We start from the raw sequence: 57,671 nt of genomic DNA on the forward strand, positions 1-57,671 counted from the left end.
GAGTGGTCGTCGAGGTGAAGCTCAGTAGGAAGGCGAGGCCGCCGACGAAGACACAGGCGCCAATGACGGTCCCGTGCTCGAGGTATATGAAGGTCGGCACGGCCCACAGGCCCAGTCCGATCGCCGATCCCACGGCCACACGCTTGCGGCCGAGGGTGTCAATCGCCCTGCCGGCCACCAGGCTGCCGCACATCAGGACGACGTAGGCCACGAGGAGCACGATGAGCGACTGAGTCTGCGTGAACTGCGCCGTCGTCGTCAGGTGAGCGACGAGGAAGGAAGTCACCAGGTAGGAGGCCACGGAGTTCGACATGGCGAAGCCGATCAGGATCAGCATCGGCCGCTTGGCCACCTTGAAAGCCTGGACGATCGGCGCCGACTCAAGTCGTCCTTCCGTCTGCAGCTCGCTGAAGGCGGGCGACTCGTGGACGCGCAGGCGCAGGTACAGGCCGACGAGGGCCAGCGGCGCCGCCGCGATGAACGGTACGCGCCATCCCCACGAGGCCAGCTGGTCGGCGTTCGTGATGCTCGACATCAGCAGGGACACGAGGATGCCGAAGACGGTCCCCAGCGCGACCGAGATGAGAACGTAGGAGGCGTACCGACCGCGCCGCCCCTCCGGGGCGTGCTCGATGACGAACACCGACGCCGAGGAGGACTCGCCGCCGGCTGAGAAGCCCTGCAGGAGCCGGGCCGCGAGGAGCAGGAATGCGGCTGTGGCGCCGATGTCGGCGTAGCCAGGGAGCAGGCCGATTCCTACAGTGCCGGCGCTCATCAGCAGCACCGAGATGGACAACGCAGGTCGTCGCCCGATCCGGTCTGAGAGGTGTCCGAAGGCGATGGCGCCGAGCGGGCGGGCCATGAAGCTCACGCCGAAGATCGAGAACGTATACAGTAGTGCCGTTGTGCCGTCGGTCTCCGGAAAGAACTGGGCGGCGATCGTGGTGGCGAAGAATCCATAGAGGGCGAAGTCGTACCACTCCACGAAGTTGCCGATAGCGCCAGCGAACAGCGTTTTCATGCGCGAGGGGCCATCCACGTTGCTCATGGTCTACTCCTTTGTAGTCCGGGACCTGGAGGTGTGACGGTGGGCCTGTCGTGGCCGCTGGTGCGGCAATGTTGACGCCGACCACATCTGGGGACCGCCCACGGGCGAAAGTGAGGTCTTCGACCCATTCACTGTCGAGGGGGAACGCGTGACGGCTGGCGACGCTTGGCCTGTTCACCTTGCGTTTGTCATCGAAAGATTTCGATAGGCTAGGGCGAGCTAAGTCGAGCGTCAACCATTGCGGACGATCTCGCGAGCGCGGCACGAGAAGGCGGACCCTGCCGCCGGTATTTCTCCGTCCGGACCTGTGACCCCCGCGCACCGACATCACGGGGCGTCGGGGTGAACACGAGAGGGAGCAGAGTGCGAGCAGCCGCTCTGCCCTCCGACGGCTGCGCAGGCGTACCAGCATGCCTGTGTAACACGCCGCTTACCTGCTGGTTCTACGGGTTAACCGCTCGGTGAAGGCATGGTCATAGGCCCTGCCTTCCGGCGGTCCACCGCGGTTGCGTGCCCGCTTTCCCTGTTGACCGAGCCGCTGCGGGCCCCGCGCCGGGCTTCCAGGAGGAGAGGTCTCCTCGGCCGTGCCGGCGCATCGCCTTCGAGGCCGAGGCGCGGCCGCGGTGGACGCTTCGCCCTTGACAAGGGTCACTCGACAGTTACTATCGAGAAAATTCGATACGGGGAAGGTAGTGAAAGAGTCGTGAGGATCATCGGCGAGGAACGTACTCGTGAGCGCAGGCCCGCGCAGGACCTGTCTCAGGTTCCGGTCACCACGCAGGCGTCCACGAGCTATGACTTCCTGATCTCTTTGCGGGCCGTCTACAACACAGAGACGTGGGAGCGGTCGCGCCGGTGGGCGGCCGGGGCCAGAGAGGCCATGGGCACGGATCTCCACGCCGAAGGAAGCTTCTTCTTCGAAGGTAAGGAGACCGCGCTCGGACTCGGTCTTCTGCCCCTTATCCCGACGCTCGGATCGAAGGCCGACCCGACGGAGTTCATCTCGCTCGTCGCGGCGACCCCGGCCGAATACTGCGCCCTTCTTATGCTCGACACGGGAGAGACGCCCGTCGAAGCGATCGATCTCTACCGCTCGGTGCTGTCGAGGTCGACGCCGATCGAGCCGTCCGGCGCGGAGCGGAGCGCGGTCGAGGGGTTCGCGGGCGCCTTCGCCGAACGCGTCTTCGAATTGCTCCGCGACCCCGCAGGCTGCAAGCAGCGACTCCTGACGTTCTTGAACGCCTATCTGGAAAAGGTGTTCGTGCCCATCGCGCCGGCCATCGAGGTGGCGGTGTGCCGCGCAGCCGAATCGACCGAAAAGATCCTCGCGATGCAGCCGACATTGGCGAGCATCGAGGCGCTCACCGGCGGGTACACACTGTCCTCCGCCCTGAAGATGGACACGATCGATCTGGCGCCGTCGGTCTTCATCTATCCCTTCATGGCTCAGCGCATGGACCAAGGTCACGGACGGGCGCTGATCGTGTTCGGCGTAAGAGACGACGCAACCACGGGTTTCCAGGAAAGCAACCCGGAACACCTCCTGGATGCCATGAAAGCCCTGGCGAACCCGCATCGGCTGCAGATCCTGCGCCTTCTTCTCGAGCGCCCGGCGCTCAGCGGAGAATTCACCAGGCTCCTGGATCTGTCACAGCCCACGGTGCACCACCATCTCGCTCAGCTGCGGTCGTGCGGGCTGATCCGGCAGGAACGCGTTCCGGAAGGAATGCTCTACAGCTTCCGGCCCGAGGCCGCAGAGCTGCTGGTCGCCGATCTGGCGCAGTACTTCGGACTGGGATCTCAGGCCGAGATTTCCTGACCATGAGGAGAAATCTATGACGATCGAGACGACCGATACGGATCAGAACGAGCCGACATGGTCGGAGGACCCCTACAGCGTGGACGAGGGCGTCGGATGGCGCGCCCACATCGGAATGGTCATCTACTCCAACGACCAGACGCTGCCCCACGAAGGCCGGGTGATGCTCAACTTTCCGGGCGTGGCCCTTTTCGAGAGCCGCATTCACGCCTACCGCGGCACGAACCAGCCCCTGACGGCCGAGGGCCTCTCCAACACGAGCGGCATCGAAGGCGCGGCCCGGCTGATCAACACGATGCGCCCGTCCGACGTGGTCGCGATCGGCTGTACGTCGGCCGCGATGGTAATCGGCAACGATGAACTGCACCGTCTCGTCCGACGCATACATCCGAACGCACAGGTCACCGACCCCTTCACCGGGATCAAGGCCGCTCTGACGGCGACCGAGGCGAAGCGAGTCGGTTTCATCTCCCCGTATCCACGGGACGTCGCCGAGCGGATGACCAACGGATTCCAGGAGGCTGGCTTCGAGATCCCGGTCGCCACCACCTTCAAGAACCCGACTGGCTTCGTGAGTGACGACGCCCCGTTCATCACACCGGACAGCATGGCCGCGGCCACGCGTCGCCTCATCAACGAAACCGAACTCGACACCGTCGTCATCGCGTGCACACAGATGCGCGCGGCCGAGATGATCGAGGCGCTGGAAGAGGAGACGGGGAAAACGATCATCAGCTCCAACCAGGCGCTCTGCTGGCACGCCCTGCGCCTGGCCGGCTGCGATGACAAGATCGACGGCTGGGGCCGGCTCTTCCGTAGCTGATTCAGCACTTCGACCGACGGCAAGCCTTCGGCCAGCCGGCGTTTTCCGGGCCACGCACACTCCGTCACGGTCTCTTCCGCACCCGGAGCGCTCGCTGCGCCGTGATCCGCGCACCTGCCCGCACCCTTAGGACGTCTTCGTGAACGACGCGCACCACACGACACCTCCCTACCCGCGCATGCCCCTCCCCTCGGCAACGGAGTTCCAGCACCGGATCGAGCGCCTGCAAGTCGAACTCGACCGCGCCGGCACGGACGCCATCGTCATCACGGCTCAGGAGAACTTCGAGTACTTCTCCAGCTTCCGCACCATGGCCTGGACCTATCACGCCCGACCGGTCTTCCTGGTCGTGGGGCGCTCATCGAGCGTCGTCGTCGCATCGCGTGCCGACGAAAAGTCCCTCGCTTCGGGTGACGACAAGTCGGAGGTGCGCATCTACGGCGGCTTCCTGGAAGAGGCGGTCGTCGCCGTCCAGGAGGCAGTCCGTTCCGTCTCGGCCGAGGCACGCTCGGTCGCCGTCGACTACGGCCACGAGCTCTACGGGCGGGGATCACTGTCGCTCGTTCAGAAGCTGTCGGCGTCCGCGGGGCTCGTCGAGGCGGGACCGATCCTGTGGAATGTACGACTGGTCAAGTCGGAGCACGAACTCGAAGCGATGCGGCGCACCTTCAGCATCGTGGACCGCGCCTTCGATGACGTCCTGCGCGATGTACGGGTCGGCACCAGTGAGATCGAGATGACCGACGCCCTCCAGATCGAGTTCGTCAAGAACGGCGCCGACCGCATCGTCCCCTTCTCGGTCCTGTTCGGCACCACGGACTTCCAGTTCCATCGGCCGTCCTCCCACAAGCAGCTGGCGAAGGACGACTACATCTGGACCGACTTCCGCTGCTCGTACGGCGGCTACCCGGCCGACCGCAACCGCCTCGCACGCGTCGGCGATCCGAGTGTGGCCGAGCGCGAGGCCTACGCCGCCGTCCGGCAGGTGACCCTCGATCTCTGCCGGGGTATTCGAGCGGGTTGGACCGGCGCGGAGGCGTTCGCCCTCTTCCAAGAGCTGTGGGGCTCGGCCGGACTTCCGCAGTCCTGGAGTGTGGCCGGTGCGGGGCGCGTCGGCCACGGCGGAGGCGTGGGCTTGACCGAACCGCCGTCGATCTCGGGACAGAGCTCCGAGCGGATCGAGGCGGGGATGGTGCTGCATCTGGAGCCCAAGCTCGAGACCGAGCACGGCGTCTTCCAGTGCGAGGAGATCATCGTGGTCGGGGAGGACGGCAACGAGTTCCTGAGCACACCCGCCCCCGCCGAGATGCCGATCGTCCAGATCTGACGGACGACGGCGGTCCCTGATGATCACCGAGCAGCGCCTCGTGGTCGTCGAACACCGCTCGTCATTCCCTGGTTCCATGTCCTGCTGAACGATCCGCTCGCATTTCCGGGGCCCGCCCACTCAGCCTGTCATGGACACCATGTTCGCTGGAGAGAGTCCGAGTTGATGCACGCAACACTGGGTAAAGAAATCCTCGGCCTGTCGTGCCCGAGGTGCGGACACGAACCCGAAGTCGCAGATGCGACGAACTTCCGCGGCTGCACGAGGTGTCTGGCCACGATCGGCTTGCCGGTCAACTACGTGGCAGCCGCGCCGGAGCCCGACCGCGACGTCTTCGAAGCCGCTTCCGCCGCGGACCCCGCTCTCGGGATCTGGCGCTGGGGTCCGCTGCTCCCGGTCCGCCCAGTGACCCCCACGTCGCTCGGCGAGGGGAACACGCCCGTCGTCCGGCTGGGCGGGCGGGGCCGAAGCCCTCATGATCACCAAATCGTTCTCAAGAACGAGTCCACAAATCCAACCTGGAGCCATAAAGACCGCCTGTGCGCTCTGGCCGTCGCCGCCGCCGAGCTCCTGGGGCACGACGCCGTGGCCGCCGCGTCCAGCGGCAATCACGGAGCCTCGCTCGCGGCGTACGCAGCACGTGCGGGGATGCGCTGCCTCATCGCGACGATCTCGTCCGTGCCTGCCGCCATGCGCACGTTCATGGAGGTCTACGGCGCGGAGGTGCATGCCTTCGACGACTTCGGGGCACGGTACGGGCTGATCGAGAACGGTGGCACCGCGGGCGACTGGTACGTCTGCTCGAACGCCAGCTCTCCGCCGGTGGGCTCCCCGGCGTACGGCGTCGACGGGTATAAGACCATCGCGTACGAGCTCTGGGAGCAGCTGCCGGACCGGCACATCGGGGCCATTGTCATACCGACGGGATACGGGGACTGCCTCAGCGGACTCGCCCGCGGTTTCGCCGATCTCCATGCCGTCGGCCTCGTCTCCCGTGTCCCCAAGCTAATCGCCGCCGAGGTGTTCGGGAAGATCGGCCATTCGCTCCGGTCCAAGTCACTCGAACTCGGCCCGTGGCCCACGCGGCCTACCGCGGCGTTCTCGATCGGTGGCGGGTACACCACCTACCAGACCATCGAGGCGCTGCGTTCCACCTCCGGGGACGCGGTCTCCGTCGAGGAAGCGGACGTGCTCGCCGCACAGCTCGACCTCGCGCGGGAATACGGCATCTACGCCGAGGCCAGCTCCGCGATCGCCCTCACCGCAGCCCGTCGTGTGATCGAGACGGGCCTGGTCGAGAAGACCGACGTGGTGGTCGCACTGACGACGTCGACAGGGCTCAAGGACGTGGACACCACCCGCGCCTCGCTGTCGGCGACGTCACCGGCCGCTTGAAACACCCGGCCGCGCTGGCCACATCCGGAGACGCGAGGGCATACGGACCTCGCCACCGGAACTCCGCCGGGTACCCGGTGACCACTCACCCTGACAGAAGGAATCGGTTAGATGACGAACGAAGAGGAAGATTCACTCCTCCTAACCGGCGCCCAGGTCATCTGCGATCTCGACCCGCTGACCGTCATCCACGATGGCGCCGTCGGGATCCGCAAAGACCGGATCGACTGGGTCGGCCGCGGCGCCGACGCCGTGGCGGCCAACTACAGCCGCCGGATCACGACCACCGGAACCATCCTGCCCGGCTTGGTTGACGCGCACGTGCACCTGGCATTCGATCACCGGCAGGCGGACCCCGTCACACATGCGGTCTCGCTGACGGAGCCCGAACTAGGACGGCTCATATCCACCAACGCGCTCGGGTTCCTGCGCTCAGGTGTCACTACCGTGAGAGACCTCGGTTCCCCGGCGGGCTCGGTGGTCGGCTTCGCCGAGGCCGTGCGGACGGGAGCGGCGATGGGTCCGACGATCGTCGCCAGCGACCAGCCGGTCACCCGGACCGACGGGCATCTGTGGGCCTTCGGCAAGCAGATCGCGACCGTACGGGACGCCGATCGAGCCGTAGCCGGACTCGCCGCGGCGGGGGCCCAGGTGATCAAGGTGATGATCACTGGCGGCAGAATGACGGCAGGCACCTCGCCGGAGGCCGTTGAGTTCCAACCCGACCTGCTCACGACAGTCGTCGCGCGAGCCCACAAGGAAGAGCTTCCGGTCGCCGCCCACACCCTCTCCACCGACGGGATCCAGGCAGCGGTCGCCGGACAGGCGGACACGCTGGAACACTGCACGTTCATCGAGCCGGACGGCACGCCCTGTCGCGACGAACGGGTCGAGGAACTCGCGGCACTCATCAGCGATGCCGGCACGTTCGTGTGCCCGACCCTGAATTTCGAGTACGACCAGCGTTTCCCTCATCCGCTCGAGTTCGAGCACCGGGCGCGATGGGTGCGGATCCTGTCGGAGCACGGCGCCCGCGTCATTCTCGGCAACGACACCGGCATCCCGGGCCTGGCCCCCGAGCACTACTGGGGTGGCATCGAAGCGCTGAGCATGTCGGGGATGAGCAACGAAGCGGTACTGAAAGCGGCGACCGTCGCCCCCGCGGCAGCTCTGCGTGTCACGAATAGAACGGGCAGCTTGGCCCCCGGAAAACAGGCGGACCTGCTCATCGTCGACGGAGACCCGCTCACGGACCTCTCCTGCCTACAGTCACCTCCGGTCGTCATGGCACAGGGAAAGCTCTTCGAGGTCGCGAAGGACGTCGTCGGCGCGTAGTAGGGCCGTCGTCTCCGATTACGGACCGTCCCGGTATTCCACGCCCACAGCACTGAGAACGAACGATTGGAGTAGATGATGACTGACGCCCACTCAAGCAAGGTGGAGGCCAAACTGGGCGAGCTCGGGCTCAGGCTGCCGTCCATAACGCATCCGATCGGGGCGTACGTCCCCGCGTTGCGTATGGGACAGCTCGTGTCCACCTCAGGCCAGCTTCCCATGCTCGACGGTGAGATCAGGGCCAAGGGCAAGGTGGGCGCTGAGATTTCGGCGGAAGAGGCGAAAGATCTCGCTCAGCTCTGCTGCCTGAACGCCCTGGCCGCGATCAAGGGTGTGATCGGCGACCTGGACCGGATCGAACGCGTCGAGCGGGTCGTGGGCTACGTCGCGTCTGCACCAGACTTCATCGCCCAGCCCCTCGTCGTGAACGGCGCCAGTGAGCTGCTGGGTTCTGTCTTCGGAGAGCGCGGCACCCATGTCCGCAGCGCGGTCGGCGTGGCAGTCCTTCCTCTCGGCTCGCCCGTCGAGATCGAACTCCATGTGAGGCTGTCGCCGCACGACGAATACTGAGCTGAGATGCATCTCCCGTCACGAAGATCCCGATGCCGAACCGGGAGATGCATCTCAAGCTAAGCTTGACTCTGTCGGTGATCTTGGGGTTTCCCGGTGCGGCAGCGTGATCAGCGGGCATGCTCGGGGCTGTTTCGAAGGCCGATGCAGTTGTCGAGGTGTCCGTTGTCGCTCCGTCCCCGTTCCGGTGAGCAGGTCCCGTCTCTGACCGTGCAGATCGCGCGGGCGAGCAACCCGGGCGGTACGACGGCGATGTGGGTGAGAGACCGGCTGGACGGGCTGTGGTGCGACGAGGACTTCGCGGGCTGGTACCCGCGCGACGGACGCCCCGGCCTCTCACCCGCACAGTTGGCCACCGTCTGTGTGCTGCAGTTCCTGCTCGGTCTGTCGGCCCGGCAGACAGCGGAAGCGGTCCGCTGCCGCATCGATTTTAAGTACGCCCTGGCCATGGAGCTGGACGATCCCGGCTTCCACCACAGCGTGCTGGCCGACTTCCGTGAACGCCTCGCCCAGGACGACCGCGCCGACCGTCTTCTCGATCTGTCGCTCGCGCGCCTGAAGGAAGCCGGACTCGTGCGCGAGCGCACCACTCAGCGCACCGACTCCACCCACGTCCTGGCCGCGGTGCGCGACCTGACCCGGCTGGAGCTGATCACCGAGGCGGTCCGGCGCCGCACTGGAAGAGGTCGTCGGCACCTCCCCTCACCTGCTGGACGAGCTGGTCGATGAGGACTGGGGGCCCCGCTACGGCCGACCGGTCCGCCTGGGCAAGAACCCCACCAAGCCCAAGACCAGGATCCTCGCCACTGGAAACGACGCCGTCCGGCTCCTGGAACACCTCTACCAGCACGGAGCAGACCGCGCGTGCGGTCCTCGTATCCAGGCCCTGCCCCAGATCATGGTGCAGAACTACCACCGTGACGCCGCAGGACACCTGCGCTGGCGCACCGCCGAGAAGGAAGGCGGACCCGGGCTACCGCCCTCGTCCCGGGCGGTCGTCTCTCCCTACGACACCTCGGCCCGCTACGCACGCCACGGACACATCATCAGCTGGAAGGGGTTCTCCGCTCACCTGACCGAGACCTGTGCTCCCGACAGCCCCAACGTCATCACGGACGTGGCCACCACCGCGGCCACCACCCACGACAGCAAGGTCCTGCCCGGCATCCACACCCGCCTCTCCCGCCGCGGACTCCTGCCCGCCGAGCACCTGGTCGACGCCGGCTACACCTCCCTGCCACACCTGGAACAAGCCACCCGTGAACACCAGGTCACCGTCTCTGGACCACTGCGGAGCAACCCCACCCGTCAGCACCGCCGGGACGAGGGCTCCGCCCGGGACGACTTCCACATCGACTACGACCGTCACCAGGTCACCTGCCCCCAGGGCCAGGTCAGCCAGGGCTGGCACGGCCCCTACCCGACCTCCTCACCCACAGCAGCCCCGCTGATCGTGGCCAGGTTCACCAAAAGCCAGTGCCAGCCCTGCCCGGCGCGCACCCGATGCACCACCTCCCGCGAAAGCACCCGCACCGTGGGCTTTCCCCCACGAGAACTCCGCGACCTGCAACTCCGCGTCCGCACCGAGCAACAGACACCCGAGTGGAAGACCCGCTACGCGGTCCGCTCCGGAGTGGAGGGCACGGTCAACGAGTTCGCCCACGGATATGGCATGCGACGCTGCCGCTACCGAGGACAGGGAAAGGCCCACATCCAGCACGTCCTGACGGCCATCGCCGTCAACATCGAGCGCCTCAGCGGACTGCCACCAACCGAAGAAGCCCCCACGCCCCGCCGGCCGACTGCCTTCCAGAACTACCTCGACCAGCGCGAGATACCCCGGCTGAAGTCCTGGCGAACCCTGGGCAGCTGACCTCGGCGGCACCAAGATCACCGACAGAGTCAAGCTAAGAGGCGACAAGCATGAGTTTGAGGATTGTTGTCTGTGTGGAGTACGTCCCCGATGCCACCGCGGACCGGCACTTCTCCGAGGACCTGACCGTCGATCGCGACGACACCGACGGTCTGCTGTCGGAACTGGACGAGTACGCCGTTGACCAGGCTCTCCGGGTCCGGGAAGCGGATCCCAGTACGGAGATCACCGCTGTTACCGTCGGCCCAGAGGACGCCAGTGACGCGATCCGAAAGGCGCTGTCGATGGGCGCGGACAGGGGTGTGCACGTCGAGGACACGGACCTGCACGGCACGGATGCGATGGGCACCTCGCTGGTGCTGGCCAAGGCCATCGAGAAGATCGGTTACGACCTCATCCTCTGTGGCATGGCCACCACCGACGGCGGCATGGGCGTACTCCCGGCGATGCTCGCCGAGCGCCTGGGCGTCGCGCAGGTCACCCAGCTCTCTCAAGTTTCCCTTGAGGACGGGGTGATCACGGGTCGGCGCGACGGCGATTCCGCCACCGAGCAACTGGCTGCGGCTCTGCCAGCCGTCGTATCGGTCACTGACCAGTCCGGCGAAGCGCGTTATCCCTCCTTCAAGGGGATCATGGCGGCCAAGAAGAAGCCGGTGGAGGAACTGGACCTGGACGACCTGGACATCGACGCGAGTGAAGTCGGGCTGGACGGCTCCTGGACCAAGGTCGAGTACGCCGCCGCCCGCCCCGCCCGTACGGTCGGCACGATCATCACGGACGAGGGCGAGGGCGCCAAGCAGCTCGCCGCATTCCTCGCGGCCCAGAAACTCATCTGAGGCCACAGGGGCCGGGCACACCCCGGCTGGCCCGGTCACCAATTGCCGTATCCGTCTCGCAGGAGTGCAATCCCATGGCTGAAGTCCTTGTGGGCCCTAACCCCGGATGTTGGACACGGGATTATGCGGCTTCGGGAAGTGTAGTTGAGGGTGCGAAGAGTGCGTTCTCGTAGGCGATCGGGGAGCGTTGTCCGAGGCGGGAGTGACGGCGTCGGGTGTTGTAGCGACTGGCCCAGAGGAACGCCGCGAGCCGCGCGTGGCGAGCGGTGGGCCACGCCTTCGCGCCCTTCAGGGTTTCCCTCTTCATGGACGCGTTCCAGCTCTCCGCGGCGGCGTTGTCCACGCTGCTGCCCACGGCGCTCATGCTCCTGGTCACGCCCGCCTTGACGCAGGCGTCGGCGAACGCGGCACTCGTATTTGGGTGGGTTCAATCAGTCGTTGCAACACCGGGTTGTCGGATTGAGCGTAGCTGCTCGGCGAAGACCTCGGCTGGGGTCTTCCAGTCGAGGACCTTGCGGGGGCGGTTGTTGATCGCCAAGGCGACGGCGTCGAGTTCCTCGGCGGACCACCTGGCGAGGTCGGTCCCCTTTGGGAAGTACTGGCGCAGCAGCCCGTTGGTGTTCTCGTTTGTCGGGCGCTGCCAGGGCGAGTGCGGATCGGCGAAGAACACCTTCGTGCCGGTCTCGAGCGCGAACTGGGCGTGTCCGGACAGCTCCTTGCCGCGGTCCCAGGTCAGGGTCTTGCGCAGCTGCTCAGGCAGGCGTGTCATCGACGCCGTCAGGGCGGCGTTCATCGCTGCGGCGTCGTAGCCGCCGAGCGACGGGCCGTTCTTCACGGGTGGTCTCTCGCCCCAGCCCTCCAGCCGCGGGAGGTGGACCAAGAGCGTCGAGCGGCTCGAACGCTCGACGAGCGTGCCGATCGCAGACCGGCCGGTGCCGATGATCAGATCGCCCTCCCAGTGCCCGGGAACGGCTCGGTCTGCGGCCTCGGCGGGCCGCTCGCTGAGGACCACATCGGCGGTGACGTGACCCTGCGGCTTGTTCCGCGTCCGGGCTCGTGGTTCCCGCAGCGCACGTCCGGTGCGCAGGCACGCGACGAGCTCACGCTTGAGGGCTCCGCGGCCCTGGATGAACAATGCCTGGTAGATCGCCTCGTGGCTGATCCGCATGGACTCATCATCGGGGAAGTCGAGCCTGACACGGTGGCTGATCTGCTGCGGGCTCCAGGCCGTCACCCATCGCCGATCTGCTCGGTGGGGCTTCATCTTGCGACCTTTCCACTCGGCAGCGTCCGGCCCCGCTACGGCTGTGCCGTCAGCGAGCCGCACGGTGCCGTCCAAGCGCTCTTGGACATACTCGCGCAGGCGGTCGTTGGTGACGAGCTTTGCGGCCTTGGGGCGTTTGGCAGCCTGCTGCGCCTTCCACTGAGCGACCGACGCGCGGTACTCCTGCTTGCCGCCGCGCGTGGCGGCGTTGCGGCGCAGCTCACGAGAGATCGTCCCGGCATCACGCCCCAGGGCGCGGGCGATCTGGCGCACCCCGGTGCCCTTCGCGCGCAGGATCGCGATGTCCTCGCGCTCCTCGAACGACAGGTAGCGGCCTGTGGGCTCAGCCAGCGAGATCGGCGGCATGCCGCCAGCGTGACGAAACCACCGGGAACCCACCGGCCAGGACACGCCGACCGCCAAAGACGCCTCCACCGTCGTGACCCCCGTGGCAATCAGCCGCCAGAACTGGCGCTGCACCACCCGTGACGGGTCCGGCCGGCCAGGCGAGCGCATCGCTGGCCGAAGTGCTCGATCAGCACGCCACTGCCGACGCGCCCCCTCAGAAACATCGCTGGTCTTCAATCTCCAGTCCGCCGTGGCCACGCCGTACACCTCCGAGATCAAGGTGTTGCGACGACCAGTTGAATCCGCCTTGCGAGCCGTGATCGGTGTGCATGATGGCGCCGTTGAGGCTGCCGCGGGTCCGCTCGGCCGCCGCCAGGGCGTCGATGACGAGTTCGGCCCGCATGTGGTCGGCGATCGCCCAGCCTGTCAGACGGCGTGAGCACAGATCGATGACCGTCGCGAAGTAGAGCGGCTTGGTGCCGGTCACGGGCAAGTACGTGATGTCGCCGACGTACTTGGTGTTCGGGCGCTCGGCGGTGAAGTCGCGGCCGATGAGGTCGGCGGCCCTGGCCGCGGCCGGGTCCGGGATCGTGGTGCGGTGCTTCCTGCGAAGGCGCAGGCCGGGGAGCCCGACCGACCGCATGACACGGGCGACCTTCTTGTGGTTGATGCGTTCGCCGTCCTCGCGGAGTTCGGCGGTGATACGCGGGACCCCGTAGGTTCCGTCCGACTCGGCGTGCACGGCACGTATCCGCCGTGCGAGCTGGTCGTCGGCGGCCTGCCGGGCGGCCCGCGCGGACGCGGTTTTGCACCAGTAGCAGAAGCTGGACCGGGCGATCCCGAGAATGGTGCACAACCGCTTGACGCCGTAACGGCGCTGGTGGTCGGCGACGAACTGGCAGCGGTTCAGGAGCCGTAATTTGACTACTGCCGGAGTTGATCTCGCTGTCGTGCTGTTCGATCACTGGCTTCAAGGCTTCGAGCGTGCGGGGAGGGCGAGTCCGGCGGAAGACGAGGACCCTGGCGAGTTCGGGCCCGGCGAATGCCAGCATCGGCTTGGACCTTCCGGCGTGGTAGCTCAGCACGTTGCGCTTGCGGCCCATCAGTTCGGCCGCGAGGGTCAGGGCGACGGTGTTGCGGCTGCGGAGCACGGCGGCCAGGACGCGGTGGCGGTGGTCGAGGGTGCCGAAGCCGGGGTTGCGGCCGCGGCCGTCCCTGCCTGCGCTCTGGCGTTCGGCTTCGGTCAGGAGGTGTTGGCACGGTTCGGGGTGGAGCACGAGCTGTTCGAACTGTTCTCGGGGCATGCCGGTGAGTGCGGGCGGACAGAGAGGGACCCGGCAGGCTCCGCGCGGACAAGGCGTACCACTCCACCGAGCGCCTGACGTGGCTGCGCAACCGTGGCATCGTCCCACGTATAGCCCGTCCGGGAGTCGAGTCCAGCGAACGCCTCGGCCGACACCGCTGGAAGATCGAACGGTCGATCTCGTGGCTCTTCGGCTACCGGCGCCTGACCGTCCGATACGAACGAAAGGGCACACACTTCCTGGCCTTCCTCGGTCTCGCAGCCGCCCTGACCTGCTACAAAAAGCTCGCAAAACTCACCACGTAAGACAAGCTCTTAATCGCGCCGGTGAGTTACAGGAGACTGCCATTGCCGCGCATCCGTGCGCGCACGGTGACGCCGTCGATGGCGCGATAAGCGCAGCCCTTCTCCAGCGAGATCAAGGTGGCGGTTGCGGCGGCGTGGCCGTACTCGAAGCACTGGGCGGTCACTCGGGCGGAGGCGAGGGCTTCGTGTTCGGCGGAGAGACAGCGGCCAGCGACGATGATGTTCTCCCCATGGGCAGGGACCAGAACGGTGTAGGGCACTTCGTAGTAGTCGTTGAGGAGCCAGTGCAGTTTGGGCCGGTCACCGACGTGTAGTTCGATCGGCCAGGGAGAGCGGACGATTCCGTCGGGGCGCTTGCTGCAGGCGACAACGTCGTCGCTGCGCAGGGTTTCGACTCCGACGATGCTGCGTGTCTGGCGGATTCCGGCCTCGGTTCCAGTGTCGACGACGTACGCGTTCTCACACCCGGGAACGCGCTTGCGGAGGAATCGGGTGTAGGCGCGGACCTGTCGGCGCCCGGACACCTCTGCCCAGGTGAAGTCCTCTGGGTCGATGACGTTGAGCATGCGCCCGTCCGGTCCGCTGAGCCGGGTAGCGTTGACGAGCAGTTCGCCGGGGCGGGTTGTGTTGAACATCCAGATGTGCGAGCGGGGAAGATCGAGCCCTTCGAGCCGGGCAGTCTCGATGCGGGAGCTGACCTCTGGCCCGCAGATGGTGTCCTCTCCGTAGAAGTCCTGGTAGCGAGCCATGTCGACGTTGGCGATGCGGAAGAACATGGTGGGGTTCTGGATTGTGCCGTGGTCACCGAAGTAGGTGCCCAGTCCGGCTCGGGCGGCGACCGCGGCGTCGCCGGATGCGTCGATGGTGCGGGCGGCTCGTACGATGCTGTGTCCGGCGTTGGACTCCAGGACGACGCCCTGGAGGCGATCGTCGTCGAGCAGCACACCGACGACCGCGGTGTGCAGCAGCACTCGCACTCCGGCGGCCGTCAGGAGGTCGTCGGCGGTTTCCTTCCACATGAGGGGGTCGTGTGCCTCGGTGTAGGTCTTGCCGTACTTCTGCGGCTTGGTCAGTCCGCCGCGGGCCAGCAGCCCGGCGCGGAAGCGGCCGGTGAATCCCTCTACGATGCGCTCGGAGGGCTTGTTGCGGTTGCTGGCGAGGTAGGAGCCGCAGATGGTGCCGGACATGCCGGCGACGGCGGCGCCCCCGCAGAATCCGTATTTCTCGACCAGGATCACCGATCGCCCTGCCTCGGCGGCGACGGTTGCCGCGGCGACGCCGGCGGCGCCGCCGCCGACGACGACCACGTCGACGTCGGCGAGGATGGGAAGGCTGTCGGAGTCGTGGTCGTCCGGCGAGAGCTGCCAGCCGGCGAACTCCGGCGTGCTGTGCTGCTGCATGGCAGATCCCTCGTCAGTTCTGCTCGGTGGATACTGAGTGAGAGCGTCCCTGGAAGCACGGCGGACGCTTCTCGACGAACGCGGCGATGCCCTCCTGGCCGTCCCGGGAGTCGAACAGAGCGGTGAGTTTGTCGCGCTCGAGTCGGAACCCCGGGCCGGCTGAGCCAGCTGAGGCGTGGGGGACCGCGGAAGCGACAACCGCGCGGATTGCAGCGATTGCTGCCGGAGGCTGCGCGGCGAGACGCGTCGCGGTGTCCAGTGCGACCGAATCCAGGTCTTCACGTGCGCAGACCTGTGCCACGATGCCGAGCTGCTCGGCCGTGTAGGCATTGATCCGCTCGCCCGACATGATCAGCCACTTGGCCCGGTTCGGACCGATGTGCCAGGTTAGGCGCTGGGTGCCGCCCCAGCCCGGGAGCAGGCCGAGGGAGACCTCCGGCAGCCCGAAGGACGCGTTGGCCGCGGCCACAACGACGTCGCAACTGAGCACAAGCTCGAATCCGCCGCCGAGGGCGAGCCCGTTGACCGCGGCGATGATGGGGATCGGACTGGCGGCGATGGTGTCGCAGAGTGCGTTGCAGCGCTCGGTGAAGGCGATGAAGGCTTCACGGTCGGCGTGCGAGTAGAAGGCGATGTCGGCACCTGCTGCGAAGGCTCTTCCGGCGCCGGCGAGCACGATGGCATGTACCGCCGGGTCGTCGCCGAGCTCTCGCAAGGCGTCTGACAGGGCCTCTACGACCGCATAGTTGATCGCGTTGTACTTGGCTGGTCGGTTGATGGTGACTATGCCGACGCGGTCGCGGCGTTCCACGAGCACGACATCAGGAGCGAGCTCGGGGCTGAGTGTCTCGGGGCGGGGCTCAGCCGTGGTCACGGACGGCTCCCGTCTCGAGCAGCTGGGTGATCTCGGCGCTGGTGTAGCCGAGTTCATCGAGTACTTCTCGGGTGTGCTCGCCGAGCTGTGGGGGGAGACGGCGTAGACCAGGACGCTGGCCGTCGTAGCGGACGGGGTGGGCGGGGAGCCGTATCTCACCGGCCTGCGGATGGTTGATGGTCATGACGGTCTTGTTGTGCTCGACCTGGGGGTCGGCCACGACATCGGCGTAGTCGTTGACTGGCGCGTACCAGATGCGGTGCTCGGCGAAGCGTGTCGTCCAGTATTCGGTGGGGTGTTCGGCTATCCGGTCGGCGATGCGGGCGTTGATGTGCTCCCGCATCGCGTACTCCTGATCTGGCTCGATGGTGTTGAACCAGGGCTCGTCGAGCACCTTGGCCAGGGCGTCGGTGCTGGTGAGCGAGACGGTGATGTGGCCGTCGGCGGTAGCGAAGACCCCGTACGGCGCCTTGTAGAACGGCGAAGAGATCCCGGAAGCGCTGCGCTCGCCGCGGAAGCCGTTGAGGAAGTAGGACAGCGGCTCGAGCTGGAGGTCGAGCGCGGCGTTGAGCAGGTTGCTCTCGACCCGGGTGCCCTCGCCGGTGCGTTCGCGGCCGTGCAGGGCGGCGAGGATACCGAGTGCACCGAGGACGGCGCCGTGCTGGTCGACCAGGGAAGCCCCGACGGGTGTGGGATGAGCGCCTGCTGCTCCGGTGGCGGCCGCGAGCCCGGACAGCGACTGGATCAGTACATCTTGTCCGGGGCGGTCGCGGTAAGGGCCGTCGGAGCCGTAGCCAGACAGAGAGCAATACACCAAGCGCGGGTTTGTGGCCCGAAGGTGCTCGTAGCCCAGGCCGAGCCGGTCCATCACGCCGGGGCGGAAGCTTTCGATCAACACGTCGGCGCCGTCGAGCAGCCGGCGCAGCATGGCCTTGCCCTCGTCGTTCTTGAGGTCGACGACGACACTGCGGGCGTTGCGGTTGCCGAGAAGGAAGAACACCGACACGCCGCCGACGTACGCATCCGGGCCGGACCAGGACCGCTCGAATGCCCCCTGCGGAGGTTCCACCTTGATGACGTCAGCACCCAGGTCGGCAAGAAGCTGGGTGGCTGACGGCCCCTGCAGGAAGTGCGTGAAGCTCACGACTTTGATACCGGAGAGCATCTCTCGTCCTCATTAGTGCTTGGTGAGCCCGTCACATGCCCTGGAACCGGCGACACGGCTCTTGCGGCAGGGCGTACAGATCGTGCAGGGGCAGCTGCAGCTGATCCGTGTGACAGACCCGAGTTGACTGGTCTGGGAACGAGTGATGTGCGCAATCGAGTGCGCACCTGTGAAGCTAGGCGGCGGATGCCGGAGGTGTCAACTGTTGGACTGACGCACGGATCGGGTGGATCCGCGGATGAGCAGCTCAGGAACCGGTTCCGTCACGACAAGATCCTTCAGCGCAGCGCCGCCGAGGTGACCGATCAGCATGTCGCAGGCGCGCCGTCCGAGCTCCCGCAGCGGCATCCGTACCGTCGTCAGGGCCGGTGTCCAGGTCTCGGCCACCCACGTGTCATTGATGGTCACTACGGATACGTCATCCGGCACCCGAACCCCCCTGCGCGCGAGCGCGGACAGGGCGCCGATCGCGGCATTGACGCTGGAGACGACCAGCCCGGTCGGCAGCGTCGGCGAGCGCAGCAGCTGTTCAACGGCGGCGGACCCGCCCGCGGCCTCCCACCCCGACCGCAGAACCCACTCCTCCGTGATGGGCAGAGATGCCTCACGCATCGCCGAGCAGAATCCGTCGTGGCGGCGGACGGCTGTGTCATGGGTCGGTACGCCGGCGAGGTGCCCGATGCGCTCGTGTCCCAGATCGATGAGATGCCGGGTGGCCATCATGGCGCCGGCCACGTCGTCGAGCACCACTGCCCCGGTCCGCCCGGGCAACTTCGAGTTGATCAGCACCGCGGACTGCAGGCCGGTCAGGGTCTCGCCGAGCATTGCGTCGTCGAAGTCCTCCCGGCGCTGCAGCAGCACCCCGTCGACGCGACCGGCCGCGACGAGCTCGCGTAGCTGCTCGCGCCCGGCCGGTGGTGGATCGATCTGGGCCAGCAGCACCGCCATCCCGCCTTCGCGGGCATGGTCCTCGACTCCACCGAGCAGCTCGGCGAATACCGCGTTGTTCACGTCCGGCACGATCAGTCCCACCGCGCCGGAGCGGGCGAAGCGCAACGCGCGAGCGCGATGGTTGGGTACGTACTGAAGCCGGTCGGCCGCGTTGCGCACCCGCTCGCGGGTGGCGTCGCTGATCCGGGCGCGTTCATCGCCGGTCAGTACGCGGGAGGCCACGGACCGGGAGACGCCGGCGGCGTCCGCCACCTCCTGCAGCGATGTCATGTCCCGGAGTATAGATCCGCCTCGATCATCTGAACAATCGGTTGTCCCCAGAGTGCGCAACCGGTTGTGCACGATCGATGTCTGTGCTTGACTCCGTGATGGGTCCGAGTGAGCAACACGTTCACCCGACGAGCCGACCCTCGTTCGCGCGGGCAGCCGAAAGAGACAGGGGAACTCCTGGCTCGTCTTTCCGAGAGGTCGATGACGATGTCGATCAGTTCCACGGCTCTGCCTTTGCCCATCGCGGAGCTCATCCGTGACGGCGCTGTCCTACCCGCCCATCCATTGGCGCTCGACGAGTCCGGCCGCCTCGACGCTGTCCGTCAGCGGGCGCTGACCCGGTATTACCTCGACGCCGGCGCCGGCGGAGTCGCGGTCGGGGTGCACACCACCCAGTTCGCGATCCGCGAGCACGGCCTTTACGAACAGGTGCTGCGCATCGCCGCCGAGACCACCCGTGACTGGGCTGATCGCCCGGCCGCGCTCGTCGCTGGCGTCACAGGCGCCACCGACCAGGCTCTCGCCGAGGCCGTAACCGCCCGCGACCTCGGCTATCACGCAGCTCTGCTCAACGTGGCCGCGTTGCGCGAATCCCCTGAGTCCGAGGTGCTCGCGCACTGCCGACGCGTCGCAGAAGTGATGCCGATCATCGGATTCGCGCTGTTGCCGGAGGTCGGCGGGTTCCACCTCAGCTACGAATTCTGGCGGGCTTTCGCGGAACTCGACAATGTCGTGGCGATCAAGATGGCGCCCTTCGACCGCTACCGCACCCTCGACATCGTCCGGGCCGTGATTGACGCCGGCGCGACGGAGCGCATCACCCTTTACACCGGCAACGATGACCACATCGTGCTCGACCTGGTCACCCCCTTCGCCCTGTGCCGCGCCGACGGTTCGAAGGTCACGGCGAGGGTCAAAGGCGGACTGCTGGGGCATTGGAGCGTATGGACCAGGCGCGCGGTCGAACTGCTCGACCGGATCCACGCCCTGCCCGACGGCGCACCGGTGCCGGCCGACCTGCTCGCGCTCGACTCGCTGATCACCGACGCCAACGGCGCCGTTTACGACGCTCACAACGCCTTCCGCGGCTGCATCCCCGGCTGCCTGGAGGTGCTTCGCCGCCAGGGCCTCGTACGCGACGTGCGGTGCCTGGACCCCGCTGAGCAGCTCAGCCCCGGACAGGCAGCACAGATCGACCGCGTCGTGCAGAGGTATCCCGACCTGACCGACGACGCGTTCGTCGAGGCCAACCTCAAGCGCTGGCTCTCCGACGACGGAGCCTCGATCGACCTGGTCGCCTGAGCGGCTACACGCATACGCCGCAACGCTCTGGCGGCGACCCATGCGGTCCCCTCGCACTTCCTTTCCTGTACGACACGGCACCCTCGCGGAGACAGCCATGCCCGACATCCCGGTCCTGCACCCGGACATGTTCCCGAAGCACTTCACCGACCTTGATCACCTTGAGGACTTCATGTCCACCCCGACCGCCGAGACCCTCGCCGACCTGCAGGACCTCGACGGCGACGTCGCGATTCTCGGGGTCGCCGGGAAGATGGGCGTCACCCTCGCCCGCTTGATCAAGAAGGCCGCGCCACACAAGCGGGTCATCGGCGTCGCCCGGTTCTCCGACGCCGCCGCCCGCGAGCGACTCGAAGCCTGGGGTGTGGAGACCATCGCCTGCGACCTGCTCGACCGTGAGGCGGTGCTCGCCCTGCCCAAGGTGCCGAACGTGATCTACATGGCCGGGCTGAAGTTCGACACCGGCGGCCGTGAGGACTTCCTGTGGGCGATGAACACCCTTGCCCCCGCCCACGTCGCCGAAGGCTACGCCGGCTCCCGCATCGTGGCTCTGTCCACCATCCACGTCTACCCGTGGAGCAACCCACTGCACGGCGGCGTCACCGAGGCAACGCCGCCCACCGCCCGGCCGGGGGAGTACGCGAACTCGGTCGTCGGCCGGGAACGGATCTTCCAGTACTTCTCCCGCCGGCACAGCACCCCCGGCCGACTCGTCCGCTTTGTCTACGCCGTCGACATGCGCTACGGCGTGCTGCAGGAGATCGCCCGCTGGGTCCTCGACTGCGCCGAAATCCCGCTGGAGACGGGTGCAGTCAACATCATGTGGCAGGGCGACGCGATCAATCAGTTCGCCCGCCTGCTGCGGCACTGCGAGGCGCCCGCTGGCCCGATCAACATCGGCAATCCCGAACTGACGAGTGTCCGGCGCATCGCCACGGCGTTCGGCGAGGCATTCGGAGTCGAGCCCCGCTTCACCGGAGCCGAGACCGACTGTCTGGCGGTGAACTGCGACAAGGCCGCCGAATTGCTCGGCAACCCGATCGTGCCATTGAACACGATGATCAATTGGGTTGCCGCATGGACCAAGGCGAACAAGCCGGTACACGGCAAGCCCAGCAAGTTCGAGGTGCGTACCGGCCGGTTCTGATCCAAGCCCCGCGCGGCAGGTCCCTCCAACCTCCTCAATGCTGAGTCCCTGGAGACGACGATGTCCGACACCACAGTGGCAGGCCGCCCTACCAGCTACCGAATGTCGTCCCTACCCCATACATCGCCGAGGCGAAGGGCACAGAACTTCCCAGACTGGACACGCTCACTCTGGAGGAGTTGGAACGCTGGGTCGCCGGAGTGCAGCTACGGCATCAGGTATACCGTGCAGAGCTGGAGGCACAGGATTGACTGGGCAACTGATCCCGGGGCTGGTATCCGTGACGTTCCGCCACCTCGAGGTGGCCAACGTACTCGACCTGGCCACTCGTGCTGGCCTGCGCGCCATCGAATGGGGTGGCGATGTCCACGTTCCTGCTGGCGACGCCAGGGCCGCGCATCAAACCGCGCAGATGAGCGCCGACGTTGGAGTCGAGATCGCCGCCTACGGCTCCTACTACCACGCCGGCTACGACACGCCGGCGAACTTCGAACCCGTCCTGCGTACCGCCATCGACCTCGGCGCACCTCGGATCCGCATCTGGGCGGGAAGGCGCGGGTCGGCTGATTCCGACGCATCAGCCAGGACCCGCGTCGCCACCGACCTTTACCGCGTCGCCGAGTTGGCGGCCGAGCACGGTATCGAGATCGGCGTGGAACACCATCCGAAAACGCTGACCGACACCCTGGAGTCCGCACTCGAGCTCTATGCCGCCACTGGCCACCCTGGCGTGCGGCCTTACTGGCAACCGCGGACCGGCCAGGGCAGCACATCGTCACTGATGGAGGTAGCAACCTTGCTCCCGTCGCTGGTCACCGTGCATGTCTTCACCTGGACCCGTGGTGGTGAGCGCCGGGCGCTTGCCGACGGCGCGGCACTCTGGAAACCGGTGATCGCCGCCCTCGCCAGGGAGCACGACCAAGGACCCGCCCAGGACAAGCGGTACGCACTGCTTGAGTTTGTCCAGAATGACGATCCGGCAGCGTTCCTGACCGACGCGGCAACGCTATGCCGGTGGCTGGCCCGCTGACTTCCTAGGCGCCGGCCCCTCGGCCTCTCATCGATCGGAAATCCGCTATCCGCCGTCATGCTCATCGTGCAGACGCTCGCTCGCCAGATCGGCGACGACCGCCCACACCCGCTCGAACGGTAGCTCCAGGTGCTCCTCCGCGCACAGCGGGGCGTGCAGCCGCGCGGCCAGCACCCGCAGCCGAGTCACGGCGTCCACACTCATTGCTGCCATGCCTTCCGGAACGCCGAACGGGCCTGGTGCAACCGGGATGACTTGACGGTGCCGGGCGCGACCCCGAGCAGCTCGGCCGCGCCGCGTTCGTCGATCCCCTCCAGCTCGCGGAGCACCAGCACGGCACGATGGTGTACGGGCATCAGCGCCAGCAGATCTCGCACCTGCGCCGGCGACTCCCCGTCGCCGACTCCGCCGAGAGCGCCGGCCAGCCGCTCGATCTCCCACGTCGGCCGGGATTCTCCCGCTGAGCCGTCCATCACCAGGGACACCATCGCCTCCCCTGCGCACGAGGAGTCCGTCCCCGGCGGCCGATCGCTATTCTGGAGCCAAAGCGTTCAAACGAACGTCTATGCGCGGAGAAGGGGTCTGGGATGCGAGAGCCTGTGGACGTACGGCGGCGGCAGATACTCGCCACGGTGCAGGCGCGCGGCGAGGTGAAGCTGACCGACCTCGCCGGCGAGCTGGAAGTATCGATCATCACTATCCGTCGCGACGTCGAAGAACTCACCCGCGCCGGGAAGCTGCGCCGCGGACACGGCGTGGCCCGGTCGGTGGTGCCGGTGCAGCGGGCCGAGCCGGCCGCGGAGCCGCCCGGTGGGACGGTGGGGATCGTGGTGCCGGAGCGGCACGCATATCTATTCGAAACCATGAACGGCGCCCGCGAGGTGCTGCAGGCCGCCGGCGTCCGGCCCGCGCTGCTGATCGCGCCGCAGGCGCCGGGCACCGAGCGGCCCATCATCGAGCGGGCATTGGCGGCCGGTGTGCAGGGCCTGCTGCTCGCGCCGCGCTGGCGTAGCACCGCGGCGGAGGAGGGCGACTACGACTGGCTCGCCGCCACGACCGCCGACGTGCCCGCGGTGCTGATGGAGCGCCGCCCCCGTCCCGGCAGCGTGCTGCACGCCATGGACTCCGTCTGCTCCGACCACTGGTACGGCGTGCACCTGGCAGTCGAGCATCTGCTGGCGCTCGGCCACCGCCGCGTGGTGCTCGCCGCACGCGACGACAGCCCCACCGCCCGGGCCGTGCGGGCCGCCTTCGCGGCGATCGCGGAGGAACGCAGCGGCGGCGAGCGGTGGGACGTTATCAGCAGCGCGCCGGACGCCGAACCCGATTACGGTCCCGGCACCCCGGTCGAACTCGCCGCGCTGCTGCGCAGGCGCGGCGCCACCGCCGCGATCCTGCACGGCGACGTCGACGCGCTGGTGCTGGTGCAGCAGCTGGCCGACGCCGGGCTGAAGGTGCCGCAGGACTGCTCGGTGGTGGCGTACAACGATGTGGTTGCGGCGCTGGGCCACCCGCCGCTGACGGCCGTGGCACCGCCGAAGTCCGAGATCGGACGGATGGCCGCCGAGGTGCTGCTGCGACGGCTGGGGCACGACGGGAGGGGGCGTACAGCCGGTGGGGCGGTAGCGCCGAGCCGGGTGGAATTGCTGCCGGCGCTCGCGGTACGTGGGTCGACGCAGGCCGTAACGACCGTTTGACCGCTTTGTATTTCTCTGATCGAGATATTGACCGTAACCGTTCAGGCGGTCAGGATTCCCGTGTCTCCAACATGAGCCGCGGGAGGCCCCTCATGCCCGCTCGACCCAGCCGCCGCACCTTGCTCGCCGCAACCACCGCCCTGCCGGCGGCGGGTGCGCTGAGCGCCTGCTCCGGCGGCAGCAGCACTTCGGCCCGCACCGGCGGCGCCGTCCACATCACCTTCTGGTCCGCGCTGCGTGGCAGCCAGCAGGTGGTCGATGCCTTCAACCGCACCCACGACCGCATCCAGGTCGACTTCCAGCAGATTCCCTCCGGCTTCCAGGGCGGCTTTGCCAAGCTGAGCAACGCCGCCCGCGCCGGCGACGCCCCCGACGTCGCCACCATCGATTACCCGCAGGTCCCCGGCTTCGCCATCGACGGCGTCGCCCGCGACCTCACCGGCCTGATCAGCGACCGGCTGCGCCGCAAGCTGCTGCCGCAGGCGCTCGCCCTCACTACATTCGAAAAGCGCACGTTCGCCGTGCCGCTCGATGTCGAGCCGATGGTGCTGCACTACCGCACCGATCTGTTCGAAGAGTTCGGCCTGAAGGTGCCACGCACCTGGGAGGAGTTCGCGGCAACGGCCCGTACGGTGCGTCGCAAGTCCAAGGGCCGAAAGCTGGTGCTCTTCCCGACCGACGGCGCCATACAGTTCGCCGCCTACGCCTGGCAGGCCGACGCCCAGTGGTTCGACACCCGCGACGGCGCCTGGAACGTCTCCCTCGCCGACGCCCCCACCCGCAAGGTCGCCGCGTACTGGCAGCGGATGCTCGACGAGGACCTGGTCTTCGCCAACGGCAGCGAGAGCAACCAGTACAAGGCCCAGGTCGGCAACGGCCTCGTGCTGACCCGGCTCACCGGCGCCTGGGACGCCGGCGCCCAGATGGCCGCCCACCCCGGCGACAAGGGCCGCTGGCGGGTCGCCCCGCTGCCGCAATGGGACCCGGAGAAGCCGGCCGTCGGCACCCACGGCGGCTCCACCTTCGCCGTTACCAAGGACAGCAGGCAACCCGAGGCCGCCATGGAGTTCATCGCCTGGCAGGTCTCCCACCCGGACGCGCTCAAGGCCCGCCTCTCCAGCGGCGCCAGCAGCCAGTATCCCGCCGCCACCGACCTGGTTCCCGTCGGCCGCGCCGCCTTCCCCCAGGCGTACTACCGCGGCCAGGACATCTACACCCTCTTCAACCAGGAAGCCGACAAGATCCGCAACGGCTGGCTCTGGGGCCCGCGCATGACCGCCACCCAGCGCATCATGCAGGACGGCTTCGCCAAGGCCGCCGGCGGCGCGGGCTCCCTCCTCGGCGCGGTACGCAACGCTCAGGACGGCACCATGCCGGACCTCAAGGCCCTCGGCCTGACCACCACCCAGCGCAGCTCGTAGTGAAAGGCAGGTGACATCCGATGACCACCACCGCCAGCCCGGCTCGTACGGCACCGGCGGCCGACGCCGCGCCCGCCCGGCGTGCCCGCGCGAGCGCGCGCCGCCGCGAAGGCGGGGCCTGCGCCGTGCTGATGGCGCCGTTCCTCGTCCTGCTCGCCGTCGTCTTCCTGATCCCGGTCGGCACCGCCGTCTGGCTGAGCTTCTTCAGCGACGACCAGCCCGGGCTCGGCTTCGGCCCGGAGCGCACCGTCTTCGTCGGCCTGCGCAGCTATGCCGCGGTGCTGACCGACCCGACCTTCCTCGGCGGGCTCGGTCTGGTGGCGCTGTTCTGCCTGGTCTACATCCCGCTGATGGTGCTTGGCGCCCTCGTCCTGGCGCTGCTGCTCGACTCCGGCGTCGTACGGCTGCGGGCCTCGGCGCAGCTGGCGCTGTATCTGCCGCACGCGGTGCCCGGCATCATCGCCGCGATCATCTGGCTGTACCTGTACACCCCGGGAATCAGCCCGGTGGTCGAGCTGCTCGCCAAGGGCGACATCCAGGTCGACTTCCTCGGTGTGCACACCGTGCTGCCGTCGGTCGTCAACATCGCGCTGTGGAGCAACCTCGGCTACAACATGGTGATCTTCTACGCCGCGCTGCAGGCGGTCCCGCGCGAGGTGATCGAGGCGTCGGTGGTCGACGGCGCCGGCTGGCTGCGCACCGCGCTGCAGGTCAAGACGCCGCTCGTGCGGTCCTCGACCGTGATGGTGGCGATGTTCACGCTGATCTGGGCGCTGCAGCTGTTCACCGAGCCGATGCTGCTCAGCCAGTCCACGCCGATGATCAATTCGCGCTTCACGCCCAGCATGTACATCTACGACGCGGCCTTCACCCGCAACAACTACGGTCTGGCGGCCGCCGCCTCGGTGATCGTGCTGCTCTGCACCATCGCCCTGTCGTACGGCGTCACCCGCTGGACGAACCGCAGCCGCAAAGAGGCCCAGGGATGAGCGCCCGCACCGAGAACCTCCGCCCGCGGCTGCTCGGCCGCACTGCCGTCAACACCGTGGTCGGCATCGCTGTCCTCTACACCCTGCTGCCGGTGCTGTGGTTGCTGCTCGCGGCGTCCAAGGACCGCGACGCCCTCTTCAGCAGCAACATCCTCGACCTCAGCCACTTCTCATTCGGCCAGAACCTGAGCGACCTCTTCGCCATGGACGGCGGGCTGTACGGCCGCTGGTACGTCAACAGCCTGCTGTACGCGGTGCTCGGCGCGGCGCTGAGCGCATTCATCAGCGTCGCTTGCGGCTACGCCTTCGACAAGTACCGCTTCAGGCACAAGGAGAAGGCCTTCGGCCTGGTGCTGGCCGCGGTCATGGTGCCGCAGACGGTCCTCGCCCTGCCGCTGTATCTGATGGCGTCGACGGTGGGGGCGGTCAACACCTTCTGGGCCGTCTTCATCCCGGTGCTCTTCAACCCCTTCGGGGTCTACCTCGGCCGGATCTTCAGCGAGGGGTACGTACCCCGCGAGGTCCTCGAAGCCGCGCGAGTCGACGGCGCCGGCGAGCTGGCCACGTACGCGAATGTGTCGCTGCGGATGCTCGGCCCCGGCCTGGTCACGGTCTTCCTCTTCCAGCTGACCGCGATCTGGAACAACTTCTTCCTTCCCATGGTGATGCTGTCCGACCAGCACCTGTATCCACTCAGCCTGGGCCTGTACACCTGGAACAGCCAGGCCAACGTATCGCCCGAGTACTACCCCGTCGTCGTCATGGGTTCGCTGCTGGCGGTCCTGCCGCTGATCGCCGCCTTTGTGCTGCTGCAGCGGTTCTGGCGCTCGGGACTGACCGCAGGAGCCGTGAAGTGAGCGCAGGAGTCGTCAAGTGACACACCCGCACCATCCGAAGACCGCCCTCGCCATGGGGCCAGAAGCCGCCAAGGCCGTCCTTACCCCGCACACCCGCGCAACCTTCGCCGCCGTCTGCGACCTGCACGAAGGCCCCGTACTCGACGACTTCACCACCCCGTACGCACGCAAGGTGCTGGGCGACGCCGAGCTGCTCATCACCGGCTGGGGCTGCCCGCCCATCGACGCCAGGGTGCTCGCCTCCGCGCCCCGGCTGCGTGCCATCGTGCACACCGCCGGCAGCGTCCGCGGTCACACCACTGACGCCTGCTGGGAGCGGGGGATCGAGGTGTCCTCAGCGGCGGCTGCCAACGCACTGCCGGTCGCGGAGTACGCCGTCGCGATGATCCTGCTCAGCGGCAAGCAGGTGCTGGAGCGGGCCAGGGACTTCAAGGCGGCGCGCACCTGGCAGGACCCGTTCGCCGTCCCGCAGTCGGTCGGCAACTACCGGCGCACGGTCGGCATCCTGTCCGCCTCTCTCATCGGCCACCGCACCATCGAGCTGCTGCGCCCGCACGACCTGCGGATTCTGCTGCACGATCCGTACGTGACCGAGGACGAGGCGCGGCAGCTGGGCGCCCGGCCCGTCGGCCTGCGGGAGCTGTTCGCGGAGAGCGACGTGGTCAGCGTGCACACGCCGCTGCTGCCGGCGACCCGCGGTCTGGTCGACCGTACGCTCCTCGATGCGATGCGCCCCGACGCGGTGCTGATCAACACCGCCCGCGGCGCCGTCGTCGACCAGGAGGCCCTCACCGACGCGGCCACCGCGGGCCGGATCCGCGCCGTCCTGGACGTCACCGACCCGGAGGTGCTCCCGCCCGACCACCCGCTGTGGGACTGCGACAACGTCACCATCACCCCGCACCTGGCCGGCTCCCAGGGCAACGAGTGGGGCCGTCTTGCCGACCTCGCCGCCGGTGAGGTGGCCCGCTGGGCGGCGGGCGAGGGCTTCGATCACCCCGTACAACGCGAAAGGCTGGCCTACCTCGCATGAGCGACCACATACAACTCACCGCGGACGACCGCGAGCTGAGCCCGCACACCGGCTACACCCGCGAGCACTGGGAGGCCGTGGCCGACGGGCTGCTGCGTGCGGCCTGGCGGTGGGCGACGCCGCGCGGGGCGCTGCTCGACCTGCCGGGGCGGCCGTCGGGGTCTGGGGTGCGCTCGGACGGGATCGAGGGATACGCCCGTACGTTTCTCGCCGCCGCGTTCCGTACCGCGGGCGCGGGCGGGAAGGACCCGGACGGGATGCTGGAGCGGTACGCCGACGGGCTGGCCGCAGGGACCGCGACGCCCGGGCGTGACGATGCCGAGTCGTGGCTGCCCATCCGCTCGGGCCAGCCGATGGTGGAGTCCGCGTCAGTGGCCCTCGGCCTGCGGCTGACCCGGCCGTGGCTGTGGGACCAGCTGGAGGAGGGCGTGCAGGACCGGGCCGAGGCGTGGCTGCGGGGGGCGCTGCGGCACGTACCGGCGCCGAACAACTGGTACTTCTTCCCGTACGCGGTGGCCGGATTCCTGGAGTCGGCCGGCCGCGGTGACGCGGAGACGGCGCGCGCCCGTGAGCGGGCGGAGGAACTGCTCGAGGGGTGGTATCGCGGCCAGGGCTGGTATGCGGACGGCGACGGGCGGGCCTTCGATCACTACAACGGGTGGGCGCTGCACCTGTATCCGGTGCTGGACGCCTTCCTGGCCGGGGATGCTGCCAGGCTGTCCCGGCACGGGGCGCGGCTGCGCGAGCACCTGGAAAGCTATGCGCTGCTCTTCGGCGGGGACGGGGCGCCGATCCACTTCGGCCGGTCGCTGACGTATCGTTTCGCGGCGGGTGCGGCGGTGGGGCTGGGCGCGCTGACGGGGAACACGCCGCTGTCGGCGGGGGCTTCGCGGCGGCTGATCAGCGGCTGTCTGAAGCACTTCCTCGATCGCGGCGCGGTGGGTGCGGACGGGCTGCTGAGCCTGGGCTGGTACGGTCCGCACGCGGCCACGCTGCAGGCGTACTCGGGGCCGGCGTCCCCGTACTGGGCGTCGAAGGCATTTGTCTCGCTGCTGGCCCCGGCCGGGCATGAGCTGTGGACGGCGAGGGAGGAGCCGGCCCCGGTCGAGGCGGCGGACCGCGCCTTGGCCCTCCCAGGTCCCGGCCTGCTGATCCACTCCACGCGGGCGGACGGGATCGTGCGGCTGCACAACCACGGCAGCGACCATGTGCCCCCGCACGAGGGGGAGTCGGCTGCGGCAGCCGACCCACATTACGGGCGGCTGGCGTACTCCACAGTGACCGGCCCGACCTCCGACGCCAACACGGCCGACAACCACTTCGCCGTCGAGGTCGACGGCGTGCCGAGCGTCCGCCGCCGCATCCATCCCCTGGGCGCGGGCGACGGCGGCGGCTTCGGCTGGGCGGCGTCCTGGCACCGCCCGGTGTTTGCGAGCGGCCCGGAGACGGTGCCCGGGTTGCGGGTGGAGAGTGTGACGGTCGTGCGCGGCCCATACGAGGTGCGGGTGCACCGGGTGGTGGGCGCCCCGCCGGGCGCGCGGGTGACGCTGACCGGCTGGGCGACGGGCCGGGAGGACGAACTGGCTACGGTGCTGGAGCCGTTGCTGGGGTGGAGCGAGCGGGGTGAGGTGCGGGCGCCCGAGGGCACGGCGTATACGCGGTGGGCGCGGATGCCGCGGCTGAGCGGTCCGGCGGAGGGCACGAAGGTGTTCGTGGCGCTGGCGGCGTTGAGCGGTGAGCCGGTGGAGGGTGCGGGGGTCGCCGGTGTGGACGAGGACGGCCGCAGTGTGGAGGTGCGCTGGAGTGGTGACGGCTCGGTCACCCGGATCGCCTTCGACCCCGTCGAGATCCGCGTGGTGGCCGTCCGATGAGGGCGAACCGGCATCGTCCTGAGCCGCTCTGCCCGAACTCCAGGCATCGCAGCAGGTCACATCTGCCTCACAGAATTGGTTCCTTTCCCGGCGATGCAGGGCGCCCCCGACCTCGGTTCCACCCCTGGTAGACGTCCAACGCCGTGCCGCGGCCGCCTCACCCGTCGACGCCTCGCACGTCATCGTTACCAACCGTGCGAAACAGGCCCTGTTCAACACGTTCACGGCCCTGCTCAAGCCAGGGGATGAAGCCCTGATCCCCGCGCCGTACTGGGTGCCCCGCCCGTCCTCGGTCCGACTCTCCCACGGCAGTCCGGTGATCACCCAGCCATACGTCGGCGCACTGAAGGTGACTCCGGACAACCTGGAGGCAGCTCGAACCCCGTCGACGCGGGCGATCCTGCCGTGCTCACCGAACAACCCCACCGGCCTGGTTCACGACCAGTCGGAGCTCCACACCATCGTGTCCTGGACCATGGAACACGACATCTGGATCATCTCCGACGAGACGTATGACGACCTCGACTTCCGGCCGGTTCCAGCGCCGGGCCAGGTCGAGCCTGGGGTGACCGACCGGCTTATCACGGTGGGCACCGTGTCCAAGTCCTACGCGATGACAGGCTGGCGGGTCGGCTGGAGGTCCGGCCCGGAAAAGGCCGTCGACGCCGCGACCGCCATCCAGTCCCACACGACCTCGAACGTCAGCCGTATCACCCAGGCAGCAGCCCGCGCCGCACTCAACGGACCGGACGTCACCGCCGGCTTTCGACGTCGCCGTGGCAGACCGCCTGTTGAGCGCAGGCGTTATCACCGTGTCGTTCGGTGTTCCCGGACATCTACGGCTGAGCTTCGCTGTCGAACAGGAACAACTACGCCGCGGACTGTCGACCATGGCCAAGATCCTCAACGACTGGCGGATGATGTACTGCACTTACCGCCCAGGGCGTTACAACCTCGACGATCGCCACGCCCCAAAGTCCCCAGCGTTCATGACAGGAACGCTGCCCCCAAGGTGCCGGACGCCTGAGTCCAGATCCGTCGGCCATCGCCCCGCTTCACATTCTCTGCGGTGAACGTCGCCCGATGGCGCCTTCTGCCTCTTCCCCGACGTCGCCTGTCTCGGATCCCACGTCGACGTCGTCGGTGCGCTCATCGGCCAGGGCGTCGTGACGCGGATTGTCGCCCGCCCTGACCAACCTGCGCCTATTCCAACTCCTTCGCAGTCCCACAAACTAGAGAAGGACCATCATGTCCCCCTCCAGCATTGTCCGCACGCCAATGAACCGGCGCGGTTTCGTCAGCCTGGCCGGCTCGGCCGCTGCCGGCGTGGCCCTCACCGCGTGCGGGAGCAGTGGCTCGGGCTCCGCCAAGACGGTCACGATCGAGTATTGGCACCAGTTCTCCGCCGCCTATGGCGGAGCGGCGATGGAAAAGCTGATCGCGAAGTTCAACAAGCAGAACCCCGGCATCCATGTGGTCAGCAGCTACAAGGACGCGGCGACCCAGCCTCTGCAGTTGCTGCAGCCCACCTTCATCGGAGGGGCCACCCCGCCCGATGTTGGCGCGATCTACTTCGGCAGCGAACTCCTCGGCTTCATGGCGAACAAGTTCCCCTACACCAGCGTCGACCAACTCGCCGACAAGTTCTCCGGTAAGGACTTCCTTGCGAAGATGCCGACCAATATGCTGCAGGCCGCGAAGGTCGGTTCGACCCAGGTCGGCCTGCCGCTGTACGCCGCGGTGCTGATGGGCATCTATAACGTCGATGTCGTGCGCGGCGCCGGCGTCGACCCTGCGAGCCTGACCACCTGGGATCAGTGGCGGGCCGCAGCCAGGACGATCCGGCGGCGGACCGGCGCGCCCCCGCTGTGGATCCACCTCGACTCCACCGATAACTGGGGCTCCCAGACGCTCGTTGAGAGCAACGGCGGGCGCTTCGTCGAGTGCGGGCCCGATGGCGCCAAGGCCGCCATCGCCGGACCCGCCGGGGTAGAAGCGATAGAGATGTGGACCGGCCTTGTTCGCGATGGTCTCGCCAGTCCCTCCCGCTCGGCCGCTGCCCAGCAGGCGTTCATGGCTGGTCGGCTCCCGGTCGTGTTTACGACCCCGGGCTTGTACGGGACGTTCAAGTCTCAAGCGAAGTTCGAGATCGCCGGCACACCCGCCCCGTCGTTCGGATCGAAGCCGCAACGCCTGCCGATTGGCGGCAAGCTCATGGTCTGTTTCGCCCGTGACGAACGTAAGCAGGAGGCGTCGTGGCGGCTCATGCAGTTCCTGGCCTCACCCGAGAGCCAGGCGGCCCTTGACAAAGCGACGGGCTACCTCCCGGTCCGCCAGGACGTTCCGTCTCCCGCCGATGCATTCGGCAGGCTCGGCGTCAAGCAGGCCGCGTTCGCCGTGCCCCGCCAGGGCTTCCCCGGTCCGCAGGGCCCGCAGGCCGCGCAGGCGCTGTTCGACGGGATGGTCACGTTGTTGAACTCGCGCACCGAGGTCAAACCGGCGCTGGCCGGGATCGCCGCGAAGGTTGACGGCCTGGTCAAGGGACAGCCGTGCCGGTGACCGCCAAGGTGACCGCGCGGTCGAGCCGCACGCAGGTCATGCCCGGCCCGCGCCGCGTGCAGGCGTGGGCCCGGCTGCGGCCCTACGTCTGCACCGGCCCAGCCCTGGTGCTGCTGGTGCTGTTCCTGTTCGTGCCGCTGCTGCTGGTCGCGGTGCTGAGCCTGTTCGAATGGAATCTGATCTCGCCGACCCCGACCTGGGCCGGCCTGGACAACTACCGGTATCTGCTTACCCCGGAGTCCGGCACGCTGGTGGTGCAGAGCCTTCAGTACATGGGGTTGGCGGTGCTGGGCAGTTTCGTCCTGCCGATCGCGCTCGCGGTGCTCACCCGCTGGGTCGGACCGCGCAGCGCGACGTTCTATCAGGCGGTGCTGTTCACCCCGACGGTGATCGCGGCCGCCGTCGCCGGGCTGGTCTGGCAGTTCCTGTTGCTGCCCGATGCCGGGCCGGTCGATGCGGTCCTCAGGCACCTCGGGCTGGGATCGCACGACTGGCTCAACTCGCCGCAGACCGCTCTTGTGGCGGTGAGCACCATCGCGACGTGGAAGTTCTTCGGGTTCAACTACGTGATCGCTCTCGCCGCAGTGTCGGCCGTGCCGGCTCCACAGCTGGAAGCCGCCCGGATCGACGGGGCCAACACGCTCCAGCTGGTGCGCTACGTGATGCTTCCAATCATGGCACCGACCATCTTGTTCCTGTTGCTCACAACGGTGCTGCAGGCCCTGCCCAACGTCTTTGTTTTCATCCAAATCATCACTCAGGGCGGGCCCAGCGGCGCGTCGAACAACGTGCTGTACGAGTCCTACCGCGACGCATTCCAGCAGCTCGCCGTCGGGCCCGGTGCGGCCGCCTCCGTCGCCCTGGTCGTGGCTCTCGCCGCAGCCGCGATCTGGCAGTTCCGACTCCTCGACAGGCGCGTGCACTATGACCACTAGCCTCCGCACTACCACCGACACCCGCCCGCGTCACACCAAACGTCGGGCGGGCCGGCTCACCGTGCAGCTCGTCATGACGGCCGCCTGCATCCTCACCGCCGCACCTGTCGTCTGGATGATCGGCATCAGCTTCAAACGACCTGCCGACATCTTCGACAGCCCGCTCAACCCGCTACCGACGCACCCCACACTGGCCAACTACGTAGACGCCTTCACCACCAGCGACGTCCCCCATCAGTTCCTCAACAGCATGATCTTCGCCGGAGGCACCACGCTCGGGCAGCTCGCCGTCGCCGTCCCGGCCGCCTACGCGTTCAGCCAGTGGACGTTTCGCGGCGCGAACGTCCTCTTCACGATCTTCCTCGCGTCGCTACCCATCCCGTTCATTGTCTTCCTGATCCCGAACTACATCCTGGTGGCCCAGGCCGGGCTGTTGAACACCTACGGCGGCCTGATCATCCCGCAACTGGCCAGCGCCTATGGGGTCTTCCTGCTGCGACAGCATTTCCGGACGTTTCCCCGGGCCATCCTGGAAGCGGCCCGGCTCGACGGCGCAAGCGAAACGACCGTGATCACACGCATCCTGCTGCCGGCCGTCCGCGGGCCGGTCGTGTCGCTGGGAGTCTTTGTCTTCGTCGGCGCGTGGAACGAGTACGTCTGGCCGAGCCTGGTGGCGCCACGTCCCGACATGCAGATCCTGACCGTCGGCCTGGCCCAGTTCGCCAGTGCCGAGGGCGGCAATCAGTGGGGGCCGACGATGGCCGCCGCGACACTGGTCTCCGTCCCTACCCTCGCCGCGTACCTGCTGCTCAGGCGCCAGATCGTCGCCGCCGTCGCCGCAGGCACCGTCCACGGATGACAACCTCGGAGGCCGACACGTGAGAACCGAACACCACCTGATCGTCGATGGCCACAACGACATGTTGTGGAAGCACCACACATTGGCCGACCTCGACTTCGGCCGCCTGAACCTCGCGCAGGAGCAGCCACGGCTGCACACCGACCTCGTCCGCCTCAGCCGAGGTGGCGTCGGGGCGCAGTTCTGGTCGATCTGGGTGCCCTGCACCACTGACCGGGCCGCTATCCCAGCCCTGACCCTCGCGCAGATCGAGGCGGTCTTCCGGATGTGCGAGACCTATCCGCACCTCACGACAGTGGCCCGGTCCGCCGACGACGTCGAACGCTGCTTCGCCGAGGGCCGGATCGCGTCGCTCATGGGCCTGGAGGGCGGGCACCAGATCCTCGACTCACTCGATGTCCTGCGTTTCCTGCACCGCAGCGGAATCAGATATATGACGTTGACCCATAACACGAACACCGACTGGGCTGACAGCGCGACGGACAAGCCCAACGCCGGTGGCCTCACCGCGTTCGGCGAGCAAGTGGTCGCGACGATGAACGAGCTCGGCATGCTCGTCGACCTCTCGCACTGCGCCGACGCCACAGTCAACCACGTCGCTCGTGTCACCACCGCGCCTCTGTTCTTCTCGCACTCCGGCGCCCGAGCTCTGTGCGACCACCCCCGCAACGTCACCGACGACACGTTGCAGGCGGTCGGCGTCAGCGGCGGGATCGTCATGGTCGTGTTCCTGCCGGCGTTCCTGTCCGCCGAGTACGGCGCGTGGTCCGCAGCCCACAAGGCCGAACAGCGCCACTGGACCGGCCCGGACGCCGGAGCCCGCGAAGCGGCATGGCTCGCGCACAACCCCAAGCCGCCCTGCGGCATCCGGGAGATCTGCGACCACATCGAGCACGTCCGCGACGTCGCCGGCATCGCCCACGTCGGAATCGGCAGCGACTTCGACGGCATGACGCCCCCCGACGACATGGCCTCGGTGGACCGCTACCCCGCACTGCTCGCAGAGCTCGACCGGCGCGGATGGTCGAGCTCCGACCTGGCCGCGCTGACCCACGGCAATGTCCTGCGCGTCCTGCGCACGACCGAGGAGTGCGCAGGTAAGGCCATGAGCATAGGCACATGACCCGGTCCCGCAGACCGGCCCAGGCACTCCGGTGCACGTGCCGACGGTCATGTAATTACCTGACGCCGAACCCGCCCATCGACAAGCGATGCCTGCTGAACCGTGACCTGGTTGCCAAGATGCTGGACTGGATAGGCAGGCGTCCGCGTCGCGGACGCCTCTACCGGGCCTTCTTCGCCACCTTCTACTACGCGGGTCTCCGTCCCGAGGAGGCCGTCGCCCTCCGTGTGGGTGACGCCACCTTGCCGGAGACAGGCTGGGGCGAGTTCCTCGTCCACGAAGCCCAGCCCGAAGTCGGCAGCCAGCGGACCGACACCGGCGACGTCCACGAGGAACGTCGGCACCGTACCGCTCTTCCAGGGATGAATATTGGTCCAGTGGTGATTGGCCCACATAACGGCGAACTTCATGTCATGGGCCGCCGTGTTCGGAATAAAAGCTGTCTCCAGCGGCCGCTCCAGGTACGGGTGGTCGTCGTACCAGTACCAGTCGAACAAGAAGGCGTTCACGCCATGCCGGATGGCCATTTCCATCTTGTTTTTCATGACGGCCGGGTCGGCTTCGTCCTCATATCCGAGCAGCGGAATGCGTGGCTGAACGTGATTCTCGAATCGCGGTGTTGCCTGCTTCGTCAGCTCCCATTCGGTCCATCCTTGGCCGTGCCACTTCTCATTACGTGGATCCACGTGGTAGTTCGGGAAGTAGTAGGCCGCGATCGTTGCGGCATCCGGATTTGAACGCGGCTGTTCTCTCATGGGTGTGATGCTATTGACTGTATAGTCGGCTCGCCATCAAATGGGGCGCTAGAAATAGGACGATGTTGACCCGACCGCTTGAGGTGGAGCTGTACGCCGGCGGTAGGCCGGCGGCCAAAGGGTGGACTGGGCCAGGGGAGCGGCTGCTGAGCGGCGCGATCGACGTGTGGTGGGCGAGGGCGGCGACGAGGAGGGGAAGGGGTGCCCGGCGAGCCTCCCTGGAGACTGCCGCAGAGTCAAGTCCGTCCTAGTTTTGGTCAACCTCCACCATGGTGGATCGGATTCTCGCTGGTTAGCGTCACCGCCATGAGTCCGTAGCGCAACGTACTCGTAAACAATCTCCACGTCGCGGCGTGGCGGAAAGGTCCGGACCGACGGTGACTGTTCGGAATCCCGAGGATCTCCGTCAGTCGCGTTTTCCCGAAGGGCGGATCGAACCGTGGTGAGCATCAGCGAAGTCGCCGCCGGGCCTGAAGAGTCCGGTACGGATAATGGCCCACCGCCGCAGCGAAAACGCCGTGGCTCGCGGCTGCTGCGCCGTCTTTGGCGGGATCGGGTTTTTCTGCTGCTGATGGTTCCCGGCGTAATCTACTTCTTGACTTTCCACTACGGGGTGTTCTTCGGGAACATCATTGCCTTCAAAGATTATGTGCCCTTCGACGGGTTCTGGGGCAGTGCCTGGGTCGGCGGCAAGAACTTCACGGATCTATTCGGTGATGCCGATTTCTGGCGTGCGGCCCTCAACACTGTGGAGATAGCCTGCCTGCAGCTGATCTTCTTCTTCCCTGCGCCGCTGGCCCTGGCGCTGCTGCTGCACAGCCTCACCTCGAACGCGCTGCGACGCGTCATCCAGTCGATCGTCTACCTGCCGCATTTCATGTCCTGGGTGATCGTCGTCGCGATGGCGCAGCAGGTGCTCGGCGCCACCGGCCTCTTCAATTCGGCGCTGTCCTCGGCGGGGCTGCACACCGTCGACATCATCGGCGACCCCGACCTGTTCAAGCCGCTCACCGTCCTGCAGGTGATCTGGAAGGACTGCGGCTGGGGCACCATCATCTTCCTCGCCGCGCTCACCCAAGTCGATGACCAGCTGTACGAGGCGTCGGCGATCGACGGAGCGGGGCCCTGGCGACGGTTCTGGCACATCACGCTCCCGACCATCCGCCCCATCATCCTGCTCCTGCTGATCATGAAGATCGGCGACATCCTGTCCGTCGGTTTCGAGCAGATCCTGCTGCAGCGCGACGCGGCGGGCGCACAGGCCGCCGAGATCATCGACACCTTCGTCTACTACCAGGGCATCATCGGCGGCAACTACGGCTACGGCGCGGCGGCCGGCCTCTTCAAGGGCGTCGTGGGGGCGATCCTCGTCTTCACCGCCAACAGGGTCGCGCATCGCTTCGGAGAGCAAGGGGTGTACAAGTGAGCGTCGTCCTGGGGACCCGAGCGGGCCGTGGAGTAAAGCGTCAGGTGCGTCCGGCCTGGATGGAAAGGCCTCACCCTGTCACCCTGGCCGCGAAGGGGATCGCACTGGCGGTGACCGTCGTGCTGGTGCTGGTGCCGTTCCTGGTGGTGATCTCGACCTCGCTGGCCTCCCCGAGGGAGGTCATCGACAACGGCGGCTGGGTGCTGTGGCCGGCGAACCCGACCCTGGACGCCTACCGGGAGATCTTCAGCGGCTCCGTGGTCACCCACGCGCTGTGGGTGAGCATCGGGGTCACGCTGCTCGGCACGGCCGCCAGCATGGCCTGCACGATCATGCTGGCCTATGCGCTGGCCCGGCCCAAGGTCTTCGGCGCCAAGCCGGTACTCCTGCTGGTGCTCTTCACCTTCCTCTTCCCGCCCGGCATGATCCCCACCTATCTGATGGTCAAGAGCCTGGGCCTGCTGGACAACTACCTCGCCCTCATCGCCCCGATGCTCCTCAGCGTCTTCAACCTGGTGGTCCTACGAGGCTTCTTCCAGTCCATCCCGGAGGAACTCTTCGAAGCCGCCCGCCTCGACGGCGCAGGCAACTTCCGCATCCTGCTCTCCGTGGTGCTGCCGCTGTCCAAAGCGGCACTGGCCGTGGTCGCCCTCTTCTACGCCGTCGCCTACTGGAACTCCTGGTTCCAGGCGTCGATCTACCTCAACGACGACCACTGGCCGCTGCAGCAGGTGCTCCGCACCTACGTGCTCAGCGGCGCCCAGCTGGGTAACGGGACACCGGGCGGTGACTCCGCCATGGCTGCCCCGCAGACGATCCAGATGGCCGTGCTGGTCGTCGCGACGATCCCGATCCTCATCGTCTACCCATTCCTGCAGAAGTACTTCGCCAAGGGCGCCCTCACCGGCGCGATCAAGAGCTGACTTTCACAGCATGCCAGTCGGCACCCGTGGTGCCTGCTGCCACCGTTCTCGAAGGGAACGTACTACCGTGCCTGAAATCTCTCGCCGTACCCTGTTGCGCTCCATCGGAGTGGCCTCCGCAGCGGTGGCCGCACCCACGCTGCTGACCTCTTGCAGCACTTCCGGATCCGGCGGCAGTGCCTCCAATAGGGGTGCCGATCTGGCGCCGTGGCCGACCTACATTCCCAAGACCGGGCCCGCACCGGATCTCAAGGGCGACCCGAAGACAGGAGTACAGGACGCCTATCTGACGTACCCGGACAAGCTGACAAAGGGCACCTCGGGCGTCCCGGGCGACGGCTCCACGCTCAAGGTCATGACGGTCACCTTCGGCGTCACGCCGAAGCCCGAGGCGCAGAACAAGTACTGGCAGGCCATGGAGAAGGCCCTCGGCGTGAAGATCGACTTTACGACGGTGCCGGCCGCAGACTTCCAGAGCAAGCTCGCCACCGTCATGGCAGGCAACGATCTGCCCGACGTCCTCAACCTCGCCGGCAGCGCCAATATTGCCCGCGAGGGCGAGTTCATCGTCAAGACTATGGCCAACCTGTCGGACTTCCTCTCCGGCGATGCCATCAAGGACTACCCGAACCTCGCCAACATCCCCACCGAATCCTGGAAGGGCGTAGGCAGGTTCCACGGCGGAATCTACGGGATTCCGATCCATCGTCCCAGGCCGGTCACAGCCTTGTGGATCAACGGAACGAGCTTCGAGAAGCAAGGCTACCGCCTCGGGGATTCCGACTACAGTCGCGACGACTTCACCGAGATCGTCTCGTCGCTCACCCGTGGCAAGCGGTACGGCACTGGTGCGAGCAAGGACAACCCGTTCGGCTGGTGGGCACATGCACAAGCTCACGGAGTACCCAACACTTGGTCGCACTCCAACGGAAAGTTCACCTCGTATTTCGAAAGCGACCGCTTCGAGGAGATGCTCTCGTACCTGAACAGCCTCTGGAAGAAGAAGCTGTACTTCCCGGAATCGACCTCGATCTCTGGCGTCGACCTCACGACCCGATTCTACAACGGCACCGTGCAGTCGTACATGGGAGGCTTTAGCGCCTACCTGACCACGCTGAAGATGGTGCATGGCTTCGATGCCATGCCCATGACCCCGTATGCCCCCAAGGGGATCACACCGGCAAACTGGGCGAGCAAAGGATACTTCGGCTACACCGTCATCAACAAGAAGATGTCAACGTCGAAGATCAAGATGGTGCTGCGAGTCCTGGACCACCTGGCTTCGCCGTTCGGCACCGAGGAGTATCAGCGGATGCACTACGGCGTAGAGGGCGTCCACTTCACCTACAACAAGGACGGCGACCCGATGCCGACCAAACTGGGCGGGACGGAGAACATCACGAATCTTCCCTTCTACTATCTGTGCGACGCCCCCCAGGTGCTGTACGTTCCCGGCGCACAGTCCGGCATCCGGTCTCTCCATGCGTGGGAGAAGCAGGTCTGCCCGGGAATGGTCAACGATGCGTCTGCGGGGCTGCGCTCGGCAACCTATTCAACGCGTTGGGCCACGCTCGCTCGCGGCATCGACGATTCCATCACGGCGATTGTCACGGGCCGGCAGCCGCTCAGCTCGTGGGGCGCCGCAGCGAAGAAGTTCAAGTCCGGAGGCGGCGGCAAGATTGCTGAAGAGTATGCCGAGGAGTACGCGGCGAACTCCGCGAAGTGAGCAGGGGTGCTCTGTATGAATGGGCATGAGGTAACGATCGCGGCGTACTACTTCCCGAACTACCACGTCGATCCCCGCAACGAACAGTGGCACGGCGAGGGGTGGACGGAGTGGGAGCTGACGAGGAAGGCCACGCCTCGGTTTGAAGGGCACATTCAGCCGCGCGTTCCGCTGCATGGGTATGAGGACGAAGCCGATCCGGCCGTGATGGCCGGGAAGATCGAGATGGCCACCAGTCATGGCGTGAATGCCTTCATCTTCGACTGGTACTGGTACGGCGGGCGGCCGTATCTGGAGCGCGCGCTGGAGCAGGCGTTCCTGCCGACGGCCGCCGACCGCGAGATGAAGTTCGCCGTCATGTGGGCGAACCACCACTGGACGAACATCCACCCGTGGAAGTCGGGTACCACCACCACTGAACTGGAGTCGGGGAGCGTCGATGCCGCCCAGTTCCGGGAAGCCACGGACTACTTGCTGGAGCGCTACGTCAGCCACCCGGCCTATCTGCACTTGGACGGCCGGCCCTACCTGTCGATCTACGACCTCACCACCCTCATCAAAGGACTCGGTGGCATCGATGCCACCAAGGCCGCGCTGGATGATCTGCGCGGGCGGGCCGCATGGGCCGGGCACAGCGGCCTGCATCTCAACGCCATCGCCCGTGACCAGCCGGTCCTGCCGCAGGACGGCATGGGGCTCGACGAAGCGACGGTGCTGACGCGTCTCGGCTTCGACAGCGTGACGTCCTACGTCTGGGCACATCACCATCCGCTTCCCATGTTGCTGACCCCGTACCCGTATGTGATGGCGCAGGCCGAGAAGGGCTGGACGGAGCTCGCGGCGAAGTTCGACCAGCCCTACTACCCCAACGTCACGGTCGGCTGGGATTCCTCGCCGCGGACGGTGCAGTCGGATGGGTTCAACCCGGCCCTGGGGTATCCGCACACCAACGTCATCTCTCAGTGCACGCCGGAGAACTTCGGTGAGGCCCTGGAGAGGGTGCGCGGCTATGTCGAGCGGACCGGGATGCCGCTGGTGACGATCAACGCCTGGAACGAGTGGACCGAGGGCACCTACCTCGAACCCGACACCGTCCACGAATACGGCCACCTTGAACAGATCCGCAGGGTCTTCGGCACCCGCGCATAACAAGGCATCCCGCGGCCCGGCTCCCCACAGGCCGCAGGAGCATTTCCCGCCCGGTTCACCATCTTCTGGAGCACCGCACCCCATGGCGCACGACCGGTACGACGCCGCCCTGCAGACCCTGACCACCGGCGTGGACAGCTTCAGCGGCCACCTCCAGGACTCCGGCGAACTCCACGACCCCTGTTACGGCGAACCCACCCAGTACGGCACCGCCTACCACGCCTACGGCAACGCCGTCCTGGCCCTGCTCGGCCCATCGCAGCTGCGCTCCGACCACCGCGACCGTGCCATTCGCGGAATCGCCGCCGCCCTCGCCCACACCGCCGACCACGCCCTCCCCGCCGTAGCCTCTGGCTTCGACCGCATCACCGGGAGCGTCACCGACCGCGTCAACCATCGCGACTTCACCTGGCCGCCGATTCTCAAGACGCTGCGTCTGCTGCCCCGCATCAGGGCGGAGGACGACACGGTCCGCACCTTGCGGGAGCAGGTCGCCGCCGTCGACGTGCGGAAGTCCTTCACGTTCGGCCCCCCGCACAACTGGGCCGCGGTCTGGCTGCACGGCGAATGGATCCGCTACCGCGAGGGCCTGTCCCCGCACACCCTGGGCGACCTCGACCGGCTGCTCGCGGTGTTCTTCGAGGAGCGCATCGACCTCGATCTCGGTTTCTACGCCGAACCCGGACTCCCCAACTCCTACGACCTGTTCGCCCGCGGCCACCTCGTTGCCATCCTCGCCGACGGCTACGACGGCGCCCATCGTCCGGCACTGGTACGGCTGCTGGAGACGGGCTTGCGCCGCTCGCTGGACATCCAGCTCTCCGACGGCTCGATGGCCTCCGCGCACCGCAGCACCGGGCAGAGCTGGACTGTCGGCCAGCAGGCGGCCTTCTTCAGCCTAGCCGCGGGCTGGTTCGCGGGTGAAGGAGACGATCCGGAGCTGGCCGGCGCCGCCCGGGGCGCCGCCGACCGGGCGGTCCGGCTGCTCGGTACGCGGCAGCGTCCCGGCGGGCCGTTCAGCGCGGTCGACAACCTGCTGCCGGCATCGCACCGGGTCGGCTACGAGTTCTACACCGCCGACGCCCACTACTCCTCCCTCGCCCTCGCCTTCCTGGCGGACGCCCTGATGGACGGCTATGGCGCCCCGGCGTGGACCGAGCAGCCGGCGCCGGCCCTCGAGACCCGGCGCGCGGTACGCATCGAAGGAGCGCCGCTGTTCCGGGCGGTCGCGCACCGCGGTCCGGTCAGTGTCCACCTGGACGGCGATCCGGCCGATTCCTACGACACCTTCGGCCTTGCCGACCTCACTTTCGGCCCCGGTCGCACGCTCGGCTTCGGTGTGGCCAAGGCATCCGCGGGCGAGGGGCGCGCGAGCATCGGCCTGGCGCTGCGTCCCAGTACCGGCCGGCAGCCGCTGGAAGTGCTCTCCGCTCGCCCGCACACCCCGTCCGTCCCGACCAGCGAGCCGGACCGGACGCTCGTGCTGGACAGCTCGATCCCGGCCACCGACGAGCTCCCGGCCCGCCGCCACCGCATCTCCGTCACCCTGCTGCCCGATGGCCCCACCGGCGTCGCGGTGGAGGAATCCGTACCCGGTGCGGACGCGCATCCGACCCTGCTGATCCCGTACCCGGCCGACACCGGTGCACCGGACCGTACCGCCGTCGAGCGCCTTCCCGACGGGATACGGCTGCGCATGGCCGACGAGACCGTGGAGGTCCGGGTTGACGGCGGCATCACCGACATCATCGTGATCCCGGCCGGCTGGGAGGGCCGCCGCGGGCTATACGGCCTGGCGCGGCTCGACCTTCCCGGCCCCGCGGACACCGTCCACTACCGCATCACCGCGACCAGCTCACCGGCGGGCACATGAACCACCCTCGACCCGGCCACCCGCCCGTCACCGCGCGCCACTATGACTACTCGCCCTGGCACTTCTGGACCGAGGCCGACGAGGAGGAGCAGGCGCGCCAGACTGACCTGCAAAGTCGGATGGCTCAGCACGATCCTCCGTACTCCTTCGGCGGCCAGTGCTTCGTATCGGAGCTGGCAGCGGTGCAGAACGAGGAGCTGAGGCTCGGCCCGCGCTGCTATATCGCCGCGGGCGCGTATCTGACCGGCTCGCTGCGGACCGGGCGGGACTGCACCGTGAACCCGTACACCGTGCTCCGAGGCAAGGTCGAACTCGGGGACGCGGTCAGGATCGGTGCGCACACCTCCCTCATCGGCTTCAACCACACGATGTCCGACCCGGAAACCGAGATCTTCCGGCAGCCGCACAGCAGCCAGGGGATATGCATTGGCGACGATGTGTGGATCGGCTCCCACGTCGTCGTCCTGGACGGCGTGTCCGTCGGCGACCGGGCCGTCATCGGTGCCGGTGCAGTGGTGACCAAGGACGTGCCTGCCGGCGCGATCGTCGGCGGCAACCCGGCGAAGGTGCTCCGCTGGCGGGTACCTCCGGCGGCTTCCACCGCCGAAAGGCCCGAAAGGGCCGCGGACGATCTGGCCGGTGCCGTAGCGGCCTTCGCCGATGCGGCACGCGCCCAGGCCGAGGAGATCCTCGACCGCTGCTTCGAACCCGACGGGTTCGACGGCGGCCTGTTCGTCGAGAAGCCGGGTACCGCGCCGACCGTGCGGGCACAGTGCGATGCGATCGAGATCGCCGATCTGCTCCTGGGGCGCGCCCCCGATCAGCTGCCGGCCGCAGCGCAGATTGAGCGGCTACGGGCCTGGCAGGACCCGACCACCGGAATGGTCGGACCGTTGCTGCCCGACGGCGGCCAGCGTGCGTTGCGGCCAGGCATGTTCGACCCCGAGGGCGGCTACCACGTGCTGTGCGTCGGCTATGCGCTGGATCTGCTCGGCAGCGCCCTGCCCGGCCCGATCCGGGTGGTCTCGGAGGCAGACGCCGCGGACATCATCGCTGGATTGGAGGGGCTGCCGTGGGAGGACGCTGCGTGGGGCGCGGGCGACTGGGTCGACATCCTGGGCACGGCGTTCCTGTGGAACTGCGGCCACGGCGACCCCGGGCGGCCCGGGGCCATCGACGCGCTCTTCGGGTGGCTGCTCGCGCACGCCGACCCGCGCACCGGGGTGTGGGGCTCGCCCCGGGCGGTGGACGGTCTGCTGCAGCCGGTCAACGGCTTCTACCGGGCATCGCGGGGCACGTTCGCCCAGTTCGGGCTGCCGGTGCCGTATCCGGAGCGCGTGATCGACACAGTGCTCGAGCACGCCCGTGACCCCCGCTGGGTCCGCCCGGAGCGCCAGAACGCCTGCAACATCCTCGACATCGCCCACCCCCTCTGGCTCACGCGGTATACGGGCCATCGTGCGGAAGAGGTCACCGCCCTCGCCCGCACCTTGCTCTCGGACGCCCTCGGCCACTGGACCGCACACGCCGGCTTCGGATTCCAGGCCCCGCACCCCAGCACGGCGGGCGCGGAGGCGACCACGCCCGGACTGCAGGGCACCGAGATGTGGCTGGCCATCATCTGGCTGCTGTCCGACCTGACCGGTGTCGTCGGCTCTCTCGGCTATCGCCCCCGCGGCGTGCACCGCCCTCATGCACGCAAGCGTTCCCGGTAGTGGGCCGGGCTCATGCCGTAGTGGTGGCGGAAGCGGCGGCTGGTGCAGTTCGGGTCAGGCCAGCTGACGCGGCGGCCGATCGCCGCGACCGGCAGGTCGGTCTCGATCAGCAATGCCGCCGCCCGCTCGGCGCGGAGCCGGCCCAAGTACGCCATCGGCGGACGCCCAGCCGCCGCGTGAACAGCCGGCCAGCCGGCCCGGCGACAGCCCGGAGGGGGCGGCGAGGTCGTCGAGGGGCCAGAGCGCGGCGAGGCCGCGCTCCAACCGCTGGGCGGCGGCTGCCACTTCCGGGTGCGGATCCGCTGGTGCGGCGGCACCGCCTTGCCGCGGCAGTTCGCCGCCCAGGATGCACAGCAACAGCCCGACCCGTACCGCGCGCGGCATGTCGCCGACCGCACTGCCCGCCGCCAGACTGTTCAGCGCTGCCGCTCGAGGGTGAGAATGGCCTTGGCGATTGACGTCATACGGTTGGGACTGCATCGGGATCGGCGGAAGATGCGCCAGGCATTGAGCCGTGCGACGCCGCGTTCGACGGGCGCTCGTGCTGCGGCCAGTGCCTGGTTGAGAGTGCGCTCGGTGGGGGTGAGTTCCTGCAGGGGTCTGCGCTTGATGCCGGTGGTCAGCCACGGTCCGGCACCCTGGCCGCACCGTTCCCGCGCCCGCACCGGTCAGTAGAGCCGTGCGGCCCGTGAATCGGTCGAGTGTGCGTGTGGCATCGCTCATGCTGCCTTCTGTTTTGTCGGGATGTGATGTGTCCGTGCATGGTCGCTTCGGTGATCAAGCTCAGCGCCGGCTCGTTGCATGTGCGGTGAACGGCTCGGCGCGCATCCCTCCAACTCCTGATAAGCCAGGGTGAGCGGCAGGGAGAGTGTCAGGCCTGCACCGCGAGGTCCTCCAGGGAAATCGGGCTGAGCGGTGGCAACCCCGCGCCGTAGCGCTCGAGTTCGCTCAGTGCCGCGTTCGCCATACTGCGGGTCTCCGAGCCCATGGAGCCGGCGACGTGCGGAGTGATCAGGACATTCGGAAGGTCGTAGAGCGGCGAGATTGCGGGCAGTGGCTCGGGATCGGTGACGTCGAGAATGGCGTCCAGGCGCCCTGAGACGCAGGCGCGCTCGAGCGCGGCGGTGTCGACCAGCGAGCCCCGGGCCGTATTGATCAGCGTGGCATGGGGCGGGAGGGCCGCCAGTTCGGCTTCACCGATCATGTGCCGGGTCTCGGGAAGGGCAGGCGCGTGGAGCGACAGCACCTCCGCGCGCGGCAGCGCCGCAGCGAGGTCGACGAGCTCTGCGCCCGCGGCCGTCACCTCGGCTGGATCCGCGTACGGATCGACGACCAGGAGCGGCCCGTCGTGGAGCATGCGCAGCTTGGAGACGACGCTGCGCCCGATCCGGGAGAAGCCCACGATCACCACTGTGCGGGCATGGCCGCTCAGCTTGCCCCAGCGATCGAGGTAGGCGTGGTCGTCACGGAAACGACGCGCGTCCTGTGCCAGGAACGGCGCCTTCTTGAACGCCCACAGCACGGCGGCGACGGTGTAGAGCGCCACCGGCTCTGCGTTCACCCCGGCTGCATTGGTGACGAGGATGCCGCGGTCGAAGGCCGGGGGCAGTACAAGGCCGCGCACGCTCCCCGCGGCGTGGAACACGGCCCGTAGCCGGGGTGCGGCCTGGAGCGCCTCGTCATCCAGCGGCGGGCATCCCCAGGAGGTGATCAGCACCTCCACGTCGCCCAGGCGAGACATGCTTTTGGCTGAGGTCAGCTCGTCCACCATCACCGGATCGCCCACGGTGGCCAGTGCACGCAGCCGGTCCAGCTCGGCGTCGCCGAACTGAGTCCGCAGGGTGTTAGGTGACATGACAAGCAGCGCATTGGGGCGGCGCGGCGGGCGGGTTCCATGCGCGCGTGCCTGAGCGCGGCTCATTGCTGTCTCCGTCTGCTCGGGGTGATCACTTGAGTCCGGACGTTGCGACGCCGCCGACGGGTCCGTTGAGCTCGCCGGCGAGTGCCTCTCGAGGAACCGGGACACGGCGTCCTTGTTCTGCACCGCCTGGGGATACAGCGACCGTCACGGAGGCAGGAAGCCGACGCGTACGGTGTGGTCCGTAGGTCTTGAATGGTTTCAGTTCCTCGGTCATGGTTGTGACTATATTGATTTGGAGTGGCTTGTTACCCGGGCTGGATTGAGGGAAAGTGGGACGGAATTGACTGGCGACCGTAGGAAGCCGCGCTACGAGCGGGCCACTGTTTTCAACCCCGACGGCGTCCCCGTCTGGGCGGACCGCCACCGGCTCCCCGCCGACGTGGCGGCACACGATCACGACTTCTACGAGATCTCACTCGTCACCCAGGGCAGCGGCCGTCACATCGCGGCCGACGGCTCCCACCTCATCGGGCCCGGCAGCGCGGTGGTCACGCCGCCCAACCAGTGGCACGCCTACGGTGAGTGCGAGGACCTCGTTGTCTATGACTGTTTCGTCGCTCCGGAGCTGATCGACACCACCCTGTCGTTCGTGGAGGCCGAACTGCCGCTGATACGGGCCGTGCAGTCCGCGAGCCTGCCGCTGCCACAGCGCGTCCAGCTCCCGCCCCATCAGGTCAGCGTGGCGATCGGGGAGCTGCACAGTATGACGGACGTGACCTCACAGCGCTCACGGATGCAGGTCGTCGGCCACCTGCTGATCTACCTGGACATGCTCAACGTCGCCTGGTCTGGTGAGCACGCGATGCAGCGACGCTCCCTGGCCCCGCTCCATCCCAGTGTGTCGCGCGCGGTGGAGCTACTGGAAGCCGAGCCGGCTTACGCGTGGTCGCTCGCGGAGTTGGCCGCTGACACCACCACCGAGCGTACCTATCTCGTGCGCCTCTTCCAGCGCGACCTGGGCGTATCGCCCATCGCCTACCTCAATCGGCTGCGCGAGCAGGCGGCCGCCCGGCTCCTGGTGCAGACCGACCTTCCCATCGCCGACATCGGCGTACAGCTCGGCTGGTCGGACGCGGCATACTTCGCCCGCCGGTTCAAGTCCGCTTACGGGATGAGCCCCTCGGCGTACCGGAAACGCGCACTCACCGGTGAAACGCGGTATCACGCACCGGCGGGTGTCAAACCCCCGTTGCCGGTCAGCGGTGCGCGCTTCGACGTCGCGCACACCGGCTAACCCTCTCCGGCACATGTGCTCAATTGCGAGCCTGGAAGGCGTACGCACCCGAGCCGACGTGAAACACGGCGCACCCGTCCTCCATCCGCTCGAATCGCACCCCCTCGGCTTGCGCGGCAGGTATCCCGCCCTCGGCGACCGTGTCAGGCCCAGGGCACGGCACCCACACCTGAGCCCGCACGTTTGCCGGGACGGTGGCGTCAAGGGTGAACTGGTCCTGCGATTGCGACCAGGACACCGAGACGGGCCCGTGCACGGTGCGATACGAGGTCCGTGCCCAGGCGATGGAGCCACCAGGGCGCGGACGGATGACGACGTCGCGATAGCCGGGGGAGCCCGGCGCGAGACCACCGATGGTCCGGTATATCCAGTCGCCCACCGCGCCGTACGCGTAGTGGTTGAAGGAGTTCATGAACGGATCCTGCAGGCCGTGATGCTCGCTCCAGCTGTCCCAGCGCTCCCACATCGTGGTCGCGTCGCCGTGCGCGATCGGATACAGCCAGGACGGGAAGGTGTCCTGCAGCAGCAGCCGCAGTGAGACGTCGTGGTGGCCGGTGGAGGTGAGGGCGTCCAGCAGGTATGGCGTGGCCAGGAAGCCAGTGGACAGGTGGTGGCTGTGTGCCGCGATGTCGTCCACCAGGTGTGCCGCCGCCTGACTCGCTTCGTGGTCGTCGAACATGCCAGCGGAGAGTGCCAGGACGTAGGCGCTCTGGGTGCCGCTCGTCAATCGCCCCTGTCCGGCCAGAAATCGGCCGCGGAAGGCAGACCGAACCCGGCCATAGAGATCGTCAAAGTGCTTGGCGTCCTCCAGGCGGTCCAATGACCGGGCGAGCTCTCCCAACTGCCGGACGGACAGGGCGAACACCGCGGTGCCCACAAGCGGTTTGAGGGTCTCGGCCCCGGTACTGAGCCAGTCGCCGAAACCTTCGTCTGGGAGGATGTATCCGTCGGACCGGCGTTCCAGGTAGGCGATCCAGCGGCGCATCGGTTCGTACAGCTCCTCGGCCACCGCAGGGTCTCCGTAGGCCTGGAAGATCGACCACGGCACCTTGACGACGGCATCTCCCCAGCCGGGGGAGCCGACTTCGTCCGGCGCGGCCTCGGGGCCTCGCCCCGACAGCAGATCGGGGGCGACGTGAGTGATGGACCCGGCCGGCGTCTGTGCGTCGGCCACGTCGACGAGCCAGCTGCGCAGGAAGGCTCTGGCGTCGTAGTTGAACAGGGCCGTGGGCGCGAAGGCCCAGATGTCGCCGGTCCACCCGAGACGCTCGTCTCGCTGAGGGCAGTCGGTTGGCACGGTCAGGAAGTTGCCGCGCTGTCCCCAGACGATGTTGGACTGGAGCTGGTTCAGGCGCTCGTCGGAGCAGGAGAAGTCACCTGTCGCGGTCATGCTGGCGTACGCAACCATGGCCACGATCGTCTCCGGTCGGGGGCCGGTTATCTCGACGTAGCGGAATCCATGGACGGTGAAGCGCGGCTCGAACGTTTCCGTGGCGTCGCCCGCGAGCACGTACTCGTCGGTCGCCCGCGCCGAGCGCAGATTCGCGAGATGCGGTGTGCCGTCGTGCTCAAGCACTTCGGCATGCCGCAGGATCAGCCGCTGGCCAGTGACGCCGGTGACGGTGGCCTTCGTCCAGCCCACCAGATTCTGTCCGAAATCGGCGATCCAGGTGCCGGGCGTAGTCTCCCACATGGCCTTGGGCTCGAGGACATGCTGGACGCGAATCGGAGGTGCGGTGCCGGCGGCCAGCCGTCCCGCCGGTCCCGGGACGACGCGGGCCGCGGGCCAGGAAGAGTCGTCGAAGCCGGGCAGCATCCATCCGGTCGGTTCGGCTCTGGCGTCGTGCCGTTCGCCATTCTGGAGATCCGCGTAGCGTACGGCACCTCGGCCCACCCGCCAGTCGGCGCTGGTCGGGATGCGTTCCGTGGCGCCGTCCGCGTACTCAATCTCCAGCTCGGCCCGGAGGCCGGGCGTTCTGCCGTACTGAAACGGCCCGAACCAGCTCACGTTGCCGGCGTACCAGCCATCCCCGAGTATCGCGGACACGACATTCGGCCCCGTCGTCAGTAGCCCAGTGACGTCGTACGACTGGTGGGTGATGCGGTACCGGTAGTCGGTCCACCCCGGGGACAGCCGGTCGGCGCTGATGCGCTGCCCGTTGATGTGCAGGTCGTATACGCCCATGGCGGTGGCGTACACCTTGGCTCGGGCCACATCTGCCTTCACCTCGAAGGGGCGGCGGAGGTAAGGACTGGGCCGATCGGTGAGCGCTACGCGTCCGTGCGGAGGATCGCCGTACAGGCCGATCTCGTCCGCAGGCGCCCAGTGGGCGTCGTCGGCGCCTGGCCGTTCCCAGTCCGGTTGGGCGACTGCCGTCGCGATCCACTTACCGGAGGTGGTCAGTGCCACAGGGCCCTCGTCAGCCACCGGAACCAGATGCGGCAGCCGCAGCCGGCCCTCGAGGTGGACCTCCAGCCGCGCCACCAGGCTGTCGTCTGCCCGGACGGCCAGCACATTTCTTCCCGGGACAATCGCGTCTGCGACATCGGCGACGAAAGCGCCGTCGCCGATGTCGCCGTCAGTACGGCTTCCATTGAGGTAGACAGCCACCGAGCCGACCGCCACGAGAGGTGCCGAGAGCGGCCGGGGGCCCGGCGGCACGGTGAAGGCTGCGCGAAACCATGCGCCTGAGCCGTCGGGATCGGCGGGCCTGATACGTGGAACGTTCTCCAGCCCGGGGAGCCGCTCTGAACGGGGGCTGACGGGAGCCGCTATCCACTCCGCATCCCAGTGGCGTGTGTCAATCCCGGTATCGAACCAGGTCGGATCACTCCATTCGGAGACGGCGCCCTGCTCGTCACGAACCTGCACCCGCCAGGCGTAACGTGCACGCCACGAGAGTTGCTCACCGGCGTAAGGGATGGCATCGGTACGTGCCGACTCGACCGTGCCACTGTCCCAGGCCACCGGAGCGTCCAGCGGATCCTCGCCCAGGCCCACAAAGATTCGGTAAGCCGACTGCTTACGGGTTCTGCCCGAACCCTCGACCACCCAACTGAACCGCGGAATGGAGCCGGACCACTGGACCCGGAGTTGCCTGACGTGCATGATCACCCTTCGTGGAAGATGCTGGCCGAGCGGTTTGTACAGCGAGGCGAACTCGCTTCGGTCAGGCTGCGCCGGTTCGGGGGACGCCGGCGATGGCGTCCAGGCGCAGTGGCCGGCCCGAGTTCTGAATCTCGTGCAGCGTGGGACAGATCCAGCCTCCCTCGAGGTGCTCATTCCAGGCGTAAATGAGGACGGCATTTGCCGGGACATTCACAGCATGGGAATTGCTCCAGCTGATCGCATCCCCCAGGTGCGCGGCGATCTCCGCAGGCGTCGCCTGCTGGGTCCATTCGTCCTTGTACCGCAGCCAGTTGTCGGACGGTTGTTGCCCCCACGGCGGCGGATAGTCGTATTGCGGCCGCGGGTCCCAGCCCGTCGTCACGGTAGGTACGACCTGCCCGCCGGCACCCGCATAGTCAGACCACAGACCGCTCTCGAGGCTGGTGAGTGACGAGTACGGCGCCCCGCCGACCTGTCCGGTCGCATAGCGACTCACCGCATCGGCGCCCACGGATGCCTTCGCATCCGCCGCCCCCTGCGCGGTCCATCCCATGACCACGATGTACGGATCGGGCAGCCCCGCGGCAGTGGCCTTGGCCCGCATCTTGGTGACCCGGTCGGCGGTGGCTTCGCTCAAGAAGTAGATCAGTGGGCGGCCATCCAGCACCTTCTGGTAGTTCGACTCGCCGAACCGTGCTACCAGTTCGGCCAGATTCGTGTCGTACGCCGTCATGAAGTTCCCGTCGAGTATGGCGCACCATTTGACCTGATCCTTGAGGGCGCTGGACAGGTACAACTCCCGGGCCTTTGCCAACGGCTGCTGGGGGTAGTAGTCGAAGGCCCAATAGTCAATCCCAGCGGCAGCGGCGTACCGGATCTCCTGGTCCATGACTGCCTGGCTGGTCCCCTCGCAGTTGACGGACTCGGTCACTACGACGTTGGCGTTGTCGACATACAGATCGGAGGTCAGGCTTGGATTGGTCTGGAAGTGCAGTTTGTCGAACGCAGCGGGGGAGCCGAGCAGCGGGATGTGGTAGGCCTTGCGCGCCCCGTCGACGAAGATGTCCACCCACGGCGTGGCGCCTTCGGGCGGGGCCGGATCCACGATGACCTTGAACGAGTACCAGGTGTCGTCCGCGATGGTCTGGAGCACCTGCCAGGATCCGGAGGGGGTGCGGCACACGAGTTGCTTGCCGGCCGTGTCCTGGCGGGTGGCGATATCGACGACCGTGGTCGATCCGCCCGTGACCAGCGCCCGTGACCAGCGGCCTGCGACTGTCTCCTTCCAGTCCCAGCGCACGGTGATGGCTCGATTCTGGGCTGCGAACGCGCGGCCCATCGTCGCGCTGCCCGTGGCGGAGGTGTCGTGCAGGTGCACGCTCTTTCCCTCGCGATCGGGCCCCTGCACCACGGATACGCTCGTGGCGCTGCCCGCAGACACGGTCCAGCCGGAAGGGGCAGCTCCCGTCGTTTCCGCGTCGAAGCCTTGGTAGAGAAGTACCGGTTGGTCCACCGTGATGTCGGAGAAATACGGCATCCGGAAGTGAAACTTCTCGGGAGACAGAATGCGGTTTGATCCCATTCCGTGCCTGGTATGCCCACCCGTATAGGCATCCCAGCGGATGGCCCCGACCAGCGTGCGACCGACGCGCGGTGCCTGCTTCTCGAGCGCAGAGGCGGCCACGCTACCCGACAGCCCCAGCGCGGCACTGCCGGTGACCGCCGCCGCGGCCTTGAGGACACTTCGGCGACTCGTGCCGCCACCTGAACGAGAATCCGACCTGCGAGCAGCCATAGCTAACCTCCACCAATCGACATGGTGTGACACCTGGTTGCAGATACGCGGCTTGCGGTGACGCTTCGCAGCACCGCAACGCTCGTAAAGACCGCGTGAATTTCGTGTTACGGACTCTAAACCGCGCACTCTCGCTGCCGGTGGTACGAGGTTGAGTAATAGTTGGACGATCGTGCGCTGCTGACTCAGCTGCCCGAACGACCAGTCAACTTCGTCCAACTTTTGCTCAATCCGTGCAGCGGAGCACGACGCTCTTGGCGCATATCATCCCACCCGGGCCGAAGGTGGCAAGACAGTCTTGCCCACGAGAGGATGTGGCAGTCTGATGAGTGCCGATACCGTTCCGCAAGCGCCGGGTAAGGATCGCGCGCTTTCCCCCCTTACCGGGTGGACGCGGCAGCATTTGGTGCATCTCGCGGATCGGTCGCTGCTGGCGCTGCGGCCGTGGTCCACGCCCGGTCACGCACGGTTCGATCTGCCTGGACCGCCGTCGGAGAGAGGGCCGATTGCCGGCGGGCTGGAGGCATTCGCCCGCTCGTTCCTCACGGTTGGCTTCCGGTTGTCGGCAGCGGACTCCGATCCCCACAATCATGCCGGCTGGTATGCGGAGGGGCTGGCCGCAGGCACCGATCCCGCGTCCTCCGAGCGGTGGCCGACTCTCGCGGATTCCGATCAGGCTCGGGTCGAGGCGGCGTCTATCGCAATCGCGTTGCACGAGTCACGTCGCTGGATCTGGGACAACCTCAGTCCCCGAGTGCAGGAACAGGTCGTCGTCTGGCTGGCGGGGTCCAATGGTGCCTGGTACCCCCATAGCAACTGGCAGTGGTTTCACAACGTGACCCACGCATTCTTGCGGTCGGTTGGTGGTCCGCACGAGCAGGCTCGGGTGGATGAATTCCTCGGGTATCTCGACGACTGCTACCTGGCCGACGGCTGGTACAGCGACAACCGGCCCGACGGGCGCGGAGGGAATATCGACTGGTACGCGGGCTGGGTGATGCAGCAGTTCTCCCTGTGGTATTGCCGCATGTCGGCCGGTGAACCCGGAATCGCCGAGCGGCAGGCCGTGTATGCCGAGCGGCTCAAGGCGTACCTGGCGGACGCGGGGGAATTGTTCGGCGCGGACGGGGCGCCGCTCTACCAAGGCCGGTCCCTGTCGTACCGTTACGCGGCGGTCGGTGCGCTGTGGACGGGGGCGGTCTTCGACGCCAGCCCGTACTCGGCCGGCCGGCTGCGGCGCACCTGCATGGGGGCCATCAAGTACTTCGTCGAGCGTGGCGCCTTCGACGGGGACGGTCTGCTCAGCCGCGGCTGGCACGGCCGATTCGACGCGATGGCCGAGTCGTACGCGTCGCCCGGTTCGCCCTACTGGGCCGGTCTGGGGATGACCGGGCTGGTGCTGCCGGAATCCCATCCCGTGTGGCGGGACGTGGAGCAGCCCGCGCCGATCGATCTCGAGGACCGAGTCGGTGCGATCCGGCCGATCGGCTGGCTGGTCTCCGGCACCAGGTCGGACGGCATCGTCCGGGTGATCAACCACGGGGTCGACTACAGCACCCTGGAGCCGGTGACCGAGCGGCCGCCGTACAATCGGTTCGGCTACTCGACGGCAACTGCCCCGGTCCCGCTACCGGACGGGTCGGCAGGGGAGGCGGTGGACAACCAGATCGCGCTGATCGACAAGAGGGGACGCTGGTCCCAGCGGCCGCTGATCGACACATTCAACGCCGACGGCAATCGAGCCGAGAGCTCACATCAGGCAAGGTTTGCGCGAGCGGAGCCGACTGAAGGCTTCGATACGGGGCCCGCGCTGACCTGTATCTCCGTGATGCGCGGATCCGTCGAGGTGCGCGCAGTACAGATCGAGTCTCCCACCGACGCAATGGCCGAGGCTCTGGTGATCTCCGGTTATGCCGTGCCGGGAAAGCCCTCCCCCGGGGCAAGGACGGACCTGGTGAGCGCGGCTGTCTCGCTGACGGCTGGCGGGATGACCGGCAGGTCCGTTCACGCCGTCGAGACCGCATTCGGGTCCGACCTCGAAGTCCCATGGTGTCGATTCGATGCTCCGAACATCGATCGCTGGTACGTAGTCGCTCTCAGCCTGGGTGAGCACATACCTGTCTGGCCCACCGTCGACTCCGGCCCGAACGGCCGCCCGATCATCACGTGGCCCGGCGGCGAACTCGACTGCATCTGATCTGGCGACCTCCCACCAGCTCGCCATGGCGTAGGGGTACCCCTGTCACGCCTCCTTCGCCGACCCGCGACGTAGGAGCACCGATGGAACAGTCAGCAGCTTCCGGGTCACCTTGTACAGCAAGGACACGATCACGGAGGACATGATCCCAGCGGGCTGACCGCATCCAGCTCACCTGCGGCGATGACTTTTCGAGCGGCACACCTCCAGGCACTCCGCGACGTACAGCACGTCTTCGCCCAGATCCCGCCGGACGAACGCCAGTCTCCGTCCAGCCGCAACGACCAGGCCCGGCATCACCAGGACAGGCTGCTTCGACGCGTGGTTCGGCACGGCTCCTTGGAGCCGGCGCCGCGGAACTGAACCGGGCCTTACCGGCCCCGGTCGTCCGGGGGAGTTCATCAGCAGTGGCCTTGGTGTGCCGCTCGACGTCCTCGGGGTAGGGCTCGCCCGGCATCCCCCAGCGCGTTCCGCTGATGATGGCGGTGTCCGTTCTCCCGTCTGCCGAGGCGATTACGTCTGGCTCCGCCCCTACAAATCCGGTTCCTCTCAGTCGCGTCGAATATGTCCAAAGTCTGTCCAGCTGACCAGAGAGAGGCGTAGCCTGCATCAATCACCGTGCGTGAGACAAGGGGCGGTCTGCGTGACGGCGGAGGTGTAATGGGTGGGGAGTCGCAGGTTCCAGCGGCGGTCCGGAAGCTGGTGGAACTGGTGGGGCAGCATCCGGCGGGCATGACGCGCGCGGACGGCCGCCGACGCGGACGATGACCACCGGACACTTGAACAGTTCATCGTCCGCGCCGTCCTTGACCGGCTGGATCTCCGCAGACTGCGCGTCGACCAGCTTGATGCCGAGCTGCGGGAGCATATCCCGCGCTACCGCGATCTGGCCGACGGCCCTGCGGGGACATGGGAGATCCTCGCTGACCTCCACGACAGGGGACTCCTCGACGTGTCCGCGGCCCCGAGCCGGCACATGGTGACGGGCCTCGTCGTCCACCAGCGGCGGCTTCCGGAAGGCTATCTCCCCCTGCTCATGCGACGCACAGCCCGCGCCACCCGCGAACTCGACCTACTCAAGGACTTCTTCGAGGACAGCGCGACCTGCGCCCAGCACAAGTTCGCCGCATACTTCGACGTCACCGCACTCCCCGAAGACTGCTGCGCCACCGCGCGCTGCCGCTGCTCGGCATGCTGGAGCGTTCCGGACTGGCCGCGGCACGAGCGTCGCCCGGCCGTTGCCCAGGCTTTCGAGAGCGCCGATCCCCGCAGCGGCGGCGGCAGCGACAGCGCGCTACGGGCCCAGCGACTGGACGGCCAGGCATATCGGCTTGTCCGTCTCATGCGGAGCGGCGTCCTCCCCCGGACACTGTGGCACGCCCTGCGCGGCGACGAGACGTCGTACCACCCCGTGCGCCGCACACACATGTCCCTGCCCAGAGTGCTCCGCGACAGCCGCCACTTCGGAGGCCGGGCCGATCTCCCCTTCGCCGAGGTGGAGAAGTGCCTACTCCGGCTGGAGGAGGCCGGGGCTGTCATCGCCCGCGACGACGGATGTTGGTACGCGACATGGTCGCCCACGAACCGGATCACAGTGGGCCGCGCGGAGCGGAAGGGTGCGAGCACATGATGACAACAGCAGTCATATCCGGTGATGTACCGCTGCCGTATGGGGAACACGCACTGCTGACGCCTGGCATGACCGAGGGCTACGACGCGGTGCCTCCCACGGAACGGAACCGGCTCCTGGGATATTTGGAGTCGGTCGTCGCGGCAGGCCGAGGGCCGGTCCACGCGGCTGTCGCCTTCAACGCCGCGTACTTCGGATACGACCTGAACGGTGACGGCTACGGCGGCAGCCCGCTGAGGCTCGACGACTTCCCCGCGGTCACGCTCGGTGAGTGCGCACCCGCCTTGCCTGTTGGTGCCATGGTGTGCATCGCAACCGGATCCGACCCGCTCTACGCCGAAATCGTCTACAAGGAAGGCGCTCATCCAGCCATCAGCAGCCTCGGCGACGTACCGGCCTGGGCGTCCGGCGCGCCCGCCGGCGCGGAAGGACCAGGCAGGCCGGGCCCGGACGGTACTCTCCGCCGCAGGGAACTCCTCGTCCCTGGC

Annotated in this window: 45 protein-coding genes and 6 pseudogenes (1 of these 51 running past the window's edge); 34 read left to right on the plus strand and 17 right to left on the minus strand. The window is 67.6% G+C overall.

The genetic code is table 11. The features are described from left to right. Positions 1 to 1,048: MFS transporter (locus JK364_RS48775; protein ID WP_201857911.1), on the minus strand; the 1,048-nt coding region annotated here is incomplete at its 3' end. A gap of 703 nt (positions 1,049 to 1,751) precedes the next feature. Here JK364_RS48775 and JK364_RS57845 point away from each other — a divergent pair. From JK364_RS57845 to JK364_RS48815, 9 genes are all read left to right on the plus strand, one after another. Then, on the plus strand, positions 1,752 to 2,867 hold the full coding sequence (locus JK364_RS57845; protein WP_201857912.1) for an ArsR/SmtB family transcription factor: 1,116 nt from the start codon (positions 1,752 to 1,754) through the stop codon (positions 2,865 to 2,867). Between the two features lie 16 nt (positions 2,868 to 2,883). Next, positions 2,884 to 3,690, plus strand: coding sequence for a maleate cis-trans isomerase family protein (locus tag JK364_RS48785; protein ID WP_201857913.1), 807 nt, complete (start codon positions 2,884 to 2,886; stop codon positions 3,688 to 3,690). 139 nt (positions 3,691 to 3,829) lie between these two features. Continuing rightward, positions 3,830 to 5,017 (plus strand): M24 family metallopeptidase, encoded by a 1,188-nt coding sequence (locus JK364_RS48790; protein ID WP_201857914.1) that lies wholly within the window; start codon positions 3,830 to 3,832, stop codon positions 5,015 to 5,017. A 285-nt stretch (positions 5,018 to 5,302) separates the two neighbouring features. Beyond that, positions 5,303 to 6,412 (plus strand): pyridoxal-phosphate dependent enzyme, encoded by a 1,110-nt coding sequence (locus JK364_RS48795; RefSeq protein ID WP_201857915.1) that lies wholly within the window; start codon positions 5,303 to 5,305, stop codon positions 6,410 to 6,412. 111 nt (positions 6,413 to 6,523) lie between these two features. After that, positions 6,524 to 7,747 carry an amidohydrolase family protein gene (locus JK364_RS48800; RefSeq protein ID WP_201857916.1) on the plus strand — a complete coding sequence of 408 codons (1,224 nt, stop codon included), beginning with the start codon at positions 6,524 to 6,526 and terminating at the stop codon, positions 7,745 to 7,747. A gap of 75 nt (positions 7,748 to 7,822) precedes the next feature. Beyond that, positions 7,823 to 8,317: a RidA family protein gene (locus JK364_RS48805; protein ID WP_230993707.1), complete on the plus strand. Its 495-nt coding sequence runs from the start codon at positions 7,823 to 7,825 to the stop codon at positions 8,315 to 8,317. Positions 8,318 to 8,482: 165 nt separating this feature from the next. Continuing rightward, complete coding sequence (locus JK364_RS56400) at positions 8,483 to 9,046, plus strand: transposase (protein WP_230993708.1); 564 nt, start codon at positions 8,483 to 8,485, stop codon at positions 9,044 to 9,046. A gap of 169 nt (positions 9,047 to 9,215) precedes the next feature. Continuing rightward, positions 9,216 to 10,190 carry a transposase gene (locus tag JK364_RS56405; RefSeq protein ID WP_230993709.1) on the plus strand — a complete coding sequence of 325 codons (975 nt, stop codon included), beginning with the start codon at positions 9,216 to 9,218 and terminating at the stop codon, positions 10,188 to 10,190. Positions 10,191 to 10,240: 50 nt separating this feature from the next. Then, positions 10,241 to 11,026, plus strand: coding sequence for an electron transfer flavoprotein subunit beta/FixA family protein (locus tag JK364_RS48815; RefSeq protein WP_201857917.1), 786 nt, complete (start codon positions 10,241 to 10,243; stop codon positions 11,024 to 11,026). A 121-nt stretch (positions 11,027 to 11,147) separates the two neighbouring features. Here the strand turns inward: JK364_RS48815 and JK364_RS48820 are convergent. The 4 genes and pseudogenes from JK364_RS48820 to JK364_RS58545 form a co-directional block, all read right to left on the minus strand. Continuing rightward, positions 11,148 to 11,438, minus strand: a pseudogene (locus tag JK364_RS48820) (integrase core domain-containing protein); the annotation flags it as partial. A 15-nt stretch (positions 11,439 to 11,453) separates the two neighbouring features. Beyond that, positions 11,454 to 12,875 carry an IS30 family transposase gene (locus JK364_RS48825; protein ID WP_443732276.1) on the minus strand — a complete coding sequence of 474 codons (1,422 nt, stop codon included), beginning with the start codon at positions 12,873 to 12,875 and terminating at the stop codon, positions 11,454 to 11,456. A gap of 73 nt (positions 12,876 to 12,948) precedes the next feature. Next, positions 12,949 to 13,551 (minus strand): annotated as a pseudogene (locus JK364_RS48830) (IS3 family transposase); the annotation flags it as partial. Between the two features lie 10 nt (positions 13,552 to 13,561). Beyond that, positions 13,562 to 14,005: pseudogene (locus JK364_RS58545) on the minus strand (ISAzo13 family transposase); the annotation flags it as partial. Here JK364_RS58545 and JK364_RS48840 point away from each other — a divergent pair. Next, positions 13,972 to 14,247 (plus strand): annotated as a pseudogene (locus JK364_RS48840) (transposase); the annotation flags it as partial. The pseudogenes JK364_RS58545 and JK364_RS48840 overlap by 34 nt on opposite strands. A 26-nt stretch (positions 14,248 to 14,273) precedes the next feature. Here the strand turns inward: JK364_RS48840 and JK364_RS48845 are convergent. From JK364_RS48845 to JK364_RS48860, 4 genes are all read right to left on the minus strand, one after another. Beyond that, entirely contained in the window at positions 14,274 to 15,647 is a 1,374-nt protein-coding gene (locus JK364_RS48845) for an FAD-dependent oxidoreductase (protein WP_201857919.1), read from the minus strand. Positions 15,648 to 15,660: 13 nt separating this feature from the next. After that, positions 15,661 to 16,521, minus strand: coding sequence for an enoyl-CoA hydratase/isomerase family protein (locus tag JK364_RS48850; RefSeq protein ID WP_307841639.1), 861 nt, complete (start codon positions 16,519 to 16,521; stop codon positions 15,661 to 15,663). After that, a complete protein-coding gene (locus JK364_RS48855) occupies positions 16,508 to 17,686 on the minus strand; it encodes a CaiB/BaiF CoA transferase family protein (RefSeq protein ID WP_201857921.1) in 1,179 nt (392 codons plus the stop codon). The genes JK364_RS48850 and JK364_RS48855 overlap by 14 nt, the downstream gene beginning before the upstream one ends. Positions 17,687 to 17,884: 198 nt before the next feature. Continuing rightward, positions 17,885 to 18,907 carry a LacI family DNA-binding transcriptional regulator gene (locus tag JK364_RS48860; RefSeq protein ID WP_201857922.1) on the minus strand — a complete coding sequence of 341 codons (1,023 nt, stop codon included), beginning with the start codon at positions 18,905 to 18,907 and terminating at the stop codon, positions 17,885 to 17,887. 201 nt (positions 18,908 to 19,108) lie between these two features. Between JK364_RS48860 and JK364_RS48865 the strand changes: the two genes are divergently transcribed. The 3 genes from JK364_RS48865 (at position 19,109) to JK364_RS48875 (ending at position 22,386) form a co-directional block, all read left to right on the plus strand. Continuing rightward, positions 19,109 to 20,209 carry a dihydrodipicolinate synthase family protein gene (locus JK364_RS48865; RefSeq protein WP_307841640.1) on the plus strand — a complete coding sequence of 367 codons (1,101 nt, stop codon included), beginning with the start codon at positions 19,109 to 19,111 and terminating at the stop codon, positions 20,207 to 20,209. 97 nt (positions 20,210 to 20,306) lie between these two features. After that, complete coding sequence (locus tag JK364_RS48870; protein ID WP_201857923.1) at positions 20,307 to 21,356, plus strand: NAD-dependent epimerase/dehydratase family protein; 1,050 nt, start codon at positions 20,307 to 20,309, stop codon at positions 21,354 to 21,356. A 247-nt stretch (positions 21,357 to 21,603) separates the two neighbouring features. After that, positions 21,604 to 22,386, plus strand: a complete 783-nt coding sequence (locus JK364_RS48875) for a sugar phosphate isomerase/epimerase family protein (RefSeq protein ID WP_201857924.1) — start codon at positions 21,604 to 21,606, stop codon at positions 22,384 to 22,386. Positions 22,387 to 22,431: 45 nt separating this feature from the next. On the opposite strand, the gene JK364_RS48880 is transcribed toward JK364_RS48875, so the two are convergent. Further along, entirely contained in the window at positions 22,432 to 22,590 is a 159-nt protein-coding gene (locus tag JK364_RS48880; RefSeq protein ID WP_201857925.1) for a hypothetical protein, read from the minus strand. Further along, positions 22,587 to 22,874 carry a sigma factor-like helix-turn-helix DNA-binding protein gene (locus JK364_RS48885; protein ID WP_201857926.1) on the minus strand — a complete coding sequence of 96 codons (288 nt, stop codon included), beginning with the start codon at positions 22,872 to 22,874 and terminating at the stop codon, positions 22,587 to 22,589. Before JK364_RS48885 ends, JK364_RS48880 begins: the two co-directional genes overlap by 4 nt. Positions 22,875 to 22,973: 99 nt before the next feature. Between JK364_RS48885 and JK364_RS48890 the strand changes: the two genes are divergently transcribed. The 11 genes from JK364_RS48890 to JK364_RS48940 all read left to right on the plus strand — a co-directional run bounded on the left by JK364_RS48890 (position 22,974) and on the right by JK364_RS48940 (position 35,730). Continuing rightward, positions 22,974 to 24,083, plus strand: a complete 1,110-nt coding sequence (locus tag JK364_RS48890; RefSeq protein ID WP_201857927.1) for a substrate-binding domain-containing protein — start codon at positions 22,974 to 22,976, stop codon at positions 24,081 to 24,083. Positions 24,084 to 24,175: 92 nt separating this feature from the next. Beyond that, positions 24,176 to 25,504, plus strand: coding sequence for an ABC transporter substrate-binding protein (locus tag JK364_RS48895; RefSeq protein WP_201857928.1), 1,329 nt, complete (start codon positions 24,176 to 24,178; stop codon positions 25,502 to 25,504). Between the two features lie 20 nt (positions 25,505 to 25,524). Next, positions 25,525 to 26,493 (plus strand): carbohydrate ABC transporter permease, encoded by a 969-nt coding sequence (locus JK364_RS48900; protein WP_201857929.1) that lies wholly within the window; start codon positions 25,525 to 25,527, stop codon positions 26,491 to 26,493. After that, positions 26,490 to 27,350, plus strand: a complete 861-nt coding sequence (locus tag JK364_RS48905; protein WP_201857930.1) for a carbohydrate ABC transporter permease — start codon at positions 26,490 to 26,492, stop codon at positions 27,348 to 27,350. The genes JK364_RS48900 and JK364_RS48905 overlap by 4 nt, the downstream gene beginning before the upstream one ends. Positions 27,351 to 27,402: 52 nt before the next feature. Next, positions 27,403 to 28,383 (plus strand): hydroxyacid dehydrogenase, encoded by a 981-nt coding sequence (locus JK364_RS48910; RefSeq protein WP_201857951.1) that lies wholly within the window; start codon positions 27,403 to 27,405, stop codon positions 28,381 to 28,383. Further along, complete coding sequence (locus JK364_RS48915) at positions 28,380 to 30,254, plus strand: DUF2264 domain-containing protein (RefSeq protein ID WP_201857931.1); 1,875 nt, start codon at positions 28,380 to 28,382, stop codon at positions 30,252 to 30,254. Before JK364_RS48910 ends, JK364_RS48915 begins: the two co-directional genes overlap by 4 nt. 124 nt (positions 30,255 to 30,378) lie before the next feature. After that, a complete protein-coding gene (locus tag JK364_RS48920; protein ID WP_269146426.1) occupies positions 30,379 to 31,281 on the plus strand; it encodes an aminotransferase class I/II-fold pyridoxal phosphate-dependent enzyme in 903 nt (300 codons plus the stop codon). Positions 31,282 to 31,502: 221 nt separating this feature from the next. Then, positions 31,503 to 32,813 (plus strand): extracellular solute-binding protein, encoded by a 1,311-nt coding sequence (locus tag JK364_RS48925; protein WP_201857932.1) that lies wholly within the window; start codon positions 31,503 to 31,505, stop codon positions 32,811 to 32,813. Next, complete coding sequence (locus JK364_RS48930) at positions 32,804 to 33,748, plus strand: carbohydrate ABC transporter permease (RefSeq protein WP_201857933.1); 945 nt, start codon at positions 32,804 to 32,806, stop codon at positions 33,746 to 33,748. Before JK364_RS48925 ends, JK364_RS48930 begins: the two co-directional genes overlap by 10 nt. After that, entirely contained in the window at positions 33,738 to 34,607 is an 870-nt protein-coding gene (locus tag JK364_RS48935; protein ID WP_201857934.1) for a carbohydrate ABC transporter permease, read from the plus strand. The genes JK364_RS48930 and JK364_RS48935 overlap by 11 nt, the downstream gene beginning before the upstream one ends. 19 nt (positions 34,608 to 34,626) lie before the next feature. Next, a complete protein-coding gene (locus JK364_RS48940) occupies positions 34,627 to 35,730 on the plus strand; it encodes a dipeptidase (protein ID WP_307841641.1) in 1,104 nt (367 codons plus the stop codon). 47 nt (positions 35,731 to 35,777) lie between these two features. Here JK364_RS48940 and JK364_RS48945 read toward each other — a convergent pair whose 3' ends face one another. Continuing rightward, the gene (locus JK364_RS48945; RefSeq protein ID WP_201857935.1) at positions 35,778 to 36,485 is read right to left on the minus strand and encodes a glycoside hydrolase family 99-like domain-containing protein; all 708 of its coding nucleotides are present in this window, start codon (positions 36,483 to 36,485) and stop codon (positions 35,778 to 35,780) included. 571 nt (positions 36,486 to 37,056) lie between these two features. On the opposite strand from JK364_RS48945, the gene JK364_RS48950 reads away from it, so the two are divergent. The 6 genes and pseudogenes from JK364_RS48950 to JK364_RS58320 all read left to right on the plus strand — a co-directional run. Then, positions 37,057 to 37,911 carry an ABC transporter permease gene (locus tag JK364_RS48950; protein WP_201857954.1) on the plus strand — a complete coding sequence of 285 codons (855 nt, stop codon included), beginning with the start codon at positions 37,057 to 37,059 and terminating at the stop codon, positions 37,909 to 37,911. Positions 37,912 to 37,970: 59 nt separating this feature from the next. Beyond that, positions 37,971 to 38,834 carry a carbohydrate ABC transporter permease gene (locus JK364_RS48955; RefSeq protein WP_201857936.1) on the plus strand — a complete coding sequence of 288 codons (864 nt, stop codon included), beginning with the start codon at positions 37,971 to 37,973 and terminating at the stop codon, positions 38,832 to 38,834. A gap of 67 nt (positions 38,835 to 38,901) precedes the next feature. Then, positions 38,902 to 40,560 (plus strand): extracellular solute-binding protein, encoded by a 1,659-nt coding sequence (locus JK364_RS48960; protein ID WP_201857937.1) that lies wholly within the window; start codon positions 38,902 to 38,904, stop codon positions 40,558 to 40,560. A 15-nt stretch (positions 40,561 to 40,575) separates the two neighbouring features. After that, positions 40,576 to 41,709, plus strand: a complete 1,134-nt coding sequence (locus JK364_RS48965; protein ID WP_201857938.1) for a glycosyltransferase WbsX family protein — start codon at positions 40,576 to 40,578, stop codon at positions 41,707 to 41,709. An 82-nt stretch (positions 41,710 to 41,791) separates the two neighbouring features. Continuing rightward, on the plus strand, positions 41,792 to 43,582 hold the full coding sequence (locus JK364_RS48970; RefSeq protein ID WP_201857939.1) for a hypothetical protein: 1,791 nt from the start codon (positions 41,792 to 41,794) through the stop codon (positions 43,580 to 43,582). 425 nt (positions 43,583 to 44,007) lie between these two features. Next, a pseudogene (locus JK364_RS58320) lies at positions 44,008 to 44,163 on the plus strand (DapH/DapD/GlmU-related protein); the annotation flags it as partial. A gap of 1,109 nt (positions 44,164 to 45,272) precedes the next feature. Here JK364_RS58320 and JK364_RS48980 read toward each other — a convergent pair. The 3 genes and pseudogenes from JK364_RS48980 to JK364_RS48990 all read right to left on the minus strand — a co-directional run bounded on the left by JK364_RS48980 (position 45,273) and on the right by JK364_RS48990 (position 47,218). Further along, positions 45,273 to 45,452 (minus strand): helix-turn-helix domain-containing protein, encoded by a 180-nt coding sequence (locus JK364_RS48980; protein ID WP_201857941.1) that lies wholly within the window; start codon positions 45,450 to 45,452, stop codon positions 45,273 to 45,275. Between the two features lie 261 nt (positions 45,453 to 45,713). Further along, a pseudogene (locus JK364_RS48985) lies at positions 45,714 to 45,938 on the minus strand (transposase family protein); the annotation flags it as partial. A gap of 230 nt (positions 45,939 to 46,168) precedes the next feature. Continuing rightward, positions 46,169 to 47,218, minus strand: coding sequence for a hydroxyacid dehydrogenase (locus tag JK364_RS48990; RefSeq protein ID WP_230993710.1), 1,050 nt, complete (start codon positions 47,216 to 47,218; stop codon positions 46,169 to 46,171). A 280-nt stretch (positions 47,219 to 47,498) separates the two neighbouring features. Between JK364_RS48990 and JK364_RS48995 the strand changes: the two genes are divergently transcribed. Beyond that, positions 47,499 to 48,452 (plus strand): helix-turn-helix transcriptional regulator, encoded by a 954-nt coding sequence (locus tag JK364_RS48995; RefSeq protein WP_201857942.1) that lies wholly within the window; start codon positions 47,499 to 47,501, stop codon positions 48,450 to 48,452. A 19-nt stretch (positions 48,453 to 48,471) separates the two neighbouring features. Here the strand turns inward: JK364_RS48995 and JK364_RS49000 are convergent, their stop codons facing one another. Both JK364_RS49000 and JK364_RS49005 read right to left on the minus strand, forming a co-directional pair. Next, positions 48,472 to 51,561 carry a family 78 glycoside hydrolase catalytic domain gene (locus JK364_RS49000; RefSeq protein ID WP_230993717.1) on the minus strand — a complete coding sequence of 1,030 codons (3,090 nt, stop codon included), beginning with the start codon at positions 51,559 to 51,561 and terminating at the stop codon, positions 48,472 to 48,474. Positions 51,562 to 51,622: 61 nt separating this feature from the next. Further along, the gene (locus JK364_RS49005) at positions 51,623 to 53,356 is read right to left on the minus strand and encodes a glycoside hydrolase family 71/99 protein (protein ID WP_201857944.1); all 1,734 of its coding nucleotides are present in this window, start codon (positions 53,354 to 53,356) and stop codon (positions 51,623 to 51,625) included. Between the two features lie 325 nt (positions 53,357 to 53,681). On the opposite strand from JK364_RS49005, the gene JK364_RS49010 reads away from it, so the two are divergent. From JK364_RS49010 to JK364_RS49020, 3 genes are all read left to right on the plus strand, one after another. Further along, positions 53,682 to 55,553: a DUF2264 domain-containing protein gene (locus tag JK364_RS49010; protein WP_201857945.1), complete on the plus strand. Its 1,872-nt coding sequence runs from the start codon at positions 53,682 to 53,684 to the stop codon at positions 55,551 to 55,553. 952 nt (positions 55,554 to 56,505) lie between these two features. Next, entirely contained in the window at positions 56,506 to 57,183 is a 678-nt protein-coding gene (locus JK364_RS49015) for a hypothetical protein (protein ID WP_201857946.1), read from the plus strand. Further along, positions 57,180 to 57,671 carry the 5' portion of a hypothetical protein gene (locus JK364_RS49020; protein WP_230993711.1) on the plus strand. Its footprint extends 216 nt past the window's final position, so 492 of the gene's 708 nt are visible here — the first part of the coding sequence; its start codon is at positions 57,180 to 57,182; the stop codon falls past the right edge of the window. Before JK364_RS49015 ends, JK364_RS49020 begins: the two co-directional genes overlap by 4 nt.

Origin of the sequence: Streptomyces endocoffeicus (assembly GCF_016741935.1) — a bacterium.
Taxonomy (GTDB): Bacteria; Actinomycetota; Actinomycetes; order Streptomycetales; family Streptomycetaceae; genus Streptomyces; species Streptomyces endocoffeicus.

What these genes read in the sequence shown, in the direction of transcription:
- JK364_RS48785 (WP_201857913.1), top strand. Translation starts at nt 2,884, where the DNA reads ATGACGATCGAGACGACCGATACGGATCAGAACGAGCCGACATGGTCG.
- JK364_RS48800 (WP_201857916.1), top strand. Translation starts at nt 6,524, where the DNA reads ATGACGAACGAAGAGGAAGATTCACTCCTCCTAACCGGCGCCCAGGTC.
- JK364_RS48805 (WP_230993707.1), top strand. Translation starts at nt 7,823, where the DNA reads ATGATGACTGACGCCCACTCAAGCAAGGTGGAGGCCAAACTGGGCGAG.
- JK364_RS56405 (WP_230993709.1), top strand. Translation starts at nt 9,216, where the DNA reads ATGGTGCAGAACTACCACCGTGACGCCGCAGGACACCTGCGCTGGCGC.
- JK364_RS48815 (WP_201857917.1), top strand. Translation starts at nt 10,241, where the DNA reads ATGAGTTTGAGGATTGTTGTCTGTGTGGAGTACGTCCCCGATGCCACC.
- JK364_RS48845 (WP_201857919.1), bottom strand. Translation starts at nt 15,647, where the DNA reads ATGCAGCAGCACAGCACGCCGGAGTTCGCCGGCTGGCAGCTCTCGCCG.
- JK364_RS48855 (WP_201857921.1), bottom strand. Translation starts at nt 17,686, where the DNA reads ATGCTCTCCGGTATCAAAGTCGTGAGCTTCACGCACTTCCTGCAGGGG.
- JK364_RS48860 (WP_201857922.1), bottom strand. Translation starts at nt 18,907, where the DNA reads ATGACATCGCTGCAGGAGGTGGCGGACGCCGCCGGCGTCTCCCGGTCC.
- JK364_RS48865 (WP_307841640.1), top strand. Translation starts at nt 19,109, where the DNA reads ATGACGATGTCGATCAGTTCCACGGCTCTGCCTTTGCCCATCGCGGAG.
- JK364_RS48870 (WP_201857923.1), top strand. Translation starts at nt 20,307, where the DNA reads ATGCCCGACATCCCGGTCCTGCACCCGGACATGTTCCCGAAGCACTTC.
- JK364_RS48880 (WP_201857925.1), bottom strand. Translation starts at nt 22,590, where the DNA reads ATGAGTGTGGACGCCGTGACTCGGCTGCGGGTGCTGGCCGCGCGGCTG.
- JK364_RS48885 (WP_201857926.1), bottom strand. Translation starts at nt 22,874, where the DNA reads ATGGTGTCCCTGGTGATGGACGGCTCAGCGGGAGAATCCCGGCCGACG.
- JK364_RS48890 (WP_201857927.1), top strand. Translation starts at nt 22,974, where the DNA reads ATGCGAGAGCCTGTGGACGTACGGCGGCGGCAGATACTCGCCACGGTG.
- JK364_RS48895 (WP_201857928.1), top strand. Translation starts at nt 24,176, where the DNA reads ATGCCCGCTCGACCCAGCCGCCGCACCTTGCTCGCCGCAACCACCGCC.
- JK364_RS48900 (WP_201857929.1), top strand. Translation starts at nt 25,525, where the DNA reads ATGACCACCACCGCCAGCCCGGCTCGTACGGCACCGGCGGCCGACGCC.
- JK364_RS48905 (WP_201857930.1), top strand. Translation starts at nt 26,490, where the DNA reads ATGAGCGCCCGCACCGAGAACCTCCGCCCGCGGCTGCTCGGCCGCACT.
- JK364_RS48910 (WP_201857951.1), top strand. Translation starts at nt 27,403, where the DNA reads ATGGGGCCAGAAGCCGCCAAGGCCGTCCTTACCCCGCACACCCGCGCA.
- JK364_RS48915 (WP_201857931.1), top strand. Translation starts at nt 28,380, where the DNA reads ATGAGCGACCACATACAACTCACCGCGGACGACCGCGAGCTGAGCCCG.
- JK364_RS48925 (WP_201857932.1), top strand. Translation starts at nt 31,503, where the DNA reads ATGTCCCCCTCCAGCATTGTCCGCACGCCAATGAACCGGCGCGGTTTC.
- JK364_RS48935 (WP_201857934.1), top strand. Translation starts at nt 33,738, where the DNA reads ATGACCACTAGCCTCCGCACTACCACCGACACCCGCCCGCGTCACACC.
- JK364_RS48945 (WP_201857935.1), bottom strand. Translation starts at nt 36,485, where the DNA reads ATGAGAGAACAGCCGCGTTCAAATCCGGATGCCGCAACGATCGCGGCC.
- JK364_RS48950 (WP_201857954.1), top strand. Translation starts at nt 37,057, where the DNA reads ATGGTTCCCGGCGTAATCTACTTCTTGACTTTCCACTACGGGGTGTTC.
- JK364_RS48955 (WP_201857936.1), top strand. Translation starts at nt 37,971, where the DNA reads ATGGAAAGGCCTCACCCTGTCACCCTGGCCGCGAAGGGGATCGCACTG.
- JK364_RS48965 (WP_201857938.1), top strand. Translation starts at nt 40,576, where the DNA reads ATGAATGGGCATGAGGTAACGATCGCGGCGTACTACTTCCCGAACTAC.
- JK364_RS48970 (WP_201857939.1), top strand. Translation starts at nt 41,792, where the DNA reads ATGGCGCACGACCGGTACGACGCCGCCCTGCAGACCCTGACCACCGGC.
- JK364_RS48980 (WP_201857941.1), bottom strand. Translation starts at nt 45,452, where the DNA reads ATGGCGTACTTGGGCCGGCTCCGCGCCGAGCGGGCGGCGGCATTGCTG.
- JK364_RS48990 (WP_230993710.1), bottom strand. Translation starts at nt 47,218, where the DNA reads ATGAGCCGCGCTCAGGCACGCGCGCATGGAACCCGCCCGCCGCGCCGC.
- JK364_RS49000 (WP_230993717.1), bottom strand. Translation starts at nt 51,561, where the DNA reads ATGCACGTCAGGCAACTCCGGGTCCAGTGGTCCGGCTCCATTCCGCGG.
- JK364_RS49005 (WP_201857944.1), bottom strand. Translation starts at nt 53,356, where the DNA reads ATGGCTGCTCGCAGGTCGGATTCTCGTTCAGGTGGCGGCACGAGTCGC.
- JK364_RS49010 (WP_201857945.1), top strand. Translation starts at nt 53,682, where the DNA reads ATGAGTGCCGATACCGTTCCGCAAGCGCCGGGTAAGGATCGCGCGCTT.